This window comes from Exiguobacterium sp. KKT215 (assembly GCF_055635335.1).
On record NZ_CM145756.1, the window covers coordinates 2384374 to 2442044 of the forward strand.

Below are 57671 nucleotides of genomic sequence, written 5' to 3' on the forward strand. Positions count from 1 at the left end.
TAAAAGAAAGGCGTGAGCGACTCGCCCCTGAACTGCCCATGCACCATATACCCCTCTACTTGAAAGGTAGCAGCCCCGAGAATCGGTTCAAATGTCACTTCGACTTCCTCTGGGTTCATCATCACATCCACTGCATCCACCTTGATCACCTCGTCTTTTTTTCTAAACACGAAAGCGAGCTGGGCTCAGCTCGCTCGTGTATGCACATACATATAGGCACCGAAACAAGCAATGAAATATACGATACTCATCACACCGTACCCGATTCCCATCTTCCCACCGACGCCGATGGCCATCACCAGCCAAATCATGGCGCCGAACAGGAGCGTGGCGACCGGGATATATCGGAAATTCGGACGCTCGGTCCGCGTTATAATCGGTTTCAAAGCCAGGACGCACGCCAATAGTATGACGAGACCAAAACCTAGTTCAATCATCCGTTGACACCTCATTTTTCTGTCTCTACTCGTTTAGTGTAGCATGACACCAAAAAAAAAACCGCAAATCCACTTAGGGAGATGCGGTTTTGGGTTATTGATTAGTCACGCGGACGGCGTGGGCCACGGTCGTCTGAACGACGACGGTCTTCTCCACCCGTGCGTTTGCCACGGTATCCACCGCCGCCACCGCTGCGTCCACCACGGTCACCGCCGCCACGACGTTCGCCGCCGCCACTGCGATTTCCACGGTATCCACCACGGTCGTTGCGTCCACCTTGACGTTTGACGCGAACTGGTTCTGCATACGAGATTTCAACCGGAGTTGAATCTGGCTCTTTCGTCAATCCACGAAGTGCCGCTGCGAGAAGCTCGACTGCTTCGTACTCTTCAAGAAGCTCAGTCGCAAGTTGCGTGTAAGCTTTGAAGTCGCCCGCTTGTACACGTTCGATCAAATCTTCAGCCGATTGCTTTTGGTTGCCCTCAAGCACTTCTGCGATTGTCGGAACGTGACGACGGTTCATCTTCTTGTTTGTTACGCGTTCGATTGCTTTGACTTGACCGAATTCACGTGGCGTGATGAACGTAAGAGCTGTACCTGTTTTACCAGCACGGCCTGTACGTCCGATACGGTGCACGTAGCTTTCCGGGTCTTGTGGGACGTCAAAGTTGTAAACGTGTGTAACGCCTGTGATATCAAGACCACGTGCCGCTACGTCTGTTGCGACCAAGATGTCAATCGTGCTGTTTTTGAAGCGACGAATGACTTGGTCACGTTTTGATTGCGTTAAGTCACCGTGAAGACCATCAGCCGTGTAACCACGTTTGATCAGTGCTTCTGTCACTTCGTCAACACGTTTCTTCGTACGAGCGAAGATGATGCTGAGTTCTGGTGAGTCGATGTCGATCAAACGGCAAAGCGTATCGAATTTTTGGCCTTCGCGCAATTCGAGGAATTGTTGGTTGATGTTCTCAACTGTCATTTCCTTCGCTTTGACTTTGATGATTGTCGGCGACTTCATGAAGCGCTCAGCAATCTTCTTGATTTGTGGTGGCATTGTTGCAGAGAAGAGAAGCGTTTGACGTTCAGCCGGAAGGCCTTTCAAAATCATCTCGATATCTTCAACGAAGCCCATGTTGAGCATTTCATCTGCCTCATCCAAGATCACTGTTTGGATCTCGTCGAGTTTGATCGTCTTGCGTTTCATGTGGTCCATGAGACGTCCAGGTGTCGCAACGACGATTTGTGGGTTCTTTTTCAAACCACGGATTTGGCGGTCGATTTGTTGGCCACCGTATACTGGAAGTGCGTAAACGCGCTTCGCTTCACCAATTTTGTTCAATTCTTCTGCAACTTGAATCGCAAGTTCACGTGTCGGTGCAAGAACAAGTGCTTGGACTTGACGTGCCTTTGTATCGATTCGCTCAATTGTCGGAATACCGAAAGCTGCTGTTTTCCCTGTACCTGTTTGCGCTTGACCTAATACGTCCACTCCTGTGAGTGCGACAGGAATTGTCTCAGCTTGGATCGGTGTAGCTTCTTCGAAGCCCATTTTGAGTACACCTTTTACTAATACTTCACTTAACTGTAAATCTTGGAATTTTGTCAAATTATATTCTCCTTTTTTCATACAAAAAACGTCTGAGGTTTAGTTCTACAGACGTTTTTACAATGTTTCCTCGTAGTCAACTCTTACTACTATAACGCATTTGTTTCTAAAATGAAAGAAATACATTCTAAAACTTTTTATAGCCACCTGGACATGAGTTATCTTATTTCAATTTATAGCCATTGTCGAGTTTTTCAACTTGCTTTTCTTTCAGCAGTTTCCCGAGCGCCCGTTTGAACGCTGCTTTACTCATCCCGAACTCACGATCAATCACATCCGGCGCCGTCTTGTCGCCGTAAGGCATTTGGCCGCCGCGCTCTTCAATGTAGGCACGGATACTTTCCGCATCCGGGTCGATCGCCTCATAGGCCCGAGGTTTCATTGAGACGAGGACCGTCCCGTCTTGCTTCACTTGTGTCACGCGCACCGTCAATTGCTCACCGAGGCGCGGCCAACGTGTCATCTCTGCTTCATGTAGGAAGCCAAGCGACTCGTTCTCGACCCAGACGTTCACACCGACGTCGCGTCGATTGACGACGATCGCCTGCACATCTTGGTTGCCCCACTCTTCTTTGGCGGGACGCGCCAATAAGTTCAAGTACGCGTAATGAGCCGGTTCGCCGAGGAGGCGGCTCTTTTGGTCGTACTTGAGACGAATGCATAGCTTGTCTCCTTCTTTCGGCCAATACGACCGGTTCTCAGGAAGATCATCTAATGAGACGAGTACATCTTTTTGAATCCCGATATTGACGAACACACCTGTGTTATACCGGACCCCTGTCACTTCATACCATTCATAGTCATCGAACGTGACACTAGGAATCGTCATCGTCGAAGCGAGACGTCCTTCCGAGTCGTGATAAAGGAAGACGCGTACCGTCTGTCCGACCGCAACTTCTTCTGTTTGTTCTTTTCGATGAAGGAGTACCTCTTCGCGACCGTTACCGATAAACACTCCAAAATCAGCTGAACGTTCCGCGACCAAGTCTACTACTTCTCCTGCACGTAATGCCATACAATCCACATCCTTTTTCATCTATTACTGTCAGTATACCTACCTACACACGTTCCTAATCATATCATGTTCGATTTCATTGCTCCGCTTAATTGTGTCTAAATTGTGAACGAGAGACGAAGACGCATATGACCGATTGGCGAGCATTCTAACGTCTTTATTTCAAATTTTGTGACAATTTTGTGAACGTGCATTTTCCATCTAGTATCCACATTTTGAAAACGTTATTATTAAGGAAGTGTTGTTTAACGAATTAGGTTTCAGCCATGGCCGAACGGGGGATAATAAATGTTTGATGTTCAATCTCGATCATTTGCGAAGCGCTTTATGAAAGGCTTATTGATTGCTTTCTTCGCGCTACTCGCTTCACTTAGCTTCATTTTCTCAAACGGAGTCGATACAAACGTATCTTCATCCGTCACGATGGTCCAAGAGTAAACGCCCTCTCCTGACAGAAGGCGTTTTTTTGTTTTGTTCCGACAAAAAAAGGGATTTTTTGTGCAGCTGTCGAACGAACATAACGTTCGGCTTTTACTATTGAATCATCTGGGAAGGGAGAGCCACTCATGCTATTTTATTTTCTCACCACGATTCTTTCGGTCGTCGGTTTGTCCGTCTCGCTCCAAACCGGTTTTTTCAAAGACCCGATCGGTACATTCCTGTTCGCCGTATTGCTCGCCATGGGCTTATCTTCATTTAAACAGTTAGTCGCACAAACGAACGTCTTATTGATTGAACGCCGCAACCAGAAAAAAATCAAACGCATCGTGGCACGTATGCATTCAAGTACACGTAAACGTTCTACATAACACTCGTCTTCACCCTCCACTTTTGTTATCCTATTGTAGACAGAGAGCAAAACGGACTCAACCCGTAGGAGGCACAAACACGTATGAATGAAATCCCTTTATCGAACGAATGGCTATTACGTTATTCACCTGTCATGGAGCTATGGCTGAAAGAAGACGGCATCTTGCTCGTCGACGATGACAACCGGATTCGACTCACCCTCGAAATCGGCACTGATCACGTCATGCAGTTCAAGAGCATCGATCAAGACGGGGCTTACTTTGCCGTGGACCCGGTGAATAAACGAATCACGTTCGAACTCGAGGAAGAAGAAGAGGAAAGCGAATCTCGCTTCTGGGAATAAGGATTCATGCCGAAGAGTCGGATTCTCGCTTAGAGAAGAAGACTCTTTCTTCGTGTCCAGACTAACAGTTGTACGATTGAAAGGAGAATGACTCATGATCCGCACCGCCATCTGGTTTATCACCTTTTTTGCTGTCTTACCGCTGACGCTTCCGTTCTATCCGAAAGCGAAACGGCTGACGCCGCCCGAACGTTACGCGTACGTTCAAACCGTCGCCTATACATGGGCAAGCTTTCTACTCCGGATTGCCGGCGCTCGCGTCCGCGTTCACGGCCAAGAGAACATTCCGAATGAACCGGTCGTCTACGTCGCGAACCACCAAGGGAACTTCGATGTCCCGATCATGATCACGGCGACAAAACATCCGAAAGCGTTCATCTCAAAAATCGAAGTTCAAAAGTTCCCAATCATCCCACGTTGGATGGAACTAATGGGTTGTATCTTCATCGACCGCAGCGACCGCCGCCAGTCGATTAAAGCCATCCGCTCCGGCGTCGAGACGATTCAATCCGGCCAATCGATTATCGTCTTCCCGGAAGGCACCCGCTCGAAAGGCGGGCCGATTAAAGAGTTTAAAGCCGGCAGCCTGACGCTCGCCACATCAAGTGGCGCCAAGATTGTCCCGGTTGCCATCAAAGGCAGTCATCATTTGCTCGAAACGAAAAATCGTATCACCCCTGGGACGGTCGACGTCACCTTTTTACCGGTCATCGATCCGGCCGACGTCCCGAACAAAGAAATTGCCGCGCTTGCGGAGACGATGATTCGCCGCGTTGTTGAAGGAGAAGAATCATGAGCTTATTAACGATTGAAGGTATCCACAAAGAATTTGCAGATAAAGTGTTATTCGATGACGTCACGATGACGATTCATCCAGGCAATCGCATCGGTGTGATTGGAGTCAACGGCTCCGGAAAATCGACGTTTTTAAAAATCGTCGCTGGCGTCGAGACGGCAGACCGCGGTTCGATGCAACATCCAAACGACTATCGGATTCGCTATTTGACGCAAACGGTCGATTTCGATCCGGGTCAAACGATTTTGGACGCCTTGTTCACGAGTGACACCCCATCCGTTCAAGCATTGAAGCAATATGAACTGGCCCGCCAAGCACTCGAGGCAAACCCGACGAGTGAACAGTGGTTGGGACGCTTCATGAAAGCCCAACAAGCAGTCGATGCAGCCGACGCTTGGGAGACAGAGGCCAAGTTGAAATCGATTTTGAATCGGCTCGGCCTTCCGGATGTGACGGCGGAAATCAGTTCGCTCTCCGGTGGACAGCAGAAACGGGTCGCTTTGGCCGCCGCCCTGCTCGATGAAGCCGACCTGTTGTTGCTCGATGAGCCGACAAACGAACTCGACGCCGATACGATTGCTTGGCTCGAGACGGTTCTGGCCGATTATCGAGGCGCCATCTTACTCATCACCCACGACCGCTATTTCTTGAATCGAGTCACGAACCACATTCTCGAGATCGCCGACGGGACAAGTTATTTTTATGACGGGAACTATGAGCTCTTCCTTGAAAAACGCGCCGAACGAAAAGCCCGGTCGCATTCGATGGAGCAGAAACGCCAAAACATCTTGCGCCGCGAGCTCGCCTGGTTGCGCCGAGGCGCCAAAGCCCGGACGACGAAACAGAAGGCGCGTATCCAACGCGTCGAAGATTTGAAACACCAAGAGACGCTCGCCGAGGATGAGGCGCTCGAAGTGTCCGTCGGATCACGTCGTCTCGGGAAAAAAGTGATTGAAGTCGAGAACTTATCATTCGGCTACGACGACAAGTTGCTCATCCAAGACTTCACGTGGTTGTTCGGACGACGTGAGCGGTACGGCATCGTCGGACCAAACGGTAGCGGGAAGACGACGCTCATGAACTTGCTCGCCCATCGCCTTCAACCGACGCAAGGAACGGTCGTCCATGGCGAGACGGTCCATCTCGGCTATTACGGGCAACAAGTCGAGTTTGAGGACACATCGCGCCGCGTCATCGATGAGATTGAACGCATCGCTCAAGTCATTTATACGCCGGACGGCGAGACGATCACGGCCAGTCAGATGCTCGAACGGTTCCTGTTCACCCCAGACGCGCAATACAAACCGATTGCCAAACTATCCGGTGGCGAGAAACGCCGCCTCGTCTTGCTCCGTATCTTGATGGACGAGCCGAACGTACTGTTTTTGGATGAACCGACGAACGACCTTGATACGGAGACACTGTCCGTCCTCGAGGACTACTTGGAGTCGTTCCCAGGTACGGTCATCGCCGTCAGTCACGATCGCTATTTCTTAGATCGGATTGCTGAGCAGCTCATCGCCTTCGAAGATGGGACAATCAACGTCTATCACGCCGAGTACAGTGATTATTTGGCCACACTCCAAGAACAGACGAAGCAACAAGTGAAGAAAGAATCGAAAGAGAAGAAAGAGCGCGTCAAAGTCGACGTCGTCAAATTCACTTTCAAAGAGCAGAAGGAATGGGAGACGATTGAGGAAGATATCGCTTCTCTCGAGTCCGAGATTGATGCAGCGGAGGCTCGGCTCGCTATAGCCGGAAGCGACCTCGGCAAAGTGAATGAACTGTACGCCGATATCGCCGCGTTGAAAGAAGCACTCGATGCGAAGATGGAGCGTTGGGAATATTTATCGGAGATTGATGAACAAATTCAAGCACAGAAGAAATGAAAACAAGGATCACGCGTCGGCGTGATCCTTGTTTGTCGTATAGCCATATACATGCACATCGTGCGCGCGGTCGCCTTGTCGCATATAGTGACGGAGCGTCCCTTCCCGCGAGAAGCCGTTCTTTTCGAGCATTTGTTGCGACGCGACGTTCTCGGTGAAGACGATGGCCCCGACCCGTTCCATCTCGCCTGTCTGCGCGGCATAGCTTAACGCGGCCTGGAGTGCTTCGGTCGCATATCCGTGACGCCAATAGTTCGGGTGAATTTCATAGCCGACTTCGGCACGTCGATGTCGCGGCGCTCGGTTATGGAATCCAATCGTTCCAATCAAGTCAGACGACTCTTTCGTCACGATGCCCCAGCGCATCACCGCACCGGATTCAATCCCTTCGAGCATACCGGCTAGCATCTGTTGCGTCTCCACGATGGACGTGTGAGGTTCCATTCCGTAGTAGCGCAAGACGTTTGGGTCTGAAAAGATGGTAAACAGCCGTTCAGCGTCGGTCACGTCGAGTTGTCGTAATCGGAGCCGTTCCGTTTCAATCGTTGGAAGCATCCCGTTCACCCTTTACTGACGATGTTATGTTGAAATGCATAGACGACAGCTTGCGTCCGGTCATAGACGTCGAGCTTCGTCAAAATGTTGGAGACGTGCGTCTTTACCGTCTTCAACGAGATGTATAGTTCGTCGGCGATGACTTGGTTCGACTTTCCTTCTGCCATCAACTGCAAAATCTCACGTTCCCGGGCCGTTAGACTCTCGTGCAACGTCTTTTCCGGGTGACGGAGCCGCTCGAGCATCTTGCCCGTCACTTGGGCGGCCATGACGGGATTGCCCGCTGCCGTTTGACGAATCGCATCAGCGATCTCATTGGCGTTTGCCGTCTTCAAGACGTAACTCATCGCCCCGGCCTCGATGACGGGATACACTTTCTCATCATCTAAGAAGCTCGTCACGACCAAGATTTTAGCGTCTTTCCAACTCGCCTTGATCCGTTTTGTCGACTCGACCCCATCGACAGGTTCCATTACTAAATCCATCAAGACCACATCCGGCTTTTCTTGGATCGCGAGTTCCGCTCCAGTCGCGCCGTCCGATGCCTCTCCGACGACTTCGATGTCAGGCTGCGTCGACAAGAACGCCGAGACTCCGGCCCGCACCATCTCATGGTCATCAATCAATACGACTCGAATCATTGTAACCCCTCCACTTGTTGTTTCACACGCACTTCAATCTGAGTACCGACGCCGGGCACACTGACGAGTCGTAACGTCCCGCCGACCTCAGCCGTCCTCTCTCTTATCGATTGTAAGCCATATGAGGCGACTTGTGTATCATCGACATTAAAGCCGATGCCGTCGTCGTTTATTTTTAAGATGACCGTTTGTTGCACGGTCCGCATTTCGATTTCGAGTCGCTTCGCTTTCGCATGTCGAAGCGTATTGCTGATCGCTTCTTGAACGATACGGAACAGTTCATTTTCGGTGTGACGCGACAACTCGACTTCTTCGAGGCGCCAGATAAGTTCGGTCGACTGTTTGCGCGACAGCTCTTCTAACAATCGCTCGATACCCGTCTTGAGCGTCATCCCTTCAAGTTCGACGGGACGAAGTTGCAATAAGAGCGAGCGCATTTCGGCCTGAGCCGTTTGCGCCATCACTTCGACTTGTTCGATTTGTTTGGCGGCCACGTCCGGCTTCGCCTCGATCGTCTGCTTGGCTGCCGTCGTCATCATCGAGATGGCGTACAGTTGCTGGCTGACCGAATCATGTAACTCTCGGGCGACACGGCGCCGCTCCTCAACGACGGCTTCACTACGTGCTTCCTCGACACTGACAGGCCGGTCACCGACCCGTTTCGCCATCTCGACCATTTCTGCGCGCTGTTTCGAGATGCGTGCAATCCGTTCGAGTGTATCGCGATAAGGCGACAGCGGACGGAACGTGATTTCTTTTTGATTCTCGAGCTTCCATAAGGCAATCGCCACTTCCCGGAAGTCACGGCGCAAATAAAAGTACGAACCGACCCCGAACACGCTGCCGATCAAGACGGCGATGACGAGGATAGACACACCGAAAGGCAACCCTTCTTCACGTGTGAACAAATCTCGGAGTGAAGTCGAGTCACCTATTAAAAATGCAATCGTGACGAACAGTGCCGTCAAGAGGCTACTGAACAGTTGATGCCAGACAACGGTCCTTGGATACGAGTCCTTCTTCATACAGTCATCACCTCGACACTTCCGCTCATGAGCACGATATGAATCCGGACTTTTCGCGTCGCTGACGCGTAATCGTCCGATGCCGTATAAAAGCGACGATTGAACACGGGCGAATAATTCGATTCGTCGACTTGAATCTTGCCGAACCCGATCGAGGCGTCAATCGAGTAATCGTAACCGGCCGGAATGAGAATCCGGATATCCCCGGCGAGCCCATTCAACAGTAAGAACGTCTCTCCTTCCGGAATAATCGCGCGCGACAAGTCGAGTTCAACGTCACGCAACAAGAAAAATTCATTCGTGTCTTGGAGCACGTAGTGACCACTTTCTTTCGTCCCGAACGTAAACGCCTGTTCTTGACGGATATGCGACTTGAATCGGCTCGATTCGAGCGGACGGTTTTTATACAGCCGATAACCGAACATGAGCAATAGACCCGACAGCACGAAACCAAATGCCGCCGACGAAAAGATGAGTCCGACGAGCATGATGCCGCCAATTCCGTAAAAGATATAGCTGACCGGCTGATTGCCTTTGCGGCTGAAACGTCGTCCGATATAAAGCAACAATAACGGGACGACCATGCTGAAGAGGACGCTGTTTCCACCCGTCACGATATCGATAAATAGTCCAATGGCAAACAAAATAATCATGAATCCGATGATTTGGCGTGTGTTCCAACGTTCCACGTTGCTTCCCCCCTCTCTGACAGTATGTACAATGAAGCAAAGAAGCGATGGCCCAACTCATTCGCCGGACCATCGCTGAACCGTTGCGTCAGTCTTGTTTGAAACGACGCTCAAGTTCTTTTAGTTTTGCTTCGAAATCATCTTCATCCGCTGCATCGATTTTCTCTTCAGCGGCCGGTTCTTGCTTCTTCTCTTCTTCCGTGAACGGATGAGTCTTCGACGTCTCCGCTCCGAAGATTTGATCGAGCGCACCTTTCAATAAATCCAGGTTTTCTCGCATCGCGAACTCATAGCGTTTGTTTTGCATCTCATCGAGTTTCAGTCGCATCTCGAGGGCACGGCGCTCGAGGGCGTCGAGTTCACGCGCTCCTTCGTCGAGCAACCCTTCAAAGTAACGATACTGCTCACCGTAATGCTTCGACTCGAGCGCGGCCCGCTCCGCGAGTTTTTCTTCGCCCGCTTGTTTGGCGAGCTCGGTCTGCTCGTAACGCTTATCCGCCATCAGTTTAGCGTCATCACGTTTTGTCGCCAGCTCATCGAGGAGCGCCTTTTGACGTTCGACGAGACGTTCGACAGACATCGCTTCTTTTTCAGCACCACGGATGTGGCGGTTCAACTCGGCCTCCCCGCTCGAACGCGGTGCCGAACGTGGACCCTCTTTATCTTGGAACTTCTTCATCTCTTTCGACAATTCTTTCGTCAACTCGTTAGCTAAATCACGAAACTGGTCAAATGGTGTTTTCATCATAATATCCTCCTTGTGAAGCTTAGCGACGGTTTACAAACTTCTGCCACACTTGATCAAACGATTGAAAGCTGCTCCGGTTCGCACGCGAGCCGTCCGCATTCAAAATCTCGACGTCTTGTTTTTGGTTGGCATACATCATATACCCTTTAAACAATACCCATGCCACCACAATCCCGATTAACGCCCAAATATTCGATAAAATTGTGATGATCCCGATCACGGCAAGCGCGCCGTAACCGATTTTTGCGCCGACATGTGTCACGGCCATGAATCTGACTCCAGCCCACAGTGCTAAGAGCGCCCCCAAACCGAACATGATCATATTCGGTAAAAAGCCGATTAGAACGAGAACTAAAGAGATCGCGGCCACGATGAACAACACTTGTTTCATCTGGCGATTCATCTATCATCCCTCCTCGTTAAGTACACTCTTATCATAATACGTTATTTTTTATAGCGCGACGAGCGCAAGGCCCGTTTTCCCTCGGTCTGTAGACTGAGATGATAGCGTTCTCAAATCCTGTGCTATACTAGAGGCATCGAACAATGAAAGGATGATGTTTTATGAGCACCGTATTTAACGCAGTATACACCTTGTCAGCCAATCGGAGGGCGACTGTCCTCCATCACTAAGAGGAGGATTCTATTTGAATCAAACAACAATCACAACGGGGCGTGTCACGGCACAGTTCCAACATATGTACACGGTCACGACTGAAAATGCAGCCTACACGTGTAGCGTCACCGGGAAATTCCGACATGAGGCTGAAAGCGAGCGCGACTATCCGGTCATCGGTGACTTCGTCGAGTTCACCGTTCGCGAACACGGTCAAGGCGTAATTCGACGTCTCCTTGAACGGCGTACTGTCCTATCACGGGCAGCCGCCGGCAACGAGACGCGCGAACAGCTGATCTGTGCGAACGTCGACTTTATCTTAATCACGATGGCGTGCGGACACGATTTCAATCTGCGTCGGCTCGAGCGTTACTCGCTCGCCGCGTGGGAAACCGGCGCCACGCCGTTCATCGTCTTGACGAAATCGGACCAAGTCGACAACGCAGATGCACTCGTCGACGAACTTACGTTGACAGTGCCTGGGGTCGACGTCTTCCCTGTCAGTTCAGTCACTGGTGACGGCGTCGAAGCGTTGCGAGCCGCACTGCCGAGCGGAAGCACCATCGTGCTCGTCGGCTCGTCCGGTGTCGGGAAATCAACGCTGACGAACGCGCTCGCCGGGACGACCGTCGCCGAGACACAGGCCGTCCGCGAGAGCGATGAACGCGGCAAGCATACGACGACGCATCGCGAACTGTTCCAGATTGACGATTTGTTCGTCATCGATACACCCGGGATGCGTGAATTTGGCCTTTGGGACGGTGCCGATCACCTCGACGATACGTTTCGGGATATCGAGGCGCTCGCCGAGACGTGTTGGTTCCGGGACTGTTCACACCAGGCCGAACCCGGTTGTGCGGTCCGCAAGGCGATTGAAACCGGGATGCTCGACGCGAAGCGCTATCAAAGCTTCGTCAAGCTCGAGCGTGAACTCCGCTACGCCGAAAAACGACAAGCGGAAGCGGCTCGTCTCGCCGAGAAGAAGAAACGAAAAACGAAAGCTTAATCTACGAAAGGAGTCACAGAAAAACTGTGGCTCCTTTTTTGACCTTCCTGACCTAGCACCAAGTCCTATCAGCAATCCGACATTTGTGAACAACCGTTCAGAAATAGTTCGCCCAAATGCAGGTAAAACCCTCGAAAGTAAGCGGTTTCTCCGTTACAATGGACTCGTATTGTCACAGATTAAAATCGCTAATTATAGGGAGAGACTTATGAAAACATTGAACGAACGCGCACTCGAGATGCATGCCTTCCATCACGGAAAATTGGAAACGACACCGAAAGTCGACGTCGACACGAAAGAAGCACTCAGCCTCGCCTATTCGCCTGGCGTCGCCGAACCGTGCCGTCGCATCGCCGAGGATAAAGAGTTGTCGTATGACTACACGCTCCGCGCCAACACGGTCGCCGTTGTCTCGGACGGGAGCGCCGTGCTCGGTCTCGGCAATATCGGTCCAGAAGCCGCACTGCCGGTCATGGAAGGAAAAGCCGTCTTGTTCAAAAGCTTCGCTGGCGTCGATGCGTTTCCCATCTGTCTCGACACGCACAACGTCGATGAAATCGTCCGGACGGTCGAACTGCTCGCACCGACGTTTGGTGCCGTCAACTTAGAAGACATTAAAGCACCCGAGTGTTTTGAAATCGAAGCCCGTTTGAAACAATCGCTCCCGATTCCTGTCTTCCATGACGACCAGCACGGGACAGCCATCGTCGTTTTGGCCGGTCTCGTCAACGCGTTGCGCCTCGTCGATAAAACGATGCCTGAACTCCGTGTCGTCATGAACGGTGCCGGGGCCGCGGGCATCGCCATCGCCAAACTGTTGAAGCGTTTCGGTGTCGAGGACCTCGTCATCTATGATACGAAAGGCGCGATTTACGAAGGACGCGTCGAAGGGATGAACCCGTTCAAAGATCAAATCGCCAAAGCGACGAATCGGAAGCAACACGAAGGATTGCTCGCCGACGTGCTTCAAGGTGCCGACGTCTTTATCGGTGTCTCGGCGGCCGGGGCCGTCACGGAAGACATGGTCCGCTCGATGGCCGTCGATCCAATCATCTTCGCTCTGGCGAACCCGATTCCGGAGATTATGCCAGACCTCGCGACAAAAGCCGGGGCGCGTGTCGTCGCGACCGGCCGTTCCGATTTCGCCAACCAAGTGAACAACGTCCTCGCCTTCCCAGGTATTTTCCGGGGCGCACTTGACGTTCGCGCCAGCGAAATCAATGAGGAGATGAAGGAAGCGGCCGTCCACGCGATTGCCGATTTATTGACCGAAGAAGATTTGGCGAACGGTGTCGTCATCCCGAGCCCATTCGATGAACGAATCGCACCGGCCGTGGCGGTCGCGGTCGCCAAAGCCGCCGTCGAGACCGGCGTCGCCAAACGTCCTCTCGATGAGGCCGCCATCCGTCAGCACGTCAGTCAAAAACATTTGTAATCCAAAAACTGCGCAGACCATGATGGTCTGCGCAGTTTTTTAAACGGTTCCTTGTAAAATCCCTTCCGCCCATTCGACTTCTTCCGTCGTCGGGGGTTTAATTCCTTTGAGCGGATAGTCGAGACCGAGCGCCTCCCATTTATAGACGCCCATCTCATGGTACGGCAAAATTTCGACTTTCTCGACGTGGTCGAGCTTTTGAATGAACGCTGCCGTGCGGCGGAGCGCTCCTTCATCAAGTGTCCATTCCGGGACGAGGACGTGGCGAATCCACATTTTCGTTCCGCGCTCGGATAAATGTTCAGCGAGCGCGAGCGTGTTGACGTTGCTCCGTCCTGTCAGTTTCTTACACATGTCATCGTCGATATGTTTGATATCAAGCAACACGAGGTCCGTATGGTCTAAAATCGCATCCAAGTTAGGGGGACGGAGTGCACCGGACGTGTCGAGTGTCGTATGAAGCCCGTGTTTCTTTGCTTCACGCAAGAGCGCCTCTAAAAACTCTGGCTGCGCGAGCGGGTCGCCCCCAGAAATCGTGATGCCGCCTTTTGACGCTTCCATGAACGGACGATAGCTGAGCGCTTCTTGAATGACGTCCTCGGCCGAACGATGGTTATTCTTTTTGAAATCCCACGTGTCAGCATTGTGGCAATACAAGCAACGAAGCGCACAACCTTGTAAAAAGACGATAAAACGAATTCCCGGGCCGTCAACGGTTCCAAACGATTCGACCGAGTGTACATATCCCATTGTCATCGAAATGACCTCCTAACGAATGAGCGGCCCTCGAGTGAAGGCCGCCAAGCCTTTGTTTACAATGAACCGTGGAACGTCCGGTTGATGACGTCGATTTGTTGCTCCCGTGTCAATTTGATGAAGTTGACCGCATAGCCAGAGACACGAATCGTGAGCTGTGGATATTCTTCCGGGTGCTCCATCGCATCGAGCAACGTCTCACGGTTGAAGACGTTGACGTTCAAGTGATGTCCTTTATGCTCGCCGCCCATATAACCGTCAAGGAGTGCCGCCAAGTTGAGTTCACGGGCCACTTCTTCTTTACCGAGCGCTTTCGGTACGATTGAGAACGTGTATGAAATTCCGTCTTGTGCGTGTTCGAACGGGAGTTTCGCGACTGATGAGAGCGACGCAGCTGCCCCTTTCGTATCGCGGCCATGCATCGGGTTCGCACCAGGTGCGAACGGTTCGCCGGCGCGACGTCCGTCCGGTGTGTTCCCTGTCTTTTTGCCGTAAACGACGTTTGATGTGATCGTCAAGACCGATTGCGTATGGAGCGCATCGCGGTACGTTTTATGCTTGCGTACTTTTTGCATGAACGACTCGACGAGCTCGACGGCAATCGCATCGACACGGTCGTCGTTGTTGCCGAATTTAGGGAAGTCGCCTTCTGTCTCGAAGTCGACGGCAATGCCTTGCTCGTTGCGGACCGGTTTCACGGTCGCATATTTGATGGCTGAAAGACTATCCGCCGTGACCGAGAGGCCGGCGATGCCACATGCCATCGTCCGTAAAATCTCAGGGTCGTGGAGCGCCATCTCGATTCGTTCGTATGCATATTTATCATGCATGAAGTGGATGACGTTGAGCGTGTTGACATAGAGCTCGGCGAGCCAATCGAGCGTCCGGTCGAAGTCGGCATACACTTTGTCGTACGTGAGCACGTCCTCGGTGTTCATCTCCCAAACCGGTGCGATTTGGTCGCCGCTCTTCTCATCACGGCCTCCGTTCATGCTATAAAGGAGTGCTTTCGCCATGTTGGCGCGGGCTCCGAAGAACTGCATCTGTTTCCCGATTTTCATCGGTGACACACAGCAGGCGATGCCGTAATCGTCACCGAACTCTGGAAGCATGAGGTCGTCGTTCTCATATTGGATGGCGGACGTCTCAATCGACATCTTCGCACAATATTGTTTGAAGCCTTCTGGCAATTTCGTCGACCAAAGCACCGTCAAGTTCGGTTCTGGTGCTGGCCCGAGGTTCGAGAGTGAATGCAAGAAGCGGAACGAGCTCTTCGTCACGTTCGAACGTCCATCCTCACTCATCCCACCGATTGACTCGGTCACCCATGTTGGGTCACCCGAGAACAATTCGTTGTAGTCAGGCGTGCGCAAGAACTTGACGATCCGAAGCTTCATGATGAAGTGGTCGACGATTTCTTGAACGTCCGACTCGGTCAAACGACCTGCTTCGATGTCACGTTCTGCGTATACATCGAGGAATGTCGAGACACGTCCAAGTGACATGGCGGCGCCGTTCTGTTCTTTGACGGCTGCGAGATATGCAAGGTATACCCATTGGTACGCCTCTTGTGTATTTTCCGCCGGACGGCCGAGGTCAAACCCGTACGCCGCACCGAGTTGTTTCAACTCTTGGAGGGCCCCGAGCTGCTCAGACATTTCTTCCCGTGTCCGAATATCTGCCTCTGATAAGAAACCGCCACGGTTCGCCAAGTCCTTTTTACGTGCGGCAATCAAGAAGTCTAACCCGTACAAGGCAACGCGACGGTAGTCGCCGATAATCCGTCCACGTCCGTAAGCGTCAGGAAGTCCTGTGATAATCCCTGACTTCCGTGCTGCTCGCATCTCAGGTGTGTACGCATCGAAGACACCTTGGTTATGCGTTTTGCGGATTTCCGAATAAATCTTTGTGATTTCAGGGTTCGGTTCGAAGCCATACGATTCAAGTGCAGCGTCGACCATCCGGATGCCGCCGTTCGGATGAATCGAACGTTTGAACGGCTCGTCCGTTTGAACGCCGACCACTTTTTCGAGCTCTTTGTTTAAGTATCCCGGTCCGTGCGAGACGATGGTCGACGGGTTGTTTTGATCGACCGCCCAAACACCGCCGCGTTCCCGCTCTTCTTTCGTCAATTCCATCACTTGTGCCCAAAGCTGATTCGTCGCTTCCGTCGGTCCGACGAGGAAACGGTCGTCTCCTGTGTACTCATGTCGGTTTAAACGGATAAACTCACCGACGTTCACTTCGTTCGTCCACTGCCCAGGTACAAATCCTGACCAGGCTGATTTAATTTCGGTTGCCATTGTGGGTCACTCCTCATAGTTGAGATAACTGCGTGCTTTCTATAAGTTGAGTGTACGTGAAAACGTGAACATTATGTTTTACATTCTTGTGAAAGTTGTAACAATCTCATGAACGTTGGCTTAAAGCCATTTTTGTAAGCGCTTTAAAATCTGTTATAACGCATTTCTCATTCACTATGAAACAGATAATTCACGTCACGATAGGATTTACGTCGATTCTGTATCATCTCGATTCGGATGTGACGATTTATACAGTTTTTAGTGTGATGTATATCACGACTCGGGGATAGAACTTGAATTTTTGCCTTACATCGGACACAATGAAGGCAGAACATTGTAGAAGAGGAAGGGGTTCTTCCCATGACGTACGAATTATTGACAGCTGATCACGACTTGAAAGCCGGTGACCGCATCTCCCTTAAAGTAGAAGCGAACGGTGAACAACGTGATGGATTTATCACAGAATTTGAAGACGCAGGTTTTTGGATTCGGTTTGACGACGACATCGAAAACGAGGATTTCATCGACTACCGCGATAACTTGCTCGTTGCTCTCATCTCGCGCCCGATTGACGTGGCAGCGACGTATCCAGAGCTCGCTTCATACGAACGGTTGACGAAAGAATTGCAGTATCGTGTGTATCAAGGCTTCACCGTCGAAGGCGTCGAGGCGTCGGCTGACCAAATCGATGTGCACATCAAACTCATCGAGGACGGACAGACGTTCACACAGACACTCCGTTCTTCATTCGACCAAGATACTGAACATGTTCGCTATATCTAAGACAGGGAGCGCTTATGCTTCCTTTGTTTTTGCCCCACGATAAGGAGAATTGATATGAACTTTACAAAACCATTTATTAACGAAGCCTGGGATCGCCTTGGCTTTACTGAACCAATGCCGGTCCAAGCCGAAGCCTTCCCGCTTCTTCTTGACGGAAAAGACGTCACGATCGAAGCGCCGACAGGTACCGGGAAGACGCTTGCTTATTTGTTACCCGCCATTGAAAAAATCGACGCCTCGAACGACCGGATTCAAGTCGTCATCGTCGCGCCGACGCGTGAGCTCGTCATGCAGATTCAAACGGTCGCGCAACGCTTCACCGAGAAAGGTGATGTCCGCATCGCTTCATTTATTGGCGGTGTCGAATTGAAACGTCAAATCGACCGCTTGAAGAAAAAGCCCCATTTGATTGTCGGGACACCGGGCCGACTCGTCGAACTGATCGACAAGAAAAAATTGAAGCTTCATGAGACGCACACGATCGTCCTCGATGAAGCTGACCAAATCATCGATAGCGGATTGACAGAAGCTGCCGAACGCATCATCAAGCACACGGCGCACGAACATCAAATCGCCCTCGTATCGGCGACGCTCACAGACACGCTTCAAGCATGGGCTGCCCCGTTCTTGAAGGAGCCGGCACACGTGAAAATCGAACGAGCTGTGAGCAGTCAAGTGACGTACGGCTATATGTTGACGACACGCCGCTATAAGCCGGAATTGCTTCGTCGTTTGTCACATGTCAACGGCGTCAAAGCGCTCGCTTTCATCAACAACCGCTCATTCTTGCCACCACTCAGAGGCGAACTCGATAAAATGAAAGTGAATTACCGGATGCTCGACAGCCTAAAAGGGAAACGCGAACGCGTGGAGACGCTCCGTGAATTCCGGAAAGGCGACTATCCACTTCTCATCACGACGGGTCTCGCGGCCCGTGGTCTCGACATCGAAGAAGTGACGCACGTCGTCCACTTCGATTTGCCAGAATCGATTGATGACTTCATTCACCGCTCGGGCCGGACGGCACGCGGGAATGCGGCCGGGACCGTGCTCTCGCTCGTGACGGATGAAGACTTGACGCACTTGAAATCGTTCGCTCGCCAGCTAGGCGTGGAATTGAAAGAACTCGAGATTTATCGTGGCGATGTCATCGAGAAACGGATCGAAGATAAACCGCCGGTCGTGAAGCGTCCTGCGAACAAACGAGGACCGCGCCGATGAAAAAAGACCGGAAAGTAATTCCATTCCCTTTGCTTGTAGAAGAGTCCGAATTGCTGGCCGAGCTGAAAAAGTTGTATGAGCAAGCCGCGCTCGCGCGCAGCACACATTGGACGAACTATATTCAAGAAATCGCCTCGGAAGGCACGTGGCAGTTGAAAGACGCCGAGCTATTCCGCGACCTGTTCATCGACTGGGCCGTCTTCTTTGAGACGGACGAGGACGGGATGACACCGCACGGCCGCTATTTGGCGGATCAAAAAGCCGACATGTCCCCTGCCTTGTATCACGCGCTCCGTGGCTTGGCGGTCCCGCGTTGTTCAGTGTTTGAAGTGACCGAGGAAGGACTGCGCGATTGGGAGACGAAAGAGACGTATCACGTCAACCTTCCAGAAAAACGTGAGGTCGGCGACATTATGCTCGGCAAGCTGCTCGATATCCGAGGCAGCTGGCGTTTCGGGTCGGCGTTCCTCGCTCTTCCGGCGAAAATGGCCGGTAACGTGTCGGACCTGTATATCGACTTCACCGATGAGGTCGGTCCGGGTGCGTTCCTCGACCAGTTCCCAGAGTTTTGTGCGGAACTGATCGACATGTTACTCGATTTAGAAGACGGGGTCATCGTCCCGAAACCATCAAAATAACCGAGAGGCGGCCGCCTCTCGGTTATTTGTTATTCTACATAATACTGTGTGTTTGAGAGCAATGCTTTCGCCTCATCGTTCGTCGCTTTCACAACGGCGCTCGAGATGGATTTTCCATCTTGATATACATCGATGACGGCGCCCTCTTTTGTCGGACGGGCATGGTACAATTGGTCGCCAACGTAAGAGGTCGTGCCGACCGAACCATCGATGACTTGACGCGTCGATTGTTTACCCGTCTTCAAATCGACGACAAGTTCGGTCCCACCTTCTTGTAACGCAATTAACTGATCCTCATAAACGGTCGCATTCCACATGTCACCATCTGGCATCAATTCAACGACTTGCTTCGTTTCCACGTCATACGCATGAAGCCCCGCTTTCTCTTGCTCACTCAAATACGTTTCTCCACCCTCTGTAACCGATGTCTGTTCGGTCATGCTGACCGGGATGAACCGATTGTCTGCGTCAATCGTTGCCACGTATGGTCGGAATGCCCAAGAAGTGCCTGTCACGGACGAAATGGCTTCATCTTGCAGCTTCACGGTTTCGATCTTGATTTGTTTGGCGCCTTCATCGATCATGGCAATTTTTGTGACTGGATTTTCCCCGTAACCGTCGCGATAAATGACATGTACGTTTCCTGCACGAACGAACAGGCCGGCCCAAGGGCTATCCATGAGTTCAGACGCACCATTGACGTCTGTCCCAAAGATTTGTTTAGTCACATCCTGACCGTTCAAGCGAAACACAGCAATCTCTTTATTCCCGTCCTGCCCGATCCCGATATAACCGTCAGGCGTCTGAATCGATTGCACAAAACTTAGACCTGAGAGTTGCCGATAAAAGTCGCGCACGGACGAGTCGACCTCGTCGTCATACGCTAACGCCTGTTCGATATAATTCAAATCAGTCGTCACCTGACTCTGGTCGATCGTCACTTCGAACCGTTCTTTCTCGCCTTCTTCCGTATTGTAGTACAAGTTCACTGTTTGATCTTTCCAAACCTCAGGATTCGTCGTGACCGCCAAGTCCCATTCTGCTTTCGTGTCCCTCATATCAAAAGCAAACGTCCCGAGACCGATGACGATGACCGCGCCGAGCGCGGCCACATTCCACATTCGTTTCATCTGCTCACCTCACACACTTAGTTTTTTCGTCAAGTAGAGACGACTTAACCATACCGTTACACTCATCCATCCCATCAGACCGAGCCCAACCACAACCATCATCTCGTCCATGAACAATCGACTTTCTAGGAAAAAGAACGCCGTCACTGGAACGGCAATCAACGCCCCAAGCATCAATATCGCAATAATCGGTGACCACAATGTGCGTTGCCATAGACTCCGCTCAATCAACACGAATGCGAAGATGAATAAAATGACGAGCACGATGAGCACTTGATGAATCAGGAAATTGACGAAAGACGCAGGATACATCGGCGAGAGAGCCCCATCGAAGCGAATCGCTTGTTCGAACGACCCACCCACCGGAATCATCTGTGAATCGAACCACCCGGTGAATGCTATGTACTGAAGCTTAAGGGCAATCCATTGAACCGATAAGAGCCCGAGCACCATCAATATCATCGTTGCCAGCTTCGCACCGAAGACAAGCATCCGTTGTTGCGGCATCATCAATAGTCGCATCATGAACGTGCAGCGGCCTTGAAAGTCACGATACCAAATCCAAAAGCTGTAGAGGAGCATCGCTGCGACGGCCACGCCGATTGACAAAATGAACGGCGTCCCTCCGAGATAATTGGCAAACGTTAAGACGTAATCTGGCGTCCCGGTGCGACGAATCTCTTCATACATATTCGTCTCGCTCCATAAAAAGAAGCCGAGCCAAGCGAACTGTGCGACAACAAGCAATGTGATCAAGATGAGATACGGTTTCGTCGCCCGCTCCACTTCCCACCCGAGTAATTTTAATAGGTTCACGCGCCATACTCCTCTCTCATGACATCGACAATCGACTTCCCATGAATGAAGCGGACGTCCTCGACGTCGAACTCGCGAACGATCCGGCCGCGGTTCAACATGACGGCCTTGTCGACCAAGTATTCGATGTCTTCAATCTCATGCGTCGTAATCAATACGCCGCGGTCTTCCATGATGTCACTCGAGAACAACTCGACAATTTGTTCTTTCGAGAACACATCAATCCCTGAGAATGGTTCGTCGAGCAACAAATAGTCCGGATCTTGGGCAATGCCGAGCGCCAAGTTCACTTTCGCGAGCGTCCCTTTCGACAGTTCGTTCAACTTGTCCTCCGGGAACAGCTTGAACTCATCGACAAGACGGGCAAACAATTTCGGGTCGAACTTTGGATAAAAGTCGCGCATGAACGCCTCGCACTGTTCAATGGTGAAATGGATGGGAAACGTCGAATGGTCCGGTACGAACGCGACACGATTCAAATCAATCGGTTTGCCGTCGACGAGCACCGTCCCCTGGTCGAACGGCGTCAGTCCCATGATGCCTTTTAAAATCGTCGATTTCCCGGTACCGTTCAACCCGATCAAGCACGTGATTTCCCCTTTTTGGGCCGTGAACGACACCTCTTCGATGACTTGTTTTTTGCGGTAACGCTTCTTAACTCCCAGTACTTCGATCATGAATATTCCCCTCCCCGTATTGCCGTTTGATTTTATCGACGAGCTCATCCATCGTGACGTCAAGTTCTTGAATCGATTCGACAAAGACAGCGACTGCCTCATCGACGAGTTCCGTGCGGATGCGTTTCAATACATGTTCATCTGTCGTCACGCGGCTCGGACGGTTCCGTTCGGTCGTAATCAATTGTTGTTCCTCCATCTCTTTGAACGCCTTTTGGACGGTGTTCGGATTGATTTTCAGTTCGGTCGCGAGCTCACGTCGCGACGGCATCTCTTCGCCCGCCTGCAGTTCGCCAAGCGCCATCTTCTTTTTGAAGTAATCGACGACTTGAATGTAAACCGGGGCTCTCGTGTTGAATTGTATGATCATGTTGTCACCTCTCTAAGTGTATGATGCGAATAATACACTATCTAACTGTATTATCACCGTAGTACACTAACGGAGTCAACAGTTTTTTCCAAAACAAAAACGCATCCCCTATAAATGGATGCGTCAACTAGATGGAACGATTTGATCGGCCTGGGCTTGCGGGTTGATCGTTTTGATGTAATGCGCTTCTCCCGGCCAATACCGGCGTTCGTACTTAGCAAGCCGCTCCGACAAGTCGCCGATATACGTATCACGATTCAAGACCCGTTCATACCGGACTTCCCGCGGACAGTCGAGATAGACGATGTAGTCAAAATAAGGACGCCACTCGTCCCGCAATAAGAAGATCCCTTCGATCAAGACAAGTGTGTTCGGAGCCATCTCAATTGTTCGCATGTTGACCGCGTCCTGGTCTCGCTCATAATACGGCAACATCAGATTCGTCTGCCCTTCCCGAAGCGGTTTGAACAAGGTCTCCACGAGCAACTCGACGTCCCATTGGAGCGCATAATATTCCATCGCCTCTGACTGTCCCGTCGCGTAACGTCGGTGCCGCTCGACGATAAAGTCGTCAATATGTAACACCACTTCATTCGTTGCAATCCCGCGTAGTTGTTCGACCATCGTCGTCTTTCCTGCCCCGCTCAACCCGTCGATCGCGACGAGGAACGGACGTCCTTGCTCATGACTGGCGTGCGCCGTTTCAATGACTTGTCTCACCGTATCCATTCTGTCCCTCCTTCACAAATAGAAAAAGTCAGCCCTAAAATACAGGGCTGACTTCAGTTTACCAGAGCACCCAACCTTTAGCTCCCGGCGGCGCACTTTCAATCAAGTGCCAAATCGGAATCGTATAGGCGAAGGCAATTAAAACGAACGTGACCGTAATCCAAAGCTTCCAATTCTCGAAGAAACGCGGTGTCTCCATCGCCGCCTCTTCGGTCTCGGCGAGCGGGAACTCCTCTTCTCCCTTCGGAGCGAGGAACGACAAGTTGAACATTGAATAGACGAAGATGAGGACCGAAATCAAGAGGATCGTCCCGCCAATCGCCATCGCGATGTGGTATGGAATCCACTCGCGCGTAAGCGCATCCGAGAAGTACGTTGCCGGACCGGTCCGACGCGGATTACCTTGCAGTCCTGAGATGTGCATTGCGTAAGACATGATCGACATTCCGAACGCCCACGTGCCTGCTTGAATCAATCCGATTCGATTCATCTTTTTCGTTAGGATACGACCGCGCAATACCGGCACGAGCCAATATGCCGTTCCGAAGAACGTCAAGGCGACGGCCGTTCCGACCGTGATATGGAAGTGGCCCGTGACCCAAAGTGTGTTGTGGACCATCGCGTTCAATTGGTGCGATGCGTTGATGATTCCGCCGGCTCCAGCCGGAATGAAGAACAACATGCCGACGAACGGAGCGAGGAAACGGACATCCCCATATGGCATCTTCTTGACCCAACCAAATAAACCGCGAGCTCCGAGTGCGCGGCCGCGCAGCTCGAACGTCGCAAACAGCGAGAACGCCGTCATAAACGACGGGATGACGACGAGGAACGTCAAGATGACTTGAACGAACTTCCAGAACGGTTCAATCCCTGGTTCCGTCAACTGGTGGTGGAAGCCGACCGGGAACGAGAATAACAGGAACAACAGGAACGCCATCCGGGCGAGCGCATCGGAGAAAATCTTTCCGCCGATGACTTTCGGCACGACCGTATACCAGACGATATAGGCCGGCATGAGCCAGAAATAGACGAGCGGATGACCGAAATACCAGAACAGCGTCCGTGACAACTCGATTCCGACCGTATCTTTCCAACCGAGCGAGAGCGGGAGCAGTTGGAATAAAATCGTTCCGGCGACACCGAGCGTGGCGATGACCCACAAGAGCATCGTCATGATACTCATATACGCTGGAAGCGGCGGATGAACGCCCGGATTTTCTCGTTTATAGTCCGCATACATCCGGAACATGGCGAACGCCGATAACCACGTACCGACGACGAACAAGACGAGACCGATATAAAACACTGGGTCGGCCATGAGAGGTGCGTAGAACGTATACAAGACGGTCGCTTTATTGGCGAGCACCATGATCGTGACGAGCACGGCACCGGCGATAATCATCCAAAACCCGAGCCAAGCGACCCTCGTTGGGAACGACTCAAAGCGTCCGAACGACTTGGCGAGGAGCGCGTAAAGCAGACCGATGATGAACATTGTCGTGAAAACGAGACCGAGCATGATGCCGTGTGCAGTCAACAGTTGATAATAGCCGAACACTTCCGGGATGACACCGGTCCGGATGAGCGTCTGCATGAGTCCGGCTAGTCCACCGATTAAGACGGCGAGGACCGAAATGACGACATGGGCATAGGCGAGGCGTGCTTCTTTGACACCGATACTCGGTACCGGTACGCCGCGTTCCATTTCCCACTGCTTTAGTTTTGAGGCTACGTCATTCATTTAGTCCACCACCTTAATTTTTGTCGACATCATGTGATGTCCGGTACCACAATATTCGTTACAAAGGATTAAAAATTCGCCCGCCTCATCGAACGTATACGTGAGCGAGTTGATATGACCAGGTACGACCATCATATTGACCGGTGTGCCCGTCAACTGGAAACCGTGAACGACGTCCGGTGACGTGACGAGAAACGTGACTTTCGCCCCTTTTGGAATCTCGACGTTGCCCGGCGTGAACGTGAACGCTTGCGCGACCATGACAAGTTCATATTCGTTGTCGTCAATTTTATGAAGTCCCGGTTTGTCGAACGGTGCGGTTTGATGCACTTTCGCCGGATCGATCAAATCCGCGTCCGAAGCCGGTTGATTTCCTGCCGCAAAGGCAGAGATACCAAGCACGGTTAAAAACACACCTAATAAAATGATGCCGAATACAAGCCAATATTTTTCAAGTTTATGAATATGCATATGTTGCTCTCCTCCTGCTCGTTATCGCGTCATAAATAGGTAAAACACTGACGACCACATGGCAATGATGACGCCCGCGACAATCATGACCGATGTGAACGTGCCTTTTAAGTTCGGTTCTTGTCCATCGTTTTTCTCCACGTGAAGGACCCCTTTCCCTGTGATTTCCACTTTTATTGTATGAAATGGGATGGGGATTAATATGTGACATTTATCACTCCAAAAGTGACAATCACATCAAATTTGCGTAGTTTCCACACATAAAGTTCACATTTGGTATAAAGGCATACAAAAAAGGCGATTGTCCCGACACGAATCGAGTCAACCACCTGTTCGGTTTCACGCGCTTTGACAAGGTGAAATGTTGCAGCTCTCTTGAAAGATTAAAGCCGACAGATACCGGCGGGACAGCCTTCGCAGTAACATAGTTCTTTCAAGAAATCGATGTCATGCAAAATCATCTCTGTCCCCGTCGTCGTCAACATGCCTTCCTTCCGCCACTGGTTCATCATCCGATTCACCGTCTCGCGAGGCGCGCCAATCAGCTGACCGAGCTCCCCGTCTGACGGATGTTTTGGCACGACGATCCCTTCTGCTGACTCGACGCCGTCCATCGCCGCCATGCGTAATAACGTGGAGGCGAGGGCACCCGGTTTCCCATATAGCAGCAAGTCACGGAGTTTCATCTCGGACTGCTTGCGCATCATCGACGTCCACCGCAATACTTCAGTGGCCAACTGCGCATCGCGCCGAACGAGTTCATCCATCTCTTGCTTCGAAATCCAACCGATGACACTGTCCGAAGTCGTCTCGATGCTATACGAACTCGGGAACACCTCGTCGATATCGAACTCCCCGAAGAAGTCGTCCGCCCCATAGATGAACATGATGAGTGCGCTCCCTTTTTTCGTCAGCTTCGTGAATTTGACGGAACCGCTCTTCAAATAAAAGAACTTGTTGCACTTCTCGCCTTCCCAACAAACGATGCTCCCTTTCGAATGATCTTGAAACGTCATCATCTCGAGCAAGAGCTGTTTCGTCTCTTGCGAAAAGACAAAGCTGTTCGGTTTGGTCGTTCCGCATTTCATAGTCATGTTATCTGCTCCCTCCACTAATCGTATATCTGATTAAGTCTCGTACGTCATGTGTATGGCTATATTATACAAGAGGTATGTAGCTAGTTTCATAAAAGTATGTGACATTTCAAACAATCTTCTTATTCTTTGCCCACAAAAAAAGACTGCAGGCTCCCTGCAGTCTAGTCTGGTCAACGGTAGACGAGTCGAATCAACTTCTCGGCAGCTTTGAAGTTCGGATAACGAATCGGTAAATCAAATTTCGTCGTGTTTCGTAAAATCGATTTGGCGTGACTAAACGTCTCAAAACTGTAACGTCCATGGTACGAGCCCATCCCGCTCTCGCCGACGCCGCCGAACGGCAGGTTCGGGTTCGTCAAATGCATGAGCACGTCATTGACACAGCCTCCACCGAACGTGAGGTGTTTCATCACGGTCTGCTCCACGGCTTTCGTCTCGGTGAACAAATAGAGCGCGAGCGGATGCGGACGCGATGACACAAACTCAATCACTTCGTCGAGTTGGCGGTACGTGAGGACTGGTAGAATCGGTCCGAAAATCTCATCTTTCATCACGTTCGCGTCCTCTTCGATATCCGTCAACACGGTCGGGGCAATCTTCAATTCGTCCCGGTCCGTCTGGCCACCAAAGAAAATGTCTCCTTCTGTCAAATATGCGGTCAAGCGGTCGAAGTGGGTCTCATTGACGATTCGTGTGAACCGTTTCGTCCCGACGCCGTTTCCGAACATCGTGAAGGCCTCCCGTTTGATGGCCTCGAGGAATGCCTCTCGTTTAGATTCGTGGACAAGGACGTAATCTGGAGCGACGCATGTCTGCCCGGCATTCATCCATTTGCCCCAGGCGATGCGCTTGGCTGCAATCTCGATATTGGCATCTTCATGGACAATGGCCGGTGATTTCCCACCAAGTTCGAGCGTGACGGGCGTCAAGTGCTTCGCCGCCGCCTCCATGACGATTTTCCCGACTGGCGTCGACCCTGTGAAGAAGATATGGTCCCATTTCTGGGCAAGCAACTCGGTCGCAACGTCCTTATCTCCTTCGACGCTGACGACGTAGCGGTCGGTGAACGCCCGTTCGAGCACTTTCGTGATCATTTGGGCGACGTTCGGTGTCAATTCCGAAGGTTTCACGACAGCCGTGTTGCCTGCGGCAATCGCTCCGATGAGCGGCGCCATCGCCAATTGAAACGGATAGTTCCACGGAGCGATCACGAGTACCGTTCCGTAAGGTTCATACATGACCTCACTTTGCGTCCCGAGATGGATTGAGGCGCCTCGGACACGTTTCGGGCGCATCCAACGCTTCAACTCACGTGTCGTCCGTGTGATTTCGTCATAGACGAAACCGATCTCCGTCGTGAACGCGTCGAGTTCTGATTTGTTCAAATCCTGCTCCAACGCTTGAAGAATCTCTGCTTCATGATGCTTGATTGACTCTTTTAAAAACGTCAACATGCTGAGACGGAATGCGAGCGACTTGGTCGCTTGCGTCCGAAAGAAGCGACGCTGTTTACGAATGAGCTCTTCAATGGTCAACTGTTCGATTGGTGCGAGCATAAATCTGCCTCCCTTGGATGATAACGCTAGCTTCATCTTATCATCTTCACTCGGTCAGCGACCATTTTGAACCTTCGATCTGCGTCCGTCCTATCTGACAGGCACGTCCCGTTTCTTCGTTTGTTGCATGACGACAAATATCAAACCGGCGACGAGCAGGATGCCACCCGTCAGCGCGAATTTTTGTGTCAGCGTAATCGAGAGCCAGCCTAACAATGCCGAGCCCGTCACTGTCCCGAGCGAGAAGAACGCATAAAAATAGCCGTACGACTTACCACGATTGGCCTGATTCGTCGCTTTAATCAACATCGTATTGATGGCTGGGAATAAGATAGCGAACCCGACGCCATACAAGGCGAGGACAGCGTACAAGAGGAGCGACGTCTCTGATCGGCCAATCAACAGTTGGCTCACACCGAGAATGCCGACACCGAGTGCAGCGAGCTTCGCTGGTTCGATTTGGTCGAACAGGCGATTCGTCGGCAACACAAACACGAGCACCGCCATGATACCGAACGTGCTGAGCAATGTCCCGCTCAGACGAGAGTCATACCCGAGCGCCTGCACGTAAAGGGGAAGCAAGTACGCGATTGCCCCTTGCGAGAACATCAAGAGGAAGGCGCCGATATACGCTTTCACTACGTCTCGTTCCAGGCGCGACGTCCCTTCATCTGTACGATGGGAAGGTTCAAGCGTTAACTTCGACGGGCGCAAAAAGACGAGTGCGAGGAGCGCGACGGCTACCCCGAACAGCGCGACGTATGTGAAGACGATCGGCACGGTCGTCTGGCTGGCCATGATGCCGCTGAACGCCGGACCGACGATGGCTGCCAAACCAACAAAACTGCCGGTCAATGCCACTTTTTTACCTTGTCGGTTCGCGGCGGTCAGATTGGCGGACAACGTGAACGCGGCTGGGACAATCAAACCCGCTACAAAGCCGTGCACGATCCGGACAATTAATAGCGTCGTCGCTGTGTCGACGAGATGATACGACAAGAGACTGAGGCTCGACAGCGCAAGACCAACGAGCAAGATGACGATCGGACCAATCCGGTCGGTCCAAATGCCGGATAAAATGTTGCCGAACGTATTCGACAACGAGTAGATGGCGATGACGAGCCCTGCGATGAACGGTGTCGCACCAACCGATGTCGCAAACGTGCTCATGACCGGAAGCTGGGCGAATAAATCAAAGAAGGCAAAAAAGACGATACTATAAATGACAAAAGCGGACGCTTTATTCATGATGACAACTCCTTGATCCAGCCCAATACGGGAACTGTTCGTTTCAGCTTCAGTCTAGCCTGCCAGTTTCACTTTGTATACAAGACAAGGCGCGCGGACACAAAAACGCCTTACAAACCAGTGGTCTGTAAGGCGTGTTCATTAGTTTGTGACTTCGACCGCTGTATCGAGTGCGACACGAATCATTTCGTCAAACGTCGATTGACGCTCTTCCGATGTCGTCTCTTCACCTGTCAACAAGTGGTCTGAGATTGTGAGGATCGTCAACGCGTTCACTTTGTGTTTCGCAGCGAGTGTGTAGAGACCTGCCGCTTCCATTTCGATGGCAAGGCAACCGAAATCGGCCCACTTCTTGAAATGGTGGAAATCATCCTGGTAGAACTGGTCGGCTGTGAAGATTTGACCGACTTTGACCGGAATACCAGCCTTTTCGGCGTTCATATACGCGCGATGTAGGAGGTCGAACGTCGCTGTCGGTGCATAGTCCATGCCGTTGAAACGAACCCGGTTTTGGGCCATCTCACTCGATGCACTCATCGCGATGACGACGTCACGTACTTTGACGTCTTCTTGAATTCCGCCAGCCGTACCGACACGAATCAAGTTTTTTACGCCGTATGACATAATCAATTCGTTCACGTAAATCGACATCGATGGAACACCCATCCCAGTCCCTTGAACGGAAATACGTTTTCCTTTATATGTTCCTGTGAAGCCATACATGCCGCGGACTTCGTTGTATAACTCAACATCCTCGAGGAACGTCTCCGCGATATATTTCGCACGCAACGGATCTCCTGGCAATAATACCGTTTCTGCGATTTGTCCTGCTTCTGCCCCAATGTGTACACTCATGATTAAATTCCTCCTTCAAGATAGTCGTTGGCACTGCTCCCGATATTCATTCGGGGTGATACCAATCTGTTTTTTGAAGACTTTCCGGAAATACTTATCATCCGAAAAGCCGACCGCTTGGGCGACTTCATAAATACGTTGTCTACTCGTCTCAAGGAGACGTTTCGCCTCGAGCATCCGGATCGACAGCAAGTATTCGGATAAGTTGACGCCGTACTGCTGTTTGAAGCGACGCGATATGTATTCGCGGCTCAAGTAAAAGCGCTCGCTCATCCCTTGTAAGCTGAGTTCTTCCGCATAATGGCGTTCGATGAACGCGCCAATCTGTAGAATCGGATCGTCTTCGTCAGGAATGACGTCGGCGAGGGCACGTGCGAGCGTCTCGTTCAAGACATCCGGGTCAATCGGTTTCAGCAAGTAGTCGAAACTGCCTAGCTGGATCGCGCGCCGCATGTACGAATATTCGTCATAGCCCGTCAAGACGATCAGTTTGGCCGTCTCCGCCTCCACATGGACCCACTCCATCAACTCGATGCCGTTACATCGAGGCATTTGCAGGTCCGATAAAATCAACGCCGGCCGTTCTTTGACGATGATCCGTTTCGCTTCTTCCCCGTCTTGCGCCTCAATCACTTTCGTGACGCCGAGCCGTTCCCACTCCCCGAGCAGTTTCACCGCTTCCCGTACCGGCGACTCATCATCAACGATCAACACTTTCGTCATGACGCATCCGCCTCCTTTACGGCCGGGAAACGCATGACAATACGAAATCCGCCTGTCTCTGGTGTAGCCAACATAAACTGAGCCTCCCGATTATAGTTTAACATGAGTCGATCCCGAATGTTCTTTAAACCGGTACCTTCCGCCCCATTCAATGGCTCGGTCGATACCTCGATCCGTTCTTTCAATAGCGTCAACTCTTCATCCGAGAGATCGCGTCCGCTATTCTCACAATGAATCACAAGATTTTGTCCCGACTGATGAATTCGCACGGAGAAACGGTTGGCCGCTGTCGCACCGTCGCGCTCAAACCCATGCTTGAAAAAGTTCTCGGCGAGCGGCTGCAAAATCATCTTCGGCACAATCAAATCGAGGAGCGGCTCCGGCACATCGACCTCAATCTCAAATTGATCCGGGAACCGGACTTGTTGCAAGCGAATGTAGGACGTGAGGTGGTCGACTTCTCGCTTTAGCGTCACGAGCGACTCATCAGGGTGCATCGTATAGCGCATCATCGAGGAGAGCTGCGTGATGAGACGGTACACCGTCTTGCCATCGCCTTTCAATGCGAGCGTCCCGATTGACTGCAAGGCGTTGAACAGGAAGTGTGGGTTCGTCTGGGCTTGGAGCGCCCTAAGCTCATTCGTCCGATTCTCGAGCGCCAATCGGTACTCCCGTTGAATCAAATCATCGATTCGTTCAATCATCCGCTTGAACTGCCGTCCGAGCACGCCGAACTCATCATTTCCGAGGGAATCGAATGAGACCGTCATGTCCCCTTGTTCGATTCGCCAAATGTTCGACGTGAGCGTCTTGATTGGAGTCGTCAAACGCATCGAGGCATAGGTCGCCCCAATCAATGCCAATACGAGCGACACCATCCCGACGACAAAGATGATGAACGACGTCCGCGACGCCGGCTCGGTCAACAATCGATCCGGTATCGATTTTCCGACGTAGAACGTCTGGTTCTCAAACTCGAACGATTTGACGATCCGATGATGCTTTCCATCGCTCGACAGCGAGTTCGTCGATACATTTTGCGGGATTTCACCGTCACCGAGTTGTGCGAACACTTGATTGCCTCCCCCGACGAACCAGAGGCTCTCGCTCGGATTGTTCTGTAGTGAGGCGAGTTGGCCGATGAAGATGTCCTCCGGAATATCAATCGACAATATCGCGAGTGGCTGATCCGTCTCGATTTTGTCGAGTCGGAAATGGAGTGTGACGACCTGCTCTTCCGAGACGAGCGGCCCGAAATCATGATAGGGCACGAGCGGATGCGAGGCCTCAAGCAGGACGCGGCTCTCCTCATATTTCAATAGTTGTTGCTGAATCTCACTTGGCTGCCGTTTCGAGCGCGGGGACACTTTCATCTTATAGGCGGCGAACGAATCCATATCCTCAAGCATGAGCAGTTGGATTTGGGCCACATCCTCACGGGATAAGTACATCCCGAGCAGCGCCCGTCGTACCTCGAGTTCAGTCTGTTCGAGCGACAGTCCCGGGCCGTACTCGAGAATATCGAGCACATCCCGATTCGCATACAGACTTGTCGGCAAGCGACTCAAGTCTGAGACATACCGTTCCATTTGAAGCGTGCCTCGCTCAAGCGACCATTCGGTGAGCTGAAGCCCCCGTTCTCGCTCCCGGTCTTTGACGTACCAAAAGGAAATGACCGTCGCCAAAATGACGGGAACGATAATCGTCAATGCGATCATTCCCGTCAGCTTCGTCCGAATGCTCATGCGCGCATCGCCTCCTCGCTGTCATTATATCACGGCTTATGCAAGCGTTTGCAATACTGTCATGAAAAAAACTCGTCTCCCAGTTTCTCGAGAGACGAGCCAGTTGTTCATTCATAAGAACGTAGCAATTCTACAATCCCAAATTCGTGACTCCAATCTTTCGCCACATCGACTGGTGTCATCCCATCGTCATTCTCGATTGTGACATCGGCTCCGCTTTCGAGCAGCAATACTAATGAATCGTAGTCCAGTCCATCGTTATACAGCAAGTTATGGAGCGGAGTATCACCATAACTGTCTTGCATGTTAACGTCCGCGCCGTTCGCCAATTCCTCTCGAATCGCGTCCGCACCTGCATTGTCATAAACCAACTGCTGAAGCGGTTCTTCAGTCATATCACCAGCAAACCCTTCACTGAACGGTGATGAAGCGAAGCTTGTAAACCCACCGCTCGTGAACAGCCAGGCGACGATGGCTACGTTGACAATGACGCTCAACACAATCGTCCCGATAATCGACCCTTTGACATACCCTGCCGTCTTGAAGACCGGAACGTTCGCTTCACCGGCGTTCGTCGCAATGGCCGCAATCCGTTTCGGGAGCGGCGGATGCGTCGATAACAGCTCGCTCAATTTGGCGATAAATCCGTTCTCACGGCTCGCCTCATATAAGTAGTCAAACTCGCTCACTTCCTTCGCCAACTTCCCACCGATGGCAAGAATCGTGAGGGCGCGTTTTGATGCCGTCTCGTCTTGAATATGGTGGGCGGCCATGCGGTCACACGTAAACTCACATGCACGCGAATAAGCCGATCCTAAAAACGGAATCCAACCGCCGAGCAGCATCGCCCATTGTTTCTGGACATGGTTACGGCGAATATGTGCCAACTCGTGCGCGATCACAAACTCGACTTCTTTGGCGTACCCTTCACGTGACAACTCGACGACATCCGAATACAGGATGACCATATTCTTTTGGAAGAAACGGGTCGCGAAAGCGTTCAAGACGCCTCCGGCTTGAAGAATGTACACATCCGGGAGTAAGCGAATTCCCATTTCTTGTCCGACACGCTGATACGTCTGATACAGGTCGGCGAATTGACGTTCGGTCACTTTGACGCCGTTCGTGCGAATATATCCGATTTGAAGCCAGTGCGTGAATAGAGACAGGGTTATAATCGTTCCCATCACCCATAAAAAGATGCCGAGTGAGGCAATAGTGAAGATGATTCCTAGTATCACCGACAACACGCTAGCGGCGACGAGCAGGCCAAAATACAAGGTTTCGTTCTTATGTACCATGCTCGCTTGTATCTGATTGGATGGTTTCTTGCCGGATGGTTTCTTGCCGGATGGTTTCTTGCCGGATGGTTTCTTGTCCGGTAGTACCACTTCTGATTGTTTAATATCTGATTGATTCATGCAATAATCCCCTTCATTTTCCATATGAGAACCATTATACAAGATTTAAGGTTGAAGAATCCATAAAAAATAGAAACTGACAATTTCGTCAGTTTCTATTTAAGGGGTAGTCGCATCAGTTGATCATCCCCACTTTGAGGGTTGCCACGTCCGTCCGTATTGTTCGTGATAAAGTAAAGTCCTTCGTCCTCCAACCAGACGTCACGGATGCGACCTTTATCCTCGACGAGCGGGATGACCTCACGTGATTCCCGATCGATGGCGACGAGACGATTTCCACGAAGCGTCGCCATATACACGTACCGGTCATCGGCAACGATTCCCGACGGTGCCCACGACGTCTCCCCGACCTCGAACCATGGTGTTTCAAGACCATCTTGCGTCTGCTCCGCCTCGATGAGCGGCCAGCCATAATTGTTCCCCTCATCAAGGATATTCACTTCATCGTGACCGGACGCCCCATGTTCACTCGCATAGAGCGTATCTTCGACCTTCGCCAAGCCTTGAGGATTGCGGTGGCCGGACGAATAAATCCAATCGGTCGGATTGCCCGCTCCCGATAACGGCACCCGTAACACTTTTCCGGCAATCGATGTCTCGTCTGGCGCCAGTTCCGGCACGAGGGCATCTCCGGTCGTGACCCAAAGCACGTCACCATCGAGCAACAACCGTCCGCCGTTATGGAACTGGGCCCCTGGAATCTCATCGAGCACGACGCCCGTCTCTTCAAACTGATTGCCATCCCACGTCAACTCGACGACCCGGTTCTGGACGTTCCCAGGCGTCCCGTACGTATGATAGGCGTACAGTTGGCGTGACGTCGCAAAATCTTCGGTCAAGGCGATTCCGAGCAGACCGCCTTCCCCGATTTCAAGCACGTCTTCTTCCAAGATGACCGGTTGTCGGTCGAGATTCCCGGCTGCATCGATGACGGCAATCGTGCCGCCGCGTTCCGAGATGAGCCATCCATCATCGGTTCGTGCGATTGACCACGGCGCCTCTAACTGCTCGACGATCGATTCAGTTGCACCGGTCGACACGTCGCCTTCTGGCTCGGTTGCTTCCGGCTCAGGTGCCGTGTCAGACGGTGCTTCTTCGGTCGACTCCTCGACTGGTGCCTGTTCAGGTTCCGGCGTCTCGGTCGATTCCGAGGCACAACCGGCAACAAATACGAGCGACAAGATGAACATCCATCGTTTCAACGTGATCGCCTCCTTTTCACCATCATACCGTGTCTTTAGTTGTCACGTGAAGGTTCCGGTGGGCTAACCGGTAATCGCAGCGCAATCAAGAGCGCGATGAACGCGGCGAAGGCTGCGCCGATGAAGACGGTGTTCAATCCGCTGGCGATGAGTTGCTCGCCTTGGAGCCGGACGGTCGCGTTTAGCGCCTCGGTCATACTCCGATTGAAGAACGATTCGAGTGACACACCGCTTAACCCAGCCTCCTCACGGAAGCCGCTCAGGACGATGAAGTTGAACACGGCACCGAACACGGCGACACCGAGCGTCTGACCGACAGTGCTCAAGAATGAGTTCGCCGCTGTCGCGGTCCCCCGTTGACGATACGACACGACCGTCTGTAAGACGACGATGAACATCGGTTGCGACAAGCCGAACCCGACGCCGATAATGGCGACAGCGAGGTAGACGAACAGGTCTGGGCTCGATTGCGTGAGCAACGTCAAGATGATTGTCCCAATCAACAAGAGACTCATTCCCGTCACGGCCCGACGTCGTGGCGAGGCCGCGCCAAGTGTACGGCCGCCGATAATCGACGTGAACGTCCAAGCGACCGAGAGCGGCATCAGCATGAAGCCGGCTTCCGTCGCCGATTTACCAAGGACGGCCTGGGCCCAGATCGGGATATAGGCCGACATCGAGACGAGCACCCATGCTGCGAAGAAGACGGCACCATTGATGGACGCGATAATCGGTTGTTTCAACAGATCGAGCGGCAACAACGGTGTTTTCGCACGCCGTTCCGATAAAAAGAAACTAGTGAGCAGCACGACACTGAACACGGCACTGACGATAATCGATGGCGTCCAGACGTTCGTCTCGCTGAACGTGATCAATCCATATAAGAACGCCGTCGTTCCGAACGCGAACAACAGCGCCCCTTTGACGTCGATTCGCTCCGTCGTCTCCGTCACCGTCTCTTTATAGAAGACAATGATCATGATGAATGATAACAGTGCGAACGGGACGTTCAGCAAGAAGACGTAGCGCCAAGACAACGTCTCGACCAAGAACCCGCCGATGACCGGCCCGAGCACGCCCGAGACACCCCAGACCGCGCTCAAGATGCCTTGAATCTTGCCGCGCTCCTCATACTTGTACAAGTCGCCGATGATGGTCATTGAAATCGGCAATACCGCCCCGGCGCCAAGCCCTTGGAGCGCCCGGAAGATAATCAATTGCTCCATCGATGTGGCGAGGCCACATAGGAGCGAGGCAAGTGTGAACAATCCAATCCCGAACAATAGGACCCGCTTGCGCCCGAACAAGTCGGCCACTTTCCCGTAAATCGGTGTCGACACCGCCGTGAACAGCAGGAAGGCTGCGAACACCCAACTCACGAGGGCGGCCCCATTCAACTCGCTCGCGATGACCGGTGTCGCGACTGAGACGACCGTCCCTTCAATCGCCGCTAAAAAAGTCGCCAATAACAATGCGACCGTGACATTCTTTCTCATTCGTTTCATCTCCCCAATAAAATAGCGGTGCCGGAAGGTTCCGAGCACCACTTCAACTGTCTATTATTTTGTGCGAGCGACGCCCGTTTGACAAGCCTCAACTTCTGCCCGGTCTTGTCACGACTAAAAAACACAAGCGGCGAAGGGGTCATTTCGCCGCTTGTGTTGCTGTTATTTTGCCTTATCGGCCCATACTTTTGTGAAGTCTTGGAGCATCTCGTCTCCGGTTTTTTGACCGCCGACGTATGCTTGCATCAACGCGCCGTACTCGTTGACCGCGCCATCCGGATACTTGAACCAGTTCCATGAAATCGTCTTGCCTTCGTTCGAATAAGCCAAGATGTCGTCAGCAAGCGGACCGAGGTCGTTCGCTTCGATCGACTTGAACGCCGGAATGAATTTGAATTTGTTGACCATGTAATCTTTACCTGTATCAGATGTCGCCATCCATTCGAGGAAGTCTTTCGCTTCTTCTTTATACTTCGAGTTTTTATTGACGACCCAGTTGTTCGGGACGCCGACCGGGAGACGATCCATCTTCTCTTTGTCGTCGTTGATTGGGATTGGGACGAAGCCCATCTCAATGTCCGGATTCACGTCGAGAATCATCTGTTGCGCCCAGTTCCCTTGCTGAAGCATTGCCGTCTCACCTTGAGCGAACTGTGTGACTTGCGTGTTATAGTCCGTCGTGAGCGGGTTCTTATTGCCGTATTTGATGGTGAGGTCGAACAGTTTCAAGAATTGTTGGAACTGCTCATTGTCCTCAAATTTTTCTTTATTCTCGTTGAGTGCCTGGATGAACGCATCCGGGTCGTCTTGTTGCGCCATCGGAATGTTGAGCAAGTGAATTCCGAGAATCCAAAACTCGGCATAACCGACCGAGAACGGTGTGATGCCTGCTTTATCCAACTTCTCAGCCGCATCCGTCAACTCAGACAACGTCTTCGGCAACTCACTGATGCCCGCCTTCTCGAACAGCTCCTTGTTGTAGATGAAGCCGTATCCTTCCAAGTTCATCGGCATCCCGTACAGTTTTCCGTCCATCGTCATCGGTTCCTTGGCCACTTCCGTCAAATCCCCGACCCACTTCTCGCCTGACAAATCTTCCAATTTGTCCTTCCATGTCTGAGCTTCAGTGAACCCGCCGTTATTGAAGATGTCCGGCTCGTTGCCTGACGCGAACTGTGACTTGAGCGCAGCGCCGTAATCGGCTCCGCCGCCGACCGTTTGAACGGTCACTTTGACGCCCATCTCTTCCTCGTATTCTTTCGCCATCGCTTCAAGATCTTTGGCGATTTCCGCTTTAAACTGGAAGACGTTCAACGTGACGTCTTGCTTGTCCCCGTTATCCGCGTTCGCATCGTTCGATCCTTCATCTTCCGTAAGCGACCCGCCGCCACAGGCCGCAAGCGTCAATACCATACCTGCCGTCATGACGGCAGTTGATAATCTCCATTTACGTTTCATTTCGCTTCCTCCTAAGTATAGAGTCGACAATCCTTCAACATTCGGTACACCCTAACTTTAGATGAAAACGCTTCCATTATGTAGGTGTCAAAATTGACGTGTAGGGTGGAAAATGTTGCACAGAAAACCAGGACTTTCTTATTGAAAAGAAAGTCCTGGTTTTAGTTTCTTCTATATAATTACAACAGGCTGATTCCAGCTTCTTCACATGCTGTGATCATCTCACTCGGCCAGACCGAAGATTGGACTTCACCGATGTGACGAGCACGAAGCAAATACATGGCGACACGCGATTGCCCGATGCCGCCCCCGATTGTAAGCGGGAGACGTCCTTCGAGGACCGCTTGGTGGAACGGGTACTTGCGTTTGTCTTCAGCTCCGGCTGTCACCAACTGCTCGGCAAGCGCTGTCTCGTCGACACGAATTCCCATCGATGACAGTTCAAACGCCGATTCGAGTTCCGGGTGCCAGACGAGGATATCGCCGTTGAGCGACCAGTCGTCATAGTCAGCCGCGCGACCGTCGTGCTTATCGCCCGAAGCGAGTGCGCCGCCGATTTGCGAGAGGAAGACCGCACCGTACGCTTTACAAATCGCGTGCTCACGCTCTTTTGGCGTGAGGTCTGGGTAAAGGTCTTCTAACTCTTGGCTCGTCAAGAAATGAATCGACTTTGGCAAGATCGCCTCAATCCCGTACATCGATTCGACCGTCTGTTCTGTCTCGCGGAGCGCCGCGTAAATCGATTCGACCGTCGCCTTCAAGTACTCCGTCGTCCGGTGTTCACGAGCGATGACACGTTCCCAGTCCCATTGATCGACGTGGAGTGAGTGTGTCGCGTCGAGTTCTTCATCCCGACGGATGGCGCGCATCTGTGTGTACAACCCTTCACCGACTTCGAACCCGTAGCGGCCGAGCGCTTCACGTTTCCACTTCGCGAGCGACTGAACGATTTCGAGTTCATGCCCTGGATACTGCGTATCGAACTGGATGATGCGTTCGACACCGTTCAAGTGGTCGTTGACACCGCTCGCCGATGTGACGAACAGTGGTGCCTGAACTTGTGTGAGTCCGAGCGCCGTGCTGAACTTGTCTTCGAATGTCGCCTTCACTACTGTAATCGCCTGTTGTTTTTCCTTCATCTTGCTCATTGCTGTTGTTGTCATGTTTTCTTCCTCCAATTGTGGGATTTCGGGATGGAGCAATAGAAAAAAGCCCTCCAATCCCATGGACTATGGGACGGAAGGCTTCAAGCTCCGCGGTGCCACCCAAATTAGTAGACGAATCTACTCACTTTTTCGAGACGAACATCTCGTAGTTCCGATAACGGGGAACAGTCCGGCTACGTCTACTTGCAAAGCGTTCGGGTAGCGACTCCAGGAGGTTCTTCGACAGAGATTTCAGTCCGGGCTCTCACCTTCCCCGGCTCGCTTTGCTTACGTCTTCTGTGTACTCGTCCTTTCAATGTCGTTCACAATTGAATTGACCCAATTATTATCAATATTCAGACGAATGTCAACCACTTTTTCAAAAAAATTTCTCCCCCGTGTAGCGGACGGGGGAGATCCCTTGGGCAGGGTTATTTGATCGAGCCGCTCGTAATCCCTTTGATAATATGCTTTTGCATACCGAAGAAAAAGACGAGGAGCGGAACGATCCCAAGGACTAAACCAGCAAGTGCCAAATCCCATTGTTTTGTATATTGTCCGAAGAAATAGAACGTCGCGAGCGGAATCGTCCGCAGCTCGATGTCTCGGAGGACAAGTGAAGGTAAGAGAAAGTCATTCCAAATCCAAAGGCTGTTCAAGATGACGATTGTCACCGTGATTGGTTTGAGGAGCGGGAAGACAATTCGCCAAAACACGCCCCACGTCGAGCAACCGTCAATGATGGCCGCTTCTTCAATCTCTTCCGGAATCGACTTCATGAAGCCATGATATAAGAATACCGAAATACCAGACCCGAAGCCGAGATACATGACCATCAGTCCCCAATGACTGTTTAAAAGACCGAGCAGGCTCGACACTTTCACGAGCGGAATCATGATTGACTGAAACGGGATGACCATCGCCGCGACGAACAAGAAGAAGATGACGGTCGAAATCCAATGTTTTGTCCGGACGAGCTTCCAGGCCGCCATCGAGGTGAACAGCACGATAAGAAGGTTCGCCCCGGCCGTGATGAGAAGCGAGTTCAAGAAGACGCGTCCGTAGTTCATCGCCTCCCAGGCTTCTGTATAGTTCGACGCGAGCCAGACGCTCGGCAAGGCAGACGTGTTCGTGTAAATCTCGGCAATTGATTTGAACGAGTTGACGATGACGTAATAGAACGGGACGAGATATAACAGTCCAAGTAGAATCGCCACCAGTTCGACGAGACCGAGACCGGCCGTATATCCACCCGCCCGCAGCGGTTTTTGCGGTAGCAATCGCTGGGGAGATGAATCGACCTTCGCTTCGATGCGTTCAATTTTTTCTGTCGTCATGCCTCCACCTCCCGCTTTTTCGTCAAATAGACTTGAGTGACGGTAATCGCCGCGACGACAAGGAAGAAGATGACCGCTTTCGCCGAGCCGAGCCCGTAATTATTATTCACGAACGATTCTGTATAGATGTTCAAGGCGAGCATCTCTGTCGATTTGAATGGGCCTCCGTTCGTGAGCGACAAGTTCGTGTCGAACACTTTGAACGACCAGGAGATCGTCAAAAACAGACAGATGGTGATCGACGGCATAATCATCGGTAACGTGATGTGACGCAACATCTTCAATCGATTTGCCCCATCGATTTTGGCTGCTTCCAGCAAATCCGTCGGCACGTTTTGAAGCGCTGCGATGTAGATGACCATGACGTAGCCTCCGCCTTGCCAGATGGCGACGATGACGATGCCCCAAAAGGCTGTCTGGGCGTCACCGAGCCACGGCAGTTCGAACAAACTCCATCCGGTCAGTGCCCCAATTGATTCAAAGCCCTTCACATAGATAAACTGCCAAATGAATCCGAGAATGAGCCCGCCAATCAAGTTTGGCATGAAAAAGACGGTGCGCAGGATATTGCGTGTCTTAATGTTCATCGTCAACAGTAAGGCCAGTAAGAAACCGACGATGTTCGTCAAGATGACGGCCACAATCGTGTATTTCGTCGTAATCCAGAACGAAGCGCGGAACTGTTCATCCTCGAATAGAATCCGCTGATAATTGTCCCACCCGACTACGTTCAACTGACCCGTCACACCGTTCCAATCCGTGAAGCTGTAATAAATCCCGTTTATGAACGGTATGAGCACAATCGCCACAAACGCCAAAAAGGCCGGACCGACGAATGCAATAAAACTCGCTGGTTTCTTCCAATTTCGTCTTCGCTTGTGTTGTTTTGGTGTTTCTGTCATGTTCATCGCCTCCACTATCAACTTACCTTCAAACAACCAAAATGAAAACGGATACATTTGACGGAAAGGGTGGAATATATTGCACTCAATGGGTGAATTATACGAGACGATGCGTTATGATAAACTCAATGACAACACGAACGAGTCTTCCTGAATGAAGAATTAAACCTTGATTCTAAGTCGATTCACGAATGAAATGAAATAAACCGATTACAATGTTCGAAAGTGGAGGGATTTTATACATGACGACGATTAAACCGTTATCCGACCTAACGATTGCCCAACAAGCCGAGATGTTGCCCGTCAAAGAGATTGCGGAAAAGCTCGGTTTACAAGAAGATGACCTCGACCTATACGGGAAATATAAAGCCAAGTTATCCTTCGACGTCATCGATCGGATGGCGACTCGCGAAGACGGGAAGCTCATTCTCGTCACGGCAATCAATCCGACTCCAGCCGGTGAAGGAAAGTCGACCGTGACCGTCGGGCTCGGCCAAGCGCTCAACCAACTCGACAAACAAGCGATCGTCTGTTTGCGAGAACCGTCGCTCGGGCCGACAATGGGCTTAAAAGGCGGTGCCGCCGGCGGAGGATTCAGCCAAGTGTTGCCGATGGAAGACATCAACCTTCACTTTACAGGCGACATGCACGCTATCACCGCGGCCCACAACACGATTAGCGCCATGCTCGACAATCATCTCCATCAAGGGAACGACCTTGGCATCGATGTCCGGAAAATCGTCTGGAAACGTGTGCTCGACTTGAATGACCGGGCGCTCCGTCACGTGACGATTGGCCTTGGCGGCAGTGCCCATGGCGTACCTCGTGAAGACGGCTTTGATATCACGGTCGCGTCTGAAATCATGGCCATCCTCTGTCTCGCCGATTCGTTGACTGACCTCGAGGCACGCATCAAGCGAATCGTCGTCGCATACGATCGGGACAATGAGCCGATCACGGCCGAACAAATCGGTGCGGCCGGTGCCGCGACACTGCTATTGAAAGAAGCGTTCAAGCCGAACTTGGTGCAAACACTTGAACAGACACCAGCCCTCGTTCATGGTGGTCCGTTCGCCAATATCGCGCACGGATGCAACTCATTGATTGCGACGAAAACCGCGCTCAAGCTCGGTGAATATGTCGTCACCGAAGCTGGTTTCGGAGCCGATCTTGGCGCCGAGAAATTCTGTCATATCAAGTCACGCATCGGAAAATTGACCCCGGACGCCGTCGTTCTCGTGGCAACAGTCCGTGCTTTGAAAATGCATGGCGGTGTCGCCAAAGACCAACTCCACGTCGAGAACGTCGGAGCTGTCGGAAACGGGTTAAAACTTCTCGCCAAACATGTCGAGACGATGGGGAAACTCGGTTTGCCGACCGTCGTCGCCCTCAATCGATTCAATTCGGATACAGCCGAAGAGTTGGCGGCCGTCCTCGATTGGTGTGAAGCGAACCACATTCGAGTGGCGCTCAGTGAAGTGTGGTCGAATGGTGGACAAGGCGGTCGTGCCCTCGCCGAGGCCGTCATCGACACGATTGAGTCGAATGAGAGTGCGTTTACCCCGCTCTATGCGTTAACCGATTCCATCGAACAGAAAATTTTGACGATCGCCCGTGAAGTGTATGGAGCGGCCGACGTCACCTTTACCGCAACCGCGAAAAAACAGATGGCACAAATCGAAGCGAACGGCTGGCAGAGCTTGCCGATTTGTATGGCGAAGACGCCGTTCTCGCTCTCGGATGACCCGACGAAACTCGGATACCAACACGGCTTCACCGTGACGGTGCGAGAGTTGAAACCGTCGGTCGGCGCTGGCTTCCTCGTCGCCTTGACAGGTAACGTCTTGACGATGCCGGGTCTGCCGAAACAACCGGCCGCCTTGAATATGGGGATTGATGAGACTGGGAAAGCGATTGGCTTATTCTAATCAAGACAACGGAGGGATAGGGATGGACGTCACGGAACATACGTATGCGGACGGATACCGGACACAACTATTGCACGTCAAGGCCAGACAACCGATTGGAAATTGTTTCATTTTCCATGGGATGCTTGAACATCATCAACGTTATGTCGAATTCGCTGATTTTTTGTCAGAAATTGGTTTTAATGTGTTTTTGTGCGACCTTCGCGGCGCCGGTTCTTTGGCCCGAACCCAGTCCACTTACGCTCATCTATCTCCACACGAAGGATTTGATCAAATGGTCGACGACGCCATCTCGCTCCTCGATCACTATCAAGATGAATTGCCGACCGTCGTCCTCGGCCATAGTTTCGGCTCGTTGCTCGCGCGTCGACTCGGTCAACAGTTAGGTCATCGATTGGCGGGTGTCATCGCCGTTTCCCCGCCCCCGCATTCTGGATTGATTGGACGTGCCGGACTGTATGCGATCGATTTGGCCATTCGGTTTAAAGGGAGCACCCATGAATCCCGTTTATTCGAACGCTTGTTGTTCGGACGATATAACTTGAAATTCTTACCCGCCACGACCGAGAGCGATTGGATTTCTAGTGTCCCCGAGGAAGTGATCGCCTATATGAACGACCCGGACTGTGGTGGGATTCCGACGCTCGGATATTTACACGAGGTAGCAAAAGCGTCACTCGATGTGACCTCTGCCGCCCGGATACAAGAACATCCGAAAACACTACCAATTTTGTTCGTCGTAGGTGCCGATGACCCGGTCGTACATGACGGAGAAGGACTCTCCGGAATCGTCCGCAAACATCAGGCCGCCGACATCGAATTGACCGTGCTGTCTTATGATCAGGCTCGCCACGAAGTGCTTCGTGAGCGCCAACGCCAAGACATCTGGACGGACATCGGCGACTGGATGCATCAAACGATACGAATCGCAAAAAGAACCTCCATTTCCTAGGAGGTTCTTTTCTTTTACCAAAATCATACAATAGGATTCTAATTCATTTACCTTTTTTGTAATTTAGATTCTTCTTTCCAATTTTTAAGTGCGCTATACTTAGACCGCACACTAAAAGAATACACATATTTTGATACGTATTCACCGAAAGGGGTAACACATTGAAGCCAACGATCACACGATTGAGCACGGCCGTCCTCATCTCTAGCACGGTGTTGAGTACGCTCGTCCCCGCTCATTCATATGCAGCAACATACGAAGGAACAGTGAATACATCGATTTTAAATGTTCGTTCCGCCACATCTACCACTTCGGATATTGTCGGGAAATTGACCGAAGGCGAAACCGTTCAAGTGTATACGACGAACGACAACTGGGCTCAAATTGAATTCGAAGGTGAAAAGCGCTACGTGTCGTCGACTTATTTGACACTCAAATCGACCGTCACGAAAACGGCGACGACCGCCTCGACGACGGCGACGTCTGCTTACAAGGCTGATGCGAACGTCAACTTGCGCTCATCGACATCGACGTCTGCCACCGTCTTGACGACCATCCCGAAAGGCGCGACCGTCACTTATATCTCTTCGCATGGCGCAACCGGTTCATGGATGAAAGTGACGTACGGCAAGTACACCGGCTACGTCGTAGCTCGATACTTTACGCCGTCGGCTCCTGTCGAAACACCGTATTACGCGAACAAGACAGCAGTGCTATACAACTCGACCGGTTCGGGCGCGACGAAACTCGCGACGATTCCGGCTGGTGCCAAAGTGACGCATCTCGCCTCACTCGGCGCGACCGGCTCATGGTTTAAAATCCAATATGGCACGAAAATCGGCTACGCTCCATCCCGTAACTTCTCGACGTCACTATTGACTCCAGATACGTCGACGCCTGAAACGACGACGCCTTATTTTTCAATCACAAACGTCGCCCTTTATAACAGTTCGGCCTCAGGCGCGACGAAAATCGCGACCATCCCTTCGGGGGCCCAAGTCGAACAAATCGCAATGGCAGGACTCAGTTCGTCCTGGTTCAAGATTCGTTACAATGGCGTCACCGGCTATGCCGCAGCCCGTAACTTCTCGAAGACGAAGCCGGAAGTCGTCGTACGAACGCCTTATTACGCCGCTCGCGATCTCGTCTTGTATAAATCGTCTGCCTCGGGTGCAGATCGTCTCCGGACCATCCGCGCCGGCAGTAAAGTGACACAAGTATCGGATGCTGGACTCGCGAGCTCATGGTTTAAAATCGAGTATGACGGTGTCACCGGCTATGCCGCAGCTCGCAACTTCTCGACGACACCACCAGAAGTGATTGTCATCAAGCCTTATTACGCGATTCGGAACGTAGCGATGTACAGTTCGTCCGCCTCGGGCGCAACGAAAATCGATACGATTCCATTCGGTGCAAAAATCGAACAAATCTCTCAAAGCGGATTATCGAGCTCATGGTTCAAAGTCCGCTATGACGGGAAAACCGGTTATGCCGCTTCACGTCACTTCTCAGTCGAAAAACCGGAGGTGATTGTCGTGACAGATTACTACACGACGCAACGAGTCGTCCTCTATGACCGGTCGGCATCACCGAAAACAAAAATCGCAGTCATTCCGACAGGGACAAAAGTTCAGCAAATTTCTGAGGCCGGATTGACCAGCTCGTTGTATAAAATCAAATACGGCTCGCTCACGGGCTATGCGACCGCGAGTTACTTTGCGGACAAGCCGCCAGTGCCAGAAGAACAGCTCGAATCAGAACGTGAAGTCGAGGTCGTCGTCGCGAACAACGGGACGCTGAACGTGCGCAATAAAGCAGTTGATGGCGCCGTCATCGGGACGCTCGCGAACGGGACGGTCGTCAAAGTGAAGCCAATCGTCGGTAGCGACTGGGGGGTCATCTCATATCTCGTCAACGGCTCGCTCGTGAAAGGGTACATCTCCCTCATGTATACGAAACCGTACACACCGCCTGTCGCCGGCAGTAAGGAAATGGTCATCACCGAAACGGCCTATCCATACACGCTCGCATCGATGGTGACGACGCAACGCAACGTGTTCGCCCAGTCGGACGCCTTCCGGGCTGCGAACGCCTATGTACCGAAAGCGTATATCACTCGCGCGACACCGACCGCCACGACAGGGACGATCAGTTCGACGGAACTCATGACGACTTCATTCCAATATTTGAAGGCAACCGCTTCAACAGCCGCAGCAAACTTGGGCGGCTTGTCGACGAATACGAAACTTGAGTACCTCGGCACACAAAAAGTCGGTTCGACGACTTGGTATCAAGTAAAATCGGGTCTACTGACCGGATACGTCAGCGCCGCCAACGTCGCTGGTAATGTCAAGGTATTGAAAGACGCTTCTATGACAGCTCACTCGTTCGGGGTGCTCAACCCAGGTGAGACGGTGAGCATCACTGGTGAGCTCGGTCAATATTACACAATCAGCTACTATCGCCCGAGTGGATACAACATTCGCGTCTATGACCGGTCTTGGCGTCTTGCGACGGATGAGGAAATCACACGTCACGTGTCACCGTCTTCGTTCGCCACGACGTCACGGGAATATTTCCAGTTCCTCGATTTGTCGAAGGGGGCCGATTTGACGGCACCTGTCTTGAACAAGTCGCTCGTCGGTAAAGGGATTTTAGATGGACGCGGTCAAGCGTTCATCGATGCGTCACGTACGCACAACGTCAACGAAATTTACCTATTGTCGCATGCATTGCTTGAAACCGGTCATGGGACGTCCGCCCTCGCCACCGGGACAGTTGTCTCGAGCGTCGACGGCAAGGCCGTCACACCGAAGACCGTCTACAATATGTACGGAATCGGTGCGATTGACGGGAACGCCCACGTCAAAGGGGCTGAGCGCGCTTATAAAGAAGGTTGGTTCACACCGGAAGCCGCCATCATCGGCGGTGCCAAGTTCATCGGGGATTCGTATATTAACAACCCGAGCCGGAAACAGAACACGCTCTATAAAATGCGCTTTAATCCATCAAATCCTGGGACGATGCAATATGCCACGGATATCGCTTGGGCGACGAAACAAACCGCCAACATCTACAACATGTATCAACAGCTCGACGCCTACACGCTTTACTTCGAAGTTCCAAAATTCCAGTAAGACACAAAGAGACACGCAGCCGACTTTGGCGCGTGTCTCTTGTTATGTCCATTCAATGGAGTCGATAATCGATTCAATCTCTACTTTTTCATTCGTCACTTCATCGGCGACGTACGTCAAAAACAGGAGTCGTTTCCCGTCTGTGAGTGACCAGACGTCGAGATGCATCCCGTCCTCGATTCCGCTCGCATAGGCCGTCGTCATACCGCCTGCCTCCGTCGTGACGCTCGGGGCGACTTTGACGTCAATCGGGAACTCGCCTAAAAATGTGTTCAACTCTTGGAGAGCCGCGTCGCTCGGCGCTTGCTCTTCCTCGGCTTCATAGATGGACATCTGAAGCGTCCCTTGGGCGTCGGCTTCTACCGAATAAAAGCTGACATGGTCTTCTTCTTCATTGTATTCAAAGTGTTCTGGGTAGGATAGACGGATCCAACCGTCAATCTCGTATTCCTTCATGCTGTTTGCTCCTTCGTCTTCTTAAATGCTAGACCTGTCACCATCTTCGCTTGGAGCGCATATTTGAGGCGCTCGGTCACGTAAAGACGTTGACTGTTTTGGTCTTGGGCAATCATGTGCCCGAATAAGTTCAATCTTACGGTTTGATGTGATAAAAAATAGAGTCGGTCCGGGTCTAACGGTCGATATTCGCCTGAATCTTCGAGATGCTCAATCTCGAAGCGACGCAATACATTGAGCGCGCAATATTGATCCGTCTTCCCGGTGCTCGTGTGCAACTCGACTCGAACAAGCTGAATATCGTATGGGCATAGGTTCATAAAAATTGGACCGATTCGTTCATGGATGAGCAACACTCCCATATCCGTCTCAATCAAATCGGGGAGTGCCTGCTTGTCTTGTGAGATGCTCAAGACGACATAAGGACGTTCAGTCGGTGCGAGCAATTCCCCTTTAAAAAAGCGGAATCGTTGGATGCCGGTCAATACACGGGCTCGCCAGGCACTGCCCCGAGCTTCCGCTTCAATCCGATATAGCCTTTCTCGACTCACGACTACTCCCCCTTCAATTGTTTGAGCGACGCGACGAATCGTTCCCACTCCTTGTCGTCACAGACGACCTTACTTTCAATTCCCCATTCTTCCTCGATCTTCAAACGTACTTCGTTCGTTTCGAGATGACGCGTGAGCTGAAGTGCCCCAATTTGAACGGATAGCGGTTCGACGATGAACTCATTCGTCGCCGGGCCGATCCATTTCAATCGTTCCGTTCGAAGAATCACCTGCCAGTCCGACTCGCGATTAATCGAGAACATCCATTGGCGAAGCTTCGTCTCGTGGTTGAGTTGTTTGGATTGTTTCATCATCCGAAACCCTTCGCTCATCATCTGTAAATAGGATTTACGCTCACTCATGCCCCATCCACTCCTCTCCTCTATTATCTTAGCAAGACGACCTAGCCGCAACAACCAATGTTTTTTCAAAAAAGGGTTTGCAAAGCTAAAATCCTGTGCTATTATATTACCGTAACGTTAAGCGTTTCGCGGGTGTAGTTTAATGGTAAAACCTCAGCCTTCCAAGCTGATGACGAGAGTTCGATTCTCTTCACCCGCTCCATTTTAAAATTTCATATGCGGGTGTAGTTTAATGGTAAAACCTCAGCCTTCCAAGCTGATGACGAGAGTTCGATTCTCTTCACCCGCTCCAATTACCGACATATACGCGAGAATTTGCTCGCACACATAACCGCACGGTGTCCCGTGCAACAAGCAGAACGTCATTCGACGTTCTGCTTTTTTTGTTTTTCAGCATAATAGCACCGAATTCAACAACGCTTAAATGACGTTAATTCGGGAAAAGGATGGAAGACAAGAAGGAGGGATTCCTGTGATTCAAGTACGTCTTCAACCGTTCACCGTATACGAGAGTGCTTTGATGCGCACGACATCGACGTTGATTGAGACGAACGAGAGCTTGATTGTGATTGATCCGACCTGGTTGCCTGAAGAAATCGCCACGATTCGCCGGGACGTCGAATTACGACGCCGGGGGAAAAAGCTGTACGTCATCTATACGCATCAGCACTATGATCATATCATCGGGGCTTATGCGTTCCCTGATGCCACCGTCATCGCGTCTCAAGCGTTCGTCGAGACGGATGCGAGTTCTCAGCTAGATGAGATTCAATCGTTCTACGAACAGTATTACATCGATCGTCCCATTGTCAAACCTGCTGTTGATATTATGATTTCGGAAGATGGTACCCTCGCCCTCGGTTCTACGCCCATCACGTTCCTATTGACGCCCGGTCATGAGTCGACCCACATGTCTTTAATCGTCGAGCCGTTACGTCTGCTCGTGTGTGGCGATTATGCCTCCAATATCGAGCCCCCGTTCATCGAAGACGATGCCGAGGCGTATTTGACGTCGTTGCAGAAACTTCAAGCTGCCATTTACGAGTATGAGATTCGGTGGCTCATTCCTGGCCACGGCGACTTGTGTGACGACCGAAGCAAAATGATGGAGCGACTGAGCGCCGCCGAAGAATATATCCTCGCCTTGCCAGAAGAACGCGTCTGGTCTCCGCATTGGCCCGAACACGCTTTCTTCCAACGCGTCCATGAACGTAATCGGAAGCATGTCGAGCAAAAAGCAAAAGATCGCGAGTCGCGGCAACAAGATTATTAACACAAAAAAATCGCAACGTCTCCCCAAGACGTTGCGATCCCCCCCCTATTATGTAGACCTATTTCTTTGTGACGCGTTCTGAACGGACCGTGAACATACGGTCAATCCCATAAATGGTCACGCCGGTGACAGCGAGCAATCCAATCATAGCTGATGAAAACATTGACCATACCCCCATTGTTCACAAATTCGTCATAATCACCCCGTGCCTTCATTATAGAAGAAAATAATTCAAAAAGAAAGCGTTTTCTTCAAAGTTTCTTCACAATTCTGTCATGCTTCTGTTTTTACTTTTGCTTGTCTAGCCTTGCGCAAATATGTGTAGGTTTTGTGGAATGTGGGAATACACTCTATAAGAATAAAAGAGACAGAAAGCTGTTCGTTGAGGAGGAAGAGGCATGATCAAGTATGGCACGTTGGTGCGGGTCGAAGGGAAGTATGCCGTGTTACGTTGGAACAACGGCTCGAGCTTTATCCCAAGACGATTCTTGCCATCAGAAGCACGTGTTGGCGATACCATCATTCGAGATAACCACCATTACTATCTCGAAGAAGACATGACACCCAATTTCGATGCGCTGATTAAACAACATTATAAAAAGTAGACAAAGACAGACCGGTTTCTTTCCAGTCTGTCTTTGTCCGTTCATTTCGTTCGGTCATGCAGCCAGTCGAAATCGACCGGTCCGACTTGTTTGGCTGTGATGATGCCGTCTGGCCCAATTACGTAGGTGGTCGGGAGCGCGACGACACGATACGTCTTCTCCACCGTCCCCGTCTCGTCCAATAGGATCGGGAAACTGACCGGCACTTCCTGTAAAAACGCATCGACGTCTCGTTTACCGAGCCGCTCGTTTTTCGTCGCATTCACTCCGAGCACAGGGATGCCTGTATCTTCGCCGAATTCAATCAACTCTGGCAACTCTTCCCGACACGGTGGACACCACGTCGCCCAAAAGTTCAGGATGACTTGTTGCCCTTCATAGTCGGCGAGGGACACCGGCTGCCCCTCCGTCGTCTCGAGCTCGAACTGTGGCGCCCGCTGTCCGACTTCAAGACCGCCGAGCACGCCGTCGTCCGTGGTGACTTCGACCGTCGGCTCACTCGCTTGACTCGTCTTGTACTCGTCGTAACCTTTATAAGCCAATCCTCCGATGAGGCCGGCCATGATGAGACTGATTGCTAGTTTATGAAATCGCATGATTTACCCCTTGTTCTGTGGACTGTTCACTCCTAAACTTAACTTATCACATCATTCAAAGGAGAGTAACTATCTTGCAACTTCACAATGAGAAAGTTAGCCTCACCCTAAAAGCGCACGGCGCCGAAATGACAAGTTGGAAAGTCGAAGGAACGGAGCTCCTTTGGCAAGGCGACCCGACGTATTGGGGGCGGCAAGCCCCAATCCTATTCCCTTTCGTCGGAAGGCTGCTTGACGACCGCTACTTATATGAAGGACTGACATACACGATGAGCCAACACGGATTTGCACGAGACGAACTGTTCGAGGTCGCCGAGGCTTCGGACACACACGTCCGGTTCATTCTTCGTGATTCGATCGAGACCCGTAAACACTATCCGTTCTCATTCGAACTGAACGTCATCTATCGCTTGATCGGCGAAGAGTTGAATGTGACGTACCACGTCGTCAATCGGGATGATGTCGTACTCCCATTCAGCATCGGCGGACATCCGGCCTTCAACATTCCGTTTGCCGGGGGCACGTTCGAAGACTATACGATTGACTTTGGGGAGACACGAACACTCGACCGTCTCTTGCTCGAAGGACCTTACTTGACGGGTGCTTATCAACCGCTTGGGGAACGTCGTTATATCCCGTTGACGCATCATTTGTTCGACCAGGACGCCCTTATCTTTGAACAAATCGAATACGCGGCGCTCCGGCATCAGCCGAGCGGCCGGGCCATCGTCATGGAATCCCCCCAGTTCACCCACTTCGGCATCTGGTCACCTCCACATTCCGACGCCCCGTTCGCCTGTCTCGAGCCGTGGTTCGGACATGCCGACTATAAAGGGCACCGGAAAGACATCCTCCATAAGGAAGACATGCAACTGCTCGAACCAGGCGAGTCGTTCGAAGCGACTTACACCTTGTATATGGAAATCGAGTAGGAGGGAGTGATTAACTCCCGACCTCTCACACCACCGTACGTACCGTTCGGTATACGGCGGTTCAATTAAGATGTATGACGCAAAGTTTCATAACGTGATACCAGACTTTTGAGCCCTCGGGAACTCCAGTAGGAGTTCCCGAGGGCTTTGTGCAGTATCGGACTTTTTGAAATCCGCCAGTAACCCTTCCGTGAGTTGCCCCATTCATGGGCCTTCCCTTTCGGGATGCCCAGTCCGGTGAGCTTTCTCACTTTTGTGCTCGGCTTCTTCCAACTCTTCCACACGCACATGCGTAGCCTTCTTCGAATCCACGACTCGAGGGTCTTGAACACACTCGGTGTGTCTGCCAACGCAAAGTATCCGCACCATCCCATCAGGTATTGGTTCAGCTTTTGGATACGGACCTCCATCGAGTATGGTCTCTTTCGCGATGTGATGTCGCGGATTTTATCTTTCATCCGGTTCACACTGGCTTTGGCAATCCGTATTTTCGGTTCTCTGTGCTTCGTGAAGCTGAACCCAAGGAACTTTCGTCTCCATGGGCGGTCTACGGCGGACTTGTTGCCGTTCACTTTCAGCTTCAGCTTCCCTTCGATATAGGAGGTCACCGACCTCATGACCCGATTTCCCGCTTTTGGTGTTTTCACATAGATGTTGCAGTCATCGGCGTAGCGGACGAACTGATGTCCACGCTTCTCGAGTTCCTTGTCCAGTTCGTCTAGGACGATGTTCGAGAGCAGTGGGCTGAGTGGGCCTCCTTGCGGAGTGCCTTCCTCGTTGTCCGTCACGACTCCGTTTATCATGATTCCGGTTTTCAGATACTTGTGGATGAGCTTGAGCAGACACTTGTCCTCGATTCGCTTCGCCAGAAGCCCCATGAGCTTGTCATGGTTCACCCGGTCGAAGAATTTCTCCAGGTCGATATCGACCACCCAGCGATTTCCCTCTGCGATGTACCCTTTTGCTTTCTTGACCGCCCCGTGGGCACTCCGATTCGGTCGGAATCCATAGCTGTGGTCAGAGAACGTGGGGTCGTAGATAGACGACAACACCTGGGCGATCGCCTGTTGAATGAAGCGATCCATCACGGTAGGGATGCCGAGCAGTCGCACACCGCCGTCAGGTTTCGGGATTTCGACCCTGCGGACCGGTTGCGGCTGGTAGGTTCCCGACAGAAGCTCCACCTTCATGGTGTCCCAGTGTTCGCTGACATGCGCTCGCAGGTTTTGTACGGGCATTCCGTCGACACCGTGGCTTCCTTTGTTCCGAACCACTCGGTTCAGGGCACGTATTAAATTTTCCCGTGACAGAATCTGTTCCATTAACATTCGTTATGCCTCTTTCCGTGAACAACGCTTCTTCTTTATCCAGTCCCTGCTCCACCCTCTTGATGTCCCCAGTGGAATTCACCACGTCCTCCATTCAAGCAAGCCCTGACGGGTTGTCTGTGTTCATCACAGCGACTGCCTGCCAAGATGTTGTTCTCTCTTAATTGTTCGGCCCTTCCCACTCGTCTCGAGACAAGGTGGTACTATGGCCTCTGCTGACTTCTGATTGTTCAGCCGCCCATCACTGTGCGGGTTACCAAGGGTACTTGGCGTTCCAATCAGAGCTCCCCGGGTAAGGACGCAATCTTTCCCTCCATCTATCTGCTCCATTTACTGCATGCGACCTTCGGCAGAAAGGGCTTTGCCTTGTTCAGCAGGCTCACCCAGTCGCACATAGCCTCGTATGAAGTTCGTGTACCTCAGACCGGAGGTTTGCCGCCCGCTTCCTTCAGATTCCACGTCGCCGTGGACACCCTTGCGCTTGGCTAACTATTACTTCTGCCTTCACAGTTCGGGACTTGCACCCTATAGATTACGCCCATGCCGGGCACACTGAAAAACGTGCTGACCGCTATGGTCAGCACGTTTTGTTAAAAGCGACTGTCTTGCTCCGCCTCATACTCTGAAGGCGGTTTTTTCATGACGATGGCGAGGACGATATAAATCAGAAGACCTGGACCTCCAAATAGGGCGAGAACGACGAAGATGATTCGCATCAATGTCACATCGACACCTAAGTAGTTCCCGAGTCCCGAACAAACACCAGCAATCATTTGATTCGACGGATCTTTATACAGTTTTCGTTCCATCAAGACACCTTCTCCTCCAGTTTTTCGTTAACGCTGTGGTCGACGGAGCGTCGTTCTGCCACCTGTCGCCACTTCTCCACGACTGTCGAAATCGAGCGCATCGTTGATTGGTGTACTGCCTGATTTGACTTCAATCCGACGTCCGTACAAGCCTCGATTATCGAGCGAGGCGGCGATGATGGTCGCGACGTCCGTTTCAGAAATCGTTGCGTCACTCGCATCACTCAAATCTTCTGATGCCTCAATCGAACCTTTCCCTGGACCATCTACGATTGTCACTGGGCAAATGATCGTGTAGTTCAAACCGCTATGTTCGATATACTCGTCAGCCGCATTGTTAGCAGACAAGAAGTTGTAATGTTCTTTTGGTGCAGCGTCTGGTTGATCGGCGCCGTAAGCGCTGAGCAAGACGACGTGGCGGACACGTTCTTTTTTCGCAGCATCGATAGCTTTCATGGCGACGTTGCGGTCCAACAGTTCGATTTCTTTGCTCGAACCTTCTGCCCCAGCCGTTGCTGCGATGATGACGGCATCCTGTCCGGAAGTCGCCTCGTGTATCCCTTTATCTAATTCTTTCTCGACGTCGACGGTGAGCACACGCGCACCCATTTTTTCATACTCTGCCTGTAGTTCAGGATAACGAATTAAAGCGGTCACTTGATGCGTTTTCGCTAAACTTTTCAATACACGTCTACCGATCTTTCCTGTTGCTCCAATGACTAAAACTTTCATTCAAATTTCCCTCCTCAAAAGAGTAGTTCATTTGATTAAATTTCCTCTTTCGGGATGGAATCAAACCCTTTTCGCAAAATTATCTAACAGTTCCCCACATCGTTAAGTTGAGGGCATCGCGAACGGCTTGAACACTCGCTTCGGTCGGTTGATAGTAATAGACGTTATCGATGTAGGCGTCTTCCCCTTCGATTTGAAGTTTGTCCACCTGTGGTTGTAGCACCATCGTCATTCCGATTGAAGCCATTTGCAACGGGTTCATCTCAAGCCCCATCTCGTCTTTCATAAAGCGATACGTTGCCGGGATTTTTGTCCAGCCTGTTGGACTGGCCAATTTATCGGCGACGGCTGACATGACCTCGGTCTGTCGATTCGATCGCGCCCCATCCGTATCTGTTTTCCGATGACGAGCATAGGCGAGCGCCATATCTCCGTCCATGGCGTACGAGACACCTTCCGTGTATTCATACGTCTGATTGAAGCCTTTCTCACTGAACGAGTGGGTCGCCGTCACGTTGACGCCGCCAACCAAATCGATCAGTTCCATGAACGTTTCGAACGTGATGACGACTTGACCGTCGACAGACGCTTCGGTCAATCCCTCTACCGCTCCAACGGTACAGTCAGCACCGCCATAGGCGAAGGCATGGGTGATTTTATCGCCTTCTCGCTCTGGTTCACAAGGAATCGCCGTATACGTGTCACGTGGAATCGAGACGTTTTGGACAGTGCGGGAACGCGGCACGAATTCCATCAGCTGTAACGAGTCGGTCCGTGATCCTGATAACGATTCTCCGACCCGGGCATCACTGCCCATGACTAAAAACGTGACCGGACGTGTCGCCATATAGCCGGCCCCAATCATCAAGAGCAACAGGACGAGAAGCAATTTCCCTTTCCATTTGCGACGGCGTGGTTTTTCCTTCGGAGCGGCCGTCTCCCGTTTGGCGTGCGTCCGTTCCGGCTCTCGTGTTTTCTGTCTAGGCTCACGTCGTTCATCTCGGCGCGGCTTCGACTTACGCTTCTTACCGAAGGGAAGACTTAGTTTCGGTTTTTTGACGTTGAGCGATTTCTTCTTGCGTTCCGACGGCGTTTCCTCCGAACGATTTAAAAACGGATGCTCGCCCTGCCCTGTATCTGTCGGTCGATTCGAATCATTGTTAAACTTGTCTTCTACTTGCCCTTGGTGCTGGGGCGTCTCGTGTCGAGCCTCTTCATCTAGTCGAGCTTGTTCGTCTAGCCGGGCTTGTTCGGTTAATCGTTCGCGTTCAAGCTCCCGTTTCCGTCGTTCGACACGTGATAAGTGTTGATCGTCATTCATATGCTGTACCTCTAGTATGGTTAGATTTTTCTACATTATCATCGACAAACGCTATTCTGACAACGGTTAGCGCAAAAATCCGTCTTAAGCATGAGACGGAATGGTTGTTTTGAATCGAAACCGGGAAAGGAATAATAATTGGTGTCTGCCCATCTGTGGATGGATAGATTGTTCGACGTCCTCTCGAAAGGAGGGAGAGCTAATGCGTATCGGGAAGTTACGGATGTTGCTGGAACAATACGGTGAAGCCACGCTTCGCGATGTAATTGTCGAGATGTATCGCAACATCCCAAAAACCGTGATTGAAGAGAAAGACATCGACTTTATGGTCAGCCAGTTCACGCGCTATAAAGAACAAAAGTCGTCAGACGAACGTCATTCGCTCTCACAGACCATCATCCTCGCTGAGCGCTTTGTCGAATTGACATATGACCATTTATATTTAGTGCCCAATCAAGTGATGAGCGAACGGGATCAAAAAAACTGGTACATTCACGCTAAAAAGATTATTCGCGACCTCGTCCATTACGCTGACGATGAGCCCGAGGCTCGGACGATGTATGAAGAAATGTTTTTGTTGCTGTCGTCTTCAGCGGGAGAAGAACCTCTATTCACGACAAGTGACCCGTTTCGACTATTAAAATTGTCTCAAACCACGATGTTATCCCAACTGATTCAATATTATCAACTCGACGCCCCCGCCCCTGCCGTTTGGATTGATCGGTCTTTGTATACCGCGCTCCACGTCCCAAAAGATGTCGATTCCACCCGGGTCGATTTGCTCTCGACCCTCCTCGAGCAATCGTATAGTATAGCTGAATGGAACTTGCTCCACGAACGCCTCACCACGTTGTGCGACCGTACGTTAGCGAAAGCCCAGACAGACGATAATGCGCTCGCCGATTATCAAGCTTTAAAAATGCTCGAGCTAGAATTGCTCGTCGAACGTGGCTTGTTATCTGAGGCCGAACAAAAATTGTTCGCCGAATATATCCCGTTCTTCTCGCATCGTTCTGAACCGTTCAAAGTGTATGTCAATATGCTTGAAAGTCATGGACATACGAATGAAACGAAACGATTGCGTCGTCTCGCCAAAGAAAAGCGCATCCAGTTGTAACCTCATGCTGCATACGAAAAAAAGGGAGTCAATCGACATCGTCGGTTGACTCCAATACATGATATGAACGAGGGGTGTTCATCTGAAAAGGAGGGGAAGTTGGTGCAGAACTTCCTTCCTACACG

Annotated in this window: 58 protein-coding genes, 2 tRNA genes and 1 other annotated feature (1 of these 61 running past the window's edge); of the genes, 19 read left to right on the plus strand and 41 right to left on the minus strand. The window is 51.5% G+C overall.

What is annotated here, in order from left to right; genetic code table 11:
- The 4 genes from ACZ2GZ_RS12410 to ACZ2GZ_RS12425 all read right to left on the minus strand — a co-directional run.
- Positions 1–140, minus strand: partial view of an EAL-associated domain-containing protein gene (locus ACZ2GZ_RS12410; protein WP_029596040.1) — the 5' portion only. 1045 nt of this gene lie to the left of the window's left edge; the window shows 140 of its 1185 coding nt (coding positions 1–140); it begins with the start codon at positions 138–140; the stop codon falls past the left edge of the window.
- A 45-nt stretch (positions 141–185) separates the two neighbouring features.
- On the minus strand, positions 186–437 hold the full coding sequence (locus ACZ2GZ_RS12415; protein ID WP_021067789.1) for a hypothetical protein: 252 nt from the start codon (positions 435–437) through the stop codon (positions 186–188).
- A gap of 101 nt (positions 438–538) precedes the next feature.
- Positions 539–2047, minus strand: coding sequence for a degradosome RNA helicase CshA (gene cshA, locus ACZ2GZ_RS12420; RefSeq protein WP_087576473.1), 1509 nt, complete (start codon positions 2045–2047; stop codon positions 539–541).
- 163 nt (positions 2048–2210) lie between these two features.
- Positions 2211–3062 carry a CvfB family protein gene (locus ACZ2GZ_RS12425; RefSeq protein WP_029596042.1) on the minus strand — a complete coding sequence of 284 codons (852 nt, stop codon included), beginning with the start codon at positions 3060–3062 and terminating at the stop codon, positions 2211–2213.
- A gap of 288 nt (positions 3063–3350) precedes the next feature.
- Between ACZ2GZ_RS12425 and ACZ2GZ_RS12430 the strand changes: the two genes are divergently transcribed.
- The 5 genes from ACZ2GZ_RS12430 (at position 3351) to ACZ2GZ_RS12450 (ending at position 6900) form a co-directional block, all read left to right on the plus strand.
- Positions 3351–3500, plus strand: coding sequence for a hypothetical protein (locus tag ACZ2GZ_RS12430; RefSeq protein ID WP_021067792.1), 150 nt, complete (start codon positions 3351–3353; stop codon positions 3498–3500).
- Positions 3501–3628: 128 nt separating this feature from the next.
- The gene (locus ACZ2GZ_RS12435; protein ID WP_021067793.1) at positions 3629–3871 is read left to right on the plus strand and encodes a hypothetical protein; all 243 of its coding nucleotides are present in this window, start codon (positions 3629–3631) and stop codon (positions 3869–3871) included.
- Positions 3872–3954: 83 nt separating this feature from the next.
- Positions 3955–4215, plus strand: a complete 261-nt coding sequence (locus ACZ2GZ_RS12440; protein ID WP_029596043.1) for a hypothetical protein — start codon at positions 3955–3957, stop codon at positions 4213–4215.
- Between the two features lie 94 nt (positions 4216–4309).
- A complete protein-coding gene (locus tag ACZ2GZ_RS12445; protein WP_021067795.1) occupies positions 4310–5011 on the plus strand; it encodes a lysophospholipid acyltransferase family protein in 702 nt (233 codons plus the stop codon).
- A complete protein-coding gene (locus ACZ2GZ_RS12450; protein ID WP_214715473.1) occupies positions 5008–6900 on the plus strand; it encodes an ABC-F family ATP-binding cassette domain-containing protein in 1893 nt (630 codons plus the stop codon). The genes ACZ2GZ_RS12445 and ACZ2GZ_RS12450 overlap by 4 nt, the downstream gene beginning before the upstream one ends.
- Before the next feature lie 9 nt (positions 6901–6909).
- Here the strand turns inward: ACZ2GZ_RS12450 and ACZ2GZ_RS12455 are convergent, their stop codons facing one another.
- The 6 genes from ACZ2GZ_RS12455 to ACZ2GZ_RS12480 all read right to left on the minus strand — a co-directional run bounded on the left by ACZ2GZ_RS12455 (position 6910) and on the right by ACZ2GZ_RS12480 (position 10961).
- On the minus strand, positions 6910–7455 hold the full coding sequence (locus tag ACZ2GZ_RS12455; protein ID WP_021067797.1) for a GNAT family N-acetyltransferase: 546 nt from the start codon (positions 7453–7455) through the stop codon (positions 6910–6912).
- A 5-nt stretch (positions 7456–7460) separates the two neighbouring features.
- Positions 7461–8096 carry a response regulator gene (locus tag ACZ2GZ_RS12460; protein WP_021067798.1) on the minus strand — a complete coding sequence of 212 codons (636 nt, stop codon included), beginning with the start codon at positions 8094–8096 and terminating at the stop codon, positions 7461–7463.
- The gene (locus tag ACZ2GZ_RS12465; protein ID WP_021067799.1) at positions 8093–9121 is read right to left on the minus strand and encodes a sensor histidine kinase; all 1029 of its coding nucleotides are present in this window, start codon (positions 9119–9121) and stop codon (positions 8093–8095) included. Before ACZ2GZ_RS12465 ends, ACZ2GZ_RS12460 begins: the two co-directional genes overlap by 4 nt.
- Positions 9118–9810, minus strand: a complete 693-nt coding sequence (gene liaF / locus ACZ2GZ_RS12470) for a cell wall-active antibiotics response protein LiaF (protein ID WP_021067800.1) — start codon at positions 9808–9810, stop codon at positions 9118–9120. Before liaF ends, ACZ2GZ_RS12465 begins: the two co-directional genes overlap by 4 nt.
- Before the next feature lie 88 nt (positions 9811–9898).
- Positions 9899–10555 (minus strand): PspA/IM30 family protein, encoded by a 657-nt coding sequence (locus ACZ2GZ_RS12475; RefSeq protein ID WP_021067801.1) that lies wholly within the window; start codon positions 10553–10555, stop codon positions 9899–9901.
- Between the two features lie 22 nt (positions 10556–10577).
- A complete protein-coding gene (locus ACZ2GZ_RS12480) occupies positions 10578–10961 on the minus strand; it encodes a lmo0954 family membrane protein (RefSeq protein WP_214715475.1) in 384 nt (127 codons plus the stop codon).
- A 244-nt stretch (positions 10962–11205) separates the two neighbouring features.
- Between ACZ2GZ_RS12480 and rsgA the strand changes: the two genes are divergently transcribed.
- Together rsgA and ACZ2GZ_RS12490 are read left to right on the plus strand one after the other, a co-directional pair.
- Complete coding sequence (rsgA, locus tag ACZ2GZ_RS12485; protein WP_214715482.1) at positions 11206–12180, plus strand: ribosome small subunit-dependent GTPase A; 975 nt, start codon at positions 11206–11208, stop codon at positions 12178–12180.
- Between the two features lie 208 nt (positions 12181–12388).
- Positions 12389–13615 carry an NAD(P)-dependent malic enzyme gene (locus ACZ2GZ_RS12490; RefSeq protein WP_214715484.1) on the plus strand — a complete coding sequence of 409 codons (1227 nt, stop codon included), beginning with the start codon at positions 12389–12391 and terminating at the stop codon, positions 13613–13615.
- Between the two features lie 39 nt (positions 13616–13654).
- Here the strand turns inward: ACZ2GZ_RS12490 and pflA are convergent, their stop codons facing one another.
- Both pflA and pflB read right to left on the minus strand, forming a co-directional pair.
- Positions 13655–14371 carry a pyruvate formate-lyase-activating protein gene (gene pflA, locus ACZ2GZ_RS12495; RefSeq protein WP_021067805.1) on the minus strand — a complete coding sequence of 239 codons (717 nt, stop codon included), beginning with the start codon at positions 14369–14371 and terminating at the stop codon, positions 13655–13657.
- A gap of 56 nt (positions 14372–14427) precedes the next feature.
- Entirely contained in the window at positions 14428–16674 is a 2247-nt protein-coding gene (gene pflB, locus ACZ2GZ_RS12500; protein WP_214715486.1) for a formate C-acetyltransferase, read from the minus strand.
- A 360-nt stretch (positions 16675–17034) separates the two neighbouring features.
- On the opposite strand from pflB, the gene ACZ2GZ_RS12505 reads away from it, so the two are divergent.
- Genes ACZ2GZ_RS12505 through ACZ2GZ_RS12515 form a run of 3 tightly spaced genes read left to right on the plus strand, consistent with a single transcriptional unit; the run spans position 17035 to position 19316 of the window.
- Positions 17035–17457, plus strand: coding sequence for a hypothetical protein (locus ACZ2GZ_RS12505; RefSeq protein WP_021067807.1), 423 nt, complete (start codon positions 17035–17037; stop codon positions 17455–17457).
- 54 nt (positions 17458–17511) lie between these two features.
- A complete protein-coding gene (locus ACZ2GZ_RS12510; RefSeq protein ID WP_021067808.1) occupies positions 17512–18678 on the plus strand; it encodes a DEAD/DEAH box helicase in 1167 nt (388 codons plus the stop codon).
- Entirely contained in the window at positions 18675–19316 is a 642-nt protein-coding gene (locus ACZ2GZ_RS12515; protein ID WP_214715488.1) for a hypothetical protein, read from the plus strand. The genes ACZ2GZ_RS12510 and ACZ2GZ_RS12515 overlap by 4 nt, the downstream gene beginning before the upstream one ends.
- Before the next feature lie 29 nt (positions 19317–19345).
- Here ACZ2GZ_RS12515 and ACZ2GZ_RS12520 read toward each other — a convergent pair whose 3' ends face one another.
- From ACZ2GZ_RS12520 to ACZ2GZ_RS12620, 21 genes are all read right to left on the minus strand, one after another.
- Positions 19346–20446 carry a hypothetical protein gene (locus ACZ2GZ_RS12520; RefSeq protein WP_214715490.1) on the minus strand — a complete coding sequence of 367 codons (1101 nt, stop codon included), beginning with the start codon at positions 20444–20446 and terminating at the stop codon, positions 19346–19348.
- Positions 20447–20455: 9 nt separating this feature from the next.
- Positions 20456–21262 carry a hypothetical protein gene (locus tag ACZ2GZ_RS12525; protein ID WP_214715492.1) on the minus strand — a complete coding sequence of 269 codons (807 nt, stop codon included), beginning with the start codon at positions 21260–21262 and terminating at the stop codon, positions 20456–20458.
- Positions 21259–21939, minus strand: coding sequence for an ABC transporter ATP-binding protein (locus ACZ2GZ_RS12530; protein ID WP_021067812.1), 681 nt, complete (start codon positions 21937–21939; stop codon positions 21259–21261). Before ACZ2GZ_RS12530 ends, ACZ2GZ_RS12525 begins: the two co-directional genes overlap by 4 nt.
- The gene (locus tag ACZ2GZ_RS12535; RefSeq protein WP_029596052.1) at positions 21917–22309 is read right to left on the minus strand and encodes a GntR family transcriptional regulator; all 393 of its coding nucleotides are present in this window, start codon (positions 22307–22309) and stop codon (positions 21917–21919) included. The genes ACZ2GZ_RS12530 and ACZ2GZ_RS12535 overlap by 23 nt, the downstream gene beginning before the upstream one ends.
- A gap of 123 nt (positions 22310–22432) precedes the next feature.
- Positions 22433–23038, minus strand: a complete 606-nt coding sequence (locus ACZ2GZ_RS12540) for a kinase (RefSeq protein ID WP_214715500.1) — start codon at positions 23036–23038, stop codon at positions 22433–22435.
- A 58-nt stretch (positions 23039–23096) separates the two neighbouring features.
- Positions 23097–24782, minus strand: a complete 1686-nt coding sequence (locus tag ACZ2GZ_RS12545) for a b(o/a)3-type cytochrome-c oxidase subunit 1 (protein WP_035385689.1) — start codon at positions 24780–24782, stop codon at positions 23097–23099.
- Positions 24783–25253, minus strand: coding sequence for a cytochrome c oxidase subunit II (locus tag ACZ2GZ_RS12550; protein WP_021067816.1), 471 nt, complete (start codon positions 25251–25253; stop codon positions 24783–24785).
- 21 nt (positions 25254–25274) lie between these two features.
- On the minus strand, positions 25275–25394 hold the full coding sequence (locus tag ACZ2GZ_RS12555; RefSeq protein ID WP_021067817.1) for a hypothetical protein: 120 nt from the start codon (positions 25392–25394) through the stop codon (positions 25275–25277).
- Between the two features lie 242 nt (positions 25395–25636).
- Positions 25637–26347 (minus strand): Crp/Fnr family transcriptional regulator, encoded by a 711-nt coding sequence (locus ACZ2GZ_RS12560; RefSeq protein WP_021067818.1) that lies wholly within the window; start codon positions 26345–26347, stop codon positions 25637–25639.
- Between the two features lie 173 nt (positions 26348–26520).
- A complete protein-coding gene (locus ACZ2GZ_RS12565) occupies positions 26521–27906 on the minus strand; it encodes an aldehyde dehydrogenase (protein WP_021067819.1) in 1386 nt (461 codons plus the stop codon).
- A 90-nt stretch (positions 27907–27996) separates the two neighbouring features.
- On the minus strand, positions 27997–29154 hold the full coding sequence (locus ACZ2GZ_RS12570; RefSeq protein ID WP_029596055.1) for an MFS transporter: 1158 nt from the start codon (positions 29152–29154) through the stop codon (positions 27997–27999).
- Positions 29155–29295: 141 nt separating this feature from the next.
- The gene (gene deoD, locus ACZ2GZ_RS12575) at positions 29296–30009 is read right to left on the minus strand and encodes a purine-nucleoside phosphorylase (RefSeq protein WP_029596056.1); all 714 of its coding nucleotides are present in this window, start codon (positions 30007–30009) and stop codon (positions 29296–29298) included.
- 15 nt (positions 30010–30024) lie between these two features.
- Complete coding sequence (locus ACZ2GZ_RS12580) at positions 30025–30732, minus strand: response regulator transcription factor (RefSeq protein WP_214715507.1); 708 nt, start codon at positions 30730–30732, stop codon at positions 30025–30027.
- Positions 30729–32477: a sensor histidine kinase gene (locus ACZ2GZ_RS12585; RefSeq protein ID WP_131472453.1), complete on the minus strand. Its 1749-nt coding sequence runs from the start codon at positions 32475–32477 to the stop codon at positions 30729–30731. The genes ACZ2GZ_RS12580 and ACZ2GZ_RS12585 overlap by 4 nt, the downstream gene beginning before the upstream one ends.
- Before the next feature lie 107 nt (positions 32478–32584).
- Positions 32585–33898, minus strand: a complete 1314-nt coding sequence (locus ACZ2GZ_RS12590; protein ID WP_214715514.1) for a M48 family metallopeptidase — start codon at positions 33896–33898, stop codon at positions 32585–32587.
- Between the two features lie 95 nt (positions 33899–33993).
- Entirely contained in the window at positions 33994–35100 is a 1107-nt protein-coding gene (locus ACZ2GZ_RS12595; protein WP_251128739.1) for a PQQ-dependent sugar dehydrogenase, read from the minus strand.
- Positions 35101–35135: 35 nt separating this feature from the next.
- Complete coding sequence (locus tag ACZ2GZ_RS12600; protein ID WP_029596060.1) at positions 35136–36596, minus strand: MDR family MFS transporter; 1461 nt, start codon at positions 36594–36596, stop codon at positions 35136–35138.
- 171 nt (positions 36597–36767) lie between these two features.
- A complete protein-coding gene (locus ACZ2GZ_RS12605) occupies positions 36768–38063 on the minus strand; it encodes an ABC transporter substrate-binding protein (protein ID WP_470295300.1) in 1296 nt (431 codons plus the stop codon).
- A 179-nt stretch (positions 38064–38242) separates the two neighbouring features.
- On the minus strand, positions 38243–39226 hold the full coding sequence (gene asnA, locus ACZ2GZ_RS12610) for an aspartate--ammonia ligase (RefSeq protein ID WP_214715516.1): 984 nt from the start codon (positions 39224–39226) through the stop codon (positions 38243–38245).
- Positions 39227–39292: 66 nt separating this feature from the next.
- Positions 39293–39534: a binding site (T-box leader), on the minus strand.
- Between the two features lie 105 nt (positions 39535–39639).
- The gene (locus ACZ2GZ_RS12615; protein ID WP_021067833.1) at positions 39640–40545 is read right to left on the minus strand and encodes a carbohydrate ABC transporter permease; all 906 of its coding nucleotides are present in this window, start codon (positions 40543–40545) and stop codon (positions 39640–39642) included.
- The gene (locus ACZ2GZ_RS12620) at positions 40542–41447 is read right to left on the minus strand and encodes a carbohydrate ABC transporter permease (protein ID WP_058765715.1); all 906 of its coding nucleotides are present in this window, start codon (positions 41445–41447) and stop codon (positions 40542–40544) included. Before ACZ2GZ_RS12620 ends, ACZ2GZ_RS12615 begins: the two co-directional genes overlap by 4 nt.
- A 242-nt stretch (positions 41448–41689) precedes the next feature.
- Between ACZ2GZ_RS12620 and ACZ2GZ_RS12625 the strand changes: the two genes are divergently transcribed.
- The 3 genes from ACZ2GZ_RS12625 (at position 41690) to ACZ2GZ_RS12635 (ending at position 47464) form a co-directional block, all read left to right on the plus strand.
- Positions 41690–43375 carry a formate--tetrahydrofolate ligase gene (locus ACZ2GZ_RS12625; protein WP_214715518.1) on the plus strand — a complete coding sequence of 562 codons (1686 nt, stop codon included), beginning with the start codon at positions 41690–41692 and terminating at the stop codon, positions 43373–43375.
- Between the two features lie 22 nt (positions 43376–43397).
- Positions 43398–44327: an alpha/beta fold hydrolase gene (locus ACZ2GZ_RS12630; RefSeq protein WP_082665788.1), complete on the plus strand. Its 930-nt coding sequence runs from the start codon at positions 43398–43400 to the stop codon at positions 44325–44327.
- Between the two features lie 161 nt (positions 44328–44488).
- Positions 44489–47464 carry an SH3 domain-containing protein gene (locus tag ACZ2GZ_RS12635; RefSeq protein WP_470295301.1) on the plus strand — a complete coding sequence of 992 codons (2976 nt, stop codon included), beginning with the start codon at positions 44489–44491 and terminating at the stop codon, positions 47462–47464.
- Between the two features lie 42 nt (positions 47465–47506).
- Here ACZ2GZ_RS12635 and ACZ2GZ_RS12640 read toward each other — a convergent pair whose 3' ends face one another.
- From ACZ2GZ_RS12640 to ACZ2GZ_RS12650, 3 genes are read right to left on the minus strand one after another with little or no spacing between them, the layout of a single operon-like run.
- Positions 47507–47920, minus strand: a complete 414-nt coding sequence (locus ACZ2GZ_RS12640; protein WP_021067838.1) for a hypothetical protein — start codon at positions 47918–47920, stop codon at positions 47507–47509.
- On the minus strand, positions 47917–48471 hold the full coding sequence (locus ACZ2GZ_RS12645) for a hypothetical protein (RefSeq protein ID WP_021067839.1): 555 nt from the start codon (positions 48469–48471) through the stop codon (positions 47917–47919). The genes ACZ2GZ_RS12640 and ACZ2GZ_RS12645 overlap by 4 nt, the downstream gene beginning before the upstream one ends.
- 2 nt (positions 48472–48473) lie before the next feature.
- Positions 48474–48833 carry a hypothetical protein gene (locus tag ACZ2GZ_RS12650; RefSeq protein ID WP_021067840.1) on the minus strand — a complete coding sequence of 120 codons (360 nt, stop codon included), beginning with the start codon at positions 48831–48833 and terminating at the stop codon, positions 48474–48476.
- A gap of 128 nt (positions 48834–48961) precedes the next feature.
- On the opposite strand from ACZ2GZ_RS12650, the gene ACZ2GZ_RS12655 reads away from it, so the two are divergent.
- The 4 genes from ACZ2GZ_RS12655 (at position 48962) to ACZ2GZ_RS12670 (ending at position 50711) form a co-directional block, all read left to right on the plus strand.
- Positions 48962–49035 (plus strand) — tRNA-Gly (locus ACZ2GZ_RS12655).
- Between the two features lie 16 nt (positions 49036–49051).
- Positions 49052–49125 (plus strand) — tRNA-Gly (locus tag ACZ2GZ_RS12660).
- Positions 49126–49305: 180 nt separating this feature from the next.
- Positions 49306–50106, plus strand: a complete 801-nt coding sequence (locus ACZ2GZ_RS12665; RefSeq protein WP_131472445.1) for an MBL fold metallo-hydrolase — start codon at positions 49306–49308, stop codon at positions 50104–50106.
- 398 nt (positions 50107–50504) lie between these two features.
- A complete protein-coding gene (locus ACZ2GZ_RS12670; protein WP_016508383.1) occupies positions 50505–50711 on the plus strand; it encodes a DUF3006 domain-containing protein in 207 nt (68 codons plus the stop codon).
- 41 nt (positions 50712–50752) lie between these two features.
- Here ACZ2GZ_RS12670 and ACZ2GZ_RS12675 read toward each other — a convergent pair whose 3' ends face one another.
- Complete coding sequence (locus ACZ2GZ_RS12675) at positions 50753–51307, minus strand: peroxiredoxin family protein (protein ID WP_214715522.1); 555 nt, start codon at positions 51305–51307, stop codon at positions 50753–50755.
- A gap of 74 nt (positions 51308–51381) precedes the next feature.
- Between ACZ2GZ_RS12675 and ACZ2GZ_RS12680 the strand changes: the two genes are divergently transcribed.
- Entirely contained in the window at positions 51382–52239 is an 858-nt protein-coding gene (locus ACZ2GZ_RS12680; RefSeq protein ID WP_470295302.1) for an aldose 1-epimerase family protein, read from the plus strand.
- A 65-nt stretch (positions 52240–52304) separates the two neighbouring features.
- Here the strand turns inward: ACZ2GZ_RS12680 and ltrA are convergent, their stop codons facing one another.
- The 4 genes from ltrA to ACZ2GZ_RS12700 all read right to left on the minus strand — a co-directional run bounded on the left by ltrA (position 52305) and on the right by ACZ2GZ_RS12700 (position 56429).
- Complete coding sequence (ltrA, locus tag ACZ2GZ_RS12685) at positions 52305–53567, minus strand: group II intron reverse transcriptase/maturase (protein WP_470295303.1); 1263 nt, start codon at positions 53565–53567, stop codon at positions 52305–52307.
- 590 nt (positions 53568–54157) lie between these two features.
- Positions 54158–54376: a PspC domain-containing protein gene (locus ACZ2GZ_RS12690; RefSeq protein WP_021065279.1), complete on the minus strand. Its 219-nt coding sequence runs from the start codon at positions 54374–54376 to the stop codon at positions 54158–54160.
- Positions 54377–54403: 27 nt separating this feature from the next.
- Positions 54404–55108: an NAD(P)-binding oxidoreductase gene (locus ACZ2GZ_RS12695; RefSeq protein WP_214715524.1), complete on the minus strand. Its 705-nt coding sequence runs from the start codon at positions 55106–55108 to the stop codon at positions 54404–54406.
- A gap of 79 nt (positions 55109–55187) precedes the next feature.
- Positions 55188–56429, minus strand: a complete 1242-nt coding sequence (locus tag ACZ2GZ_RS12700) for an LCP family protein (protein ID WP_214715526.1) — start codon at positions 56427–56429, stop codon at positions 55188–55190.
- Between the two features lie 202 nt (positions 56430–56631).
- On the opposite strand from ACZ2GZ_RS12700, the gene ACZ2GZ_RS12705 reads away from it, so the two are divergent.
- Positions 56632–57546, plus strand: a complete 915-nt coding sequence (locus tag ACZ2GZ_RS12705) for a hypothetical protein (RefSeq protein ID WP_214715528.1) — start codon at positions 56632–56634, stop codon at positions 57544–57546.
- Positions 57547–57671: the final 125 nt, after the last annotated feature.

Excerpts from the sequence above, each read along its gene's own strand:
- ACZ2GZ_RS12580 (WP_214715507.1), bottom strand. The coding sequence starts at position 30,732 with ATGACGAAAGTGTTGATCGTTGATGATGAGTCGCCGGTACGGGAAGCG.
- ACZ2GZ_RS12585 (WP_131472453.1), bottom strand. The coding sequence starts at position 32,477 with ATGAGCATTCGGACGAAGCTGACGGGAATGATCGCATTGACGATTATC.
- ACZ2GZ_RS12515 (WP_214715488.1), top strand. The coding sequence starts at position 18,675 with ATGAAAAAAGACCGGAAAGTAATTCCATTCCCTTTGCTTGTAGAAGAG.
- ACZ2GZ_RS12425 (WP_029596042.1), bottom strand. The coding sequence starts at position 3,062 with ATGGCATTACGTGCAGGAGAAGTAGTAGACTTGGTCGCGGAACGTTCA.
- ACZ2GZ_RS12630 (WP_082665788.1), top strand. The coding sequence starts at position 43,398 with ATGGACGTCACGGAACATACGTATGCGGACGGATACCGGACACAACTA.
- ACZ2GZ_RS12565 (WP_021067819.1), bottom strand. The coding sequence starts at position 27,906 with ATGCTCGCACCAATCGAACAGTTGACCATTGAAGAGCTCATTCGTAAA.
- ACZ2GZ_RS12695 (WP_214715524.1), bottom strand. The coding sequence starts at position 55,108 with ATGAAAGTTTTAGTCATTGGAGCAACAGGAAAGATCGGTAGACGTGTA.
- ACZ2GZ_RS12540 (WP_214715500.1), bottom strand. The coding sequence starts at position 23,038 with ATGGATACGGTGAGACAAGTCATTGAAACGGCGCACGCCAGTCATGAG.
- ACZ2GZ_RS12530 (WP_021067812.1), bottom strand. The coding sequence starts at position 21,939 with ATGATCGAAGTACTGGGAGTTAAGAAGCGTTACCGCAAAAAACAAGTC.
- ACZ2GZ_RS12670 (WP_016508383.1), top strand. The coding sequence starts at position 50,505 with ATGATCAAGTATGGCACGTTGGTGCGGGTCGAAGGGAAGTATGCCGTG.
- ACZ2GZ_RS12600 (WP_029596060.1), bottom strand. The coding sequence starts at position 36,596 with ATGAGAAAGAATGTCACGGTCGCATTGTTATTGGCGACTTTTTTAGCG.
- ACZ2GZ_RS12570 (WP_029596055.1), bottom strand. The coding sequence starts at position 29,154 with ATGAATAAAGCGTCCGCTTTTGTCATTTATAGTATCGTCTTTTTTGCC.
- ACZ2GZ_RS12490 (WP_214715484.1), top strand. The coding sequence starts at position 12,389 with ATGAAAACATTGAACGAACGCGCACTCGAGATGCATGCCTTCCATCAC.
- ACZ2GZ_RS12435 (WP_021067793.1), top strand. The coding sequence starts at position 3,629 with ATGCTATTTTATTTTCTCACCACGATTCTTTCGGTCGTCGGTTTGTCC.
- ACZ2GZ_RS12590 (WP_214715514.1), bottom strand. The coding sequence starts at position 33,898 with ATGAATCAATCAGATATTAAACAATCAGAAGTGGTACTACCGGACAAG.
- ACZ2GZ_RS12675 (WP_214715522.1), bottom strand. The coding sequence starts at position 51,307 with ATGCGATTTCATAAACTAGCAATCAGTCTCATCATGGCCGGCCTCATC.
- ACZ2GZ_RS12640 (WP_021067838.1), bottom strand. The coding sequence starts at position 47,920 with ATGAAGGAATACGAGATTGACGGTTGGATCCGTCTATCCTACCCAGAA.
- ACZ2GZ_RS12520 (WP_214715490.1), bottom strand. The coding sequence starts at position 20,446 with ATGAAACGAATGTGGAATGTGGCCGCGCTCGGCGCGGTCATCGTCATC.
- ACZ2GZ_RS12445 (WP_021067795.1), top strand. The coding sequence starts at position 4,310 with ATGATCCGCACCGCCATCTGGTTTATCACCTTTTTTGCTGTCTTACCG.
- ACZ2GZ_RS12535 (WP_029596052.1), bottom strand. The coding sequence starts at position 22,309 with ATGATCATACAATTCAACACGAGAGCCCCGGTTTACATTCAAGTCGTC.
- ACZ2GZ_RS12650 (WP_021067840.1), bottom strand. The coding sequence starts at position 48,833 with ATGAGTGAGCGTAAATCCTATTTACAGATGATGAGCGAAGGGTTTCGG.
- ACZ2GZ_RS12480 (WP_214715475.1), bottom strand. The coding sequence starts at position 10,961 with ATGAATCGCCAGATGAAACAAGTGTTGTTCATCGTGGCCGCGATCTCT.
- ACZ2GZ_RS12510 (WP_021067808.1), top strand. The coding sequence starts at position 17,512 with ATGAACTTTACAAAACCATTTATTAACGAAGCCTGGGATCGCCTTGGC.
- pflA (WP_021067805.1), bottom strand. The coding sequence starts at position 14,371 with ATGACAATGGGATATGTACACTCGGTCGAATCGTTTGGAACCGTTGAC.
- pflB (WP_214715486.1), bottom strand. The coding sequence starts at position 16,674 with ATGGCAACCGAAATTAAATCAGCCTGGTCAGGATTTGTACCTGGGCAG.
- ACZ2GZ_RS12625 (WP_214715518.1), top strand. The coding sequence starts at position 41,690 with ATGACGACGATTAAACCGTTATCCGACCTAACGATTGCCCAACAAGCC.
- ACZ2GZ_RS12460 (WP_021067798.1), bottom strand. The coding sequence starts at position 8,096 with ATGATTCGAGTCGTATTGATTGATGACCATGAGATGGTGCGGGCCGGA.
- ACZ2GZ_RS12550 (WP_021067816.1), bottom strand. The coding sequence starts at position 25,253 with ATGCATATTCATAAACTTGAAAAATATTGGCTTGTATTCGGCATCATT.
- ACZ2GZ_RS12430 (WP_021067792.1), top strand. The coding sequence starts at position 3,351 with ATGTTTGATGTTCAATCTCGATCATTTGCGAAGCGCTTTATGAAAGGC.
- ACZ2GZ_RS12690 (WP_021065279.1), bottom strand. The coding sequence starts at position 54,376 with ATGGAACGAAAACTGTATAAAGATCCGTCGAATCAAATGATTGCTGGT.
- ACZ2GZ_RS12620 (WP_058765715.1), bottom strand. The coding sequence starts at position 41,447 with ATGACAGAAACACCAAAACAACACAAGCGAAGACGAAATTGGAAGAAA.
- ACZ2GZ_RS12605 (WP_470295300.1), bottom strand. The coding sequence starts at position 38,063 with ATGAAACGTAAATGGAGATTATCAACTGCCGTCATGACGGCAGGTATG.
- ACZ2GZ_RS12475 (WP_021067801.1), bottom strand. The coding sequence starts at position 10,555 with ATGAAAACACCATTTGACCAGTTTCGTGATTTAGCTAACGAGTTGACG.
- ACZ2GZ_RS12700 (WP_214715526.1), bottom strand. The coding sequence starts at position 56,429 with ATGAATGACGATCAACACTTATCACGTGTCGAACGACGGAAACGGGAG.
- ACZ2GZ_RS12545 (WP_035385689.1), bottom strand. The coding sequence starts at position 24,782 with ATGAATGACGTAGCCTCAAAACTAAAGCAGTGGGAAATGGAACGCGGC.
- asnA (WP_214715516.1), bottom strand. The coding sequence starts at position 39,226 with ATGACAACAACAGCAATGAGCAAGATGAAGGAAAAACAACAGGCGATT.
- ACZ2GZ_RS12455 (WP_021067797.1), bottom strand. The coding sequence starts at position 7,455 with ATGCTTCCAACGATTGAAACGGAACGGCTCCGATTACGACAACTCGAC.
- ltrA (WP_470295303.1), bottom strand. The coding sequence starts at position 53,567 with ATGTTAATGGAACAGATTCTGTCACGGGAAAATTTAATACGTGCCCTG.
- deoD (WP_029596056.1), bottom strand. The coding sequence starts at position 30,009 with ATGAGTGTACACATTGGGGCAGAAGCAGGACAAATCGCAGAAACGGTA.
- ACZ2GZ_RS12615 (WP_021067833.1), bottom strand. The coding sequence starts at position 40,545 with ATGACGACAGAAAAAATTGAACGCATCGAAGCGAAGGTCGATTCATCT.
- ACZ2GZ_RS12440 (WP_029596043.1), top strand. The coding sequence starts at position 3,955 with ATGAATGAAATCCCTTTATCGAACGAATGGCTATTACGTTATTCACCT.
- ACZ2GZ_RS12450 (WP_214715473.1), top strand. The coding sequence starts at position 5,008 with ATGAGCTTATTAACGATTGAAGGTATCCACAAAGAATTTGCAGATAAA.
- ACZ2GZ_RS12465 (WP_021067799.1), bottom strand. The coding sequence starts at position 9,121 with ATGAAGAAGGACTCGTATCCAAGGACCGTTGTCTGGCATCAACTGTTC.
- ACZ2GZ_RS12415 (WP_021067789.1), bottom strand. The coding sequence starts at position 437 with ATGATTGAACTAGGTTTTGGTCTCGTCATACTATTGGCGTGCGTCCTG.
- ACZ2GZ_RS12560 (WP_021067818.1), bottom strand. The coding sequence starts at position 26,347 with ATGACTATGAAATGCGGAACGACCAAACCGAACAGCTTTGTCTTTTCG.
- ACZ2GZ_RS12505 (WP_021067807.1), top strand. The coding sequence starts at position 17,035 with ATGACGTACGAATTATTGACAGCTGATCACGACTTGAAAGCCGGTGAC.
- ACZ2GZ_RS12705 (WP_214715528.1), top strand. The coding sequence starts at position 56,632 with ATGCGTATCGGGAAGTTACGGATGTTGCTGGAACAATACGGTGAAGCC.